The 57097-nt window shown below is 59.2% G+C and carries 54 protein-coding genes, 1 other RNA gene and 1 pseudogene (1 of these 56 running past the window's edge); 14 read left to right on the top strand and 42 right to left on the bottom strand.

Annotated elements, in window-relative coordinates:
• On the bottom strand, positions 1–402 hold the 5' portion of the coding sequence (locus tag B9Z33_RS15100) for a hypothetical protein (RefSeq protein ID WP_108287791.1). 183 nt of this gene lie to the left of the window's left edge; the window shows 402 of its 585 coding nt (coding positions 1–402); its start codon is at positions 400–402; the stop codon falls past the left edge of the window.
• A gap of 60 nt (positions 403–462) precedes the next feature.
• Between B9Z33_RS15100 and mpl the strand changes: the two genes are divergently transcribed.
• Together mpl and B9Z33_RS15110 are read left to right on the top strand one after the other, a co-directional pair.
• Positions 463–1845, top strand: coding sequence for a UDP-N-acetylmuramate:L-alanyl-gamma-D-glutamyl-meso-diaminopimelate ligase (gene mpl, locus B9Z33_RS15105; RefSeq protein WP_108287792.1), 1383 nt, complete (start codon positions 463–465; stop codon positions 1843–1845).
• Between the two features lie 74 nt (positions 1846–1919).
• A complete protein-coding gene (locus tag B9Z33_RS15110) occupies positions 1920–3074 on the top strand; it encodes an acyltransferase family protein (protein WP_108287793.1) in 1155 nt (384 codons plus the stop codon).
• 99 nt (positions 3075–3173) lie between these two features.
• On the opposite strand, the gene B9Z33_RS15115 is transcribed toward B9Z33_RS15110, so the two are convergent.
• Together B9Z33_RS15115 and tldD are read right to left on the bottom strand one after the other, a co-directional pair.
• Positions 3174–4295: a 3-deoxy-7-phosphoheptulonate synthase gene (locus B9Z33_RS15115; RefSeq protein ID WP_108287794.1), complete on the bottom strand. Its 1122-nt coding sequence runs from the start codon at positions 4293–4295 to the stop codon at positions 3174–3176.
• 234 nt (positions 4296–4529) lie between these two features.
• Positions 4530–5990 (bottom strand): metalloprotease TldD, encoded by a 1461-nt coding sequence (gene tldD / locus B9Z33_RS15120; RefSeq protein WP_108287939.1) that lies wholly within the window; start codon positions 5988–5990, stop codon positions 4530–4532.
• Between the two features lie 123 nt (positions 5991–6113).
• Between tldD and B9Z33_RS15125 the strand changes: the two genes are divergently transcribed.
• Positions 6114–6443 carry a c-type cytochrome gene (locus B9Z33_RS15125; RefSeq protein ID WP_108287795.1) on the top strand — a complete coding sequence of 110 codons (330 nt, stop codon included), beginning with the start codon at positions 6114–6116 and terminating at the stop codon, positions 6441–6443.
• A gap of 51 nt (positions 6444–6494) precedes the next feature.
• Here B9Z33_RS15125 and rodA read toward each other — a convergent pair whose 3' ends face one another.
• From rodA to dksA, 23 genes are all read right to left on the bottom strand, one after another.
• Positions 6495–7649: a rod shape-determining protein RodA gene (rodA, locus tag B9Z33_RS15130; RefSeq protein ID WP_108287796.1), complete on the bottom strand. Its 1155-nt coding sequence runs from the start codon at positions 7647–7649 to the stop codon at positions 6495–6497.
• Between the two features lie 50 nt (positions 7650–7699).
• The gene (gene ruvC, locus B9Z33_RS15135; protein ID WP_108287940.1) at positions 7700–8248 is read right to left on the bottom strand and encodes a crossover junction endodeoxyribonuclease RuvC; all 549 of its coding nucleotides are present in this window, start codon (positions 8246–8248) and stop codon (positions 7700–7702) included.
• A 29-nt stretch (positions 8249–8277) separates the two neighbouring features.
• The gene (gene mtgA, locus B9Z33_RS15140; protein WP_108287797.1) at positions 8278–9012 is read right to left on the bottom strand and encodes a monofunctional biosynthetic peptidoglycan transglycosylase; all 735 of its coding nucleotides are present in this window, start codon (positions 9010–9012) and stop codon (positions 8278–8280) included.
• A gap of 33 nt (positions 9013–9045) precedes the next feature.
• Positions 9046–9969, bottom strand: a complete 924-nt coding sequence (locus B9Z33_RS15145; RefSeq protein ID WP_108287798.1) for an energy transducer TonB — start codon at positions 9967–9969, stop codon at positions 9046–9048.
• Positions 9959–12013, bottom strand: a complete 2055-nt coding sequence (locus tag B9Z33_RS15150; RefSeq protein ID WP_108287799.1) for a ribonuclease catalytic domain-containing protein — start codon at positions 12011–12013, stop codon at positions 9959–9961. Before B9Z33_RS15150 ends, B9Z33_RS15145 begins: the two co-directional genes overlap by 11 nt.
• 44 nt (positions 12014–12057) lie before the next feature.
• On the bottom strand, positions 12058–12645 hold the full coding sequence (locus tag B9Z33_RS15155) for a YqiA/YcfP family alpha/beta fold hydrolase (RefSeq protein ID WP_108287800.1): 588 nt from the start codon (positions 12643–12645) through the stop codon (positions 12058–12060).
• Positions 12645–13568, bottom strand: coding sequence for a UDP-3-O-acyl-N-acetylglucosamine deacetylase (gene lpxC / locus B9Z33_RS15160; RefSeq protein ID WP_108287801.1), 924 nt, complete (start codon positions 13566–13568; stop codon positions 12645–12647). Before lpxC ends, B9Z33_RS15155 begins: the two co-directional genes overlap by 1 nt.
• Before the next feature lie 291 nt (positions 13569–13859).
• Complete coding sequence (gene ftsZ / locus B9Z33_RS15165) at positions 13860–15074, bottom strand: cell division protein FtsZ (protein ID WP_108287802.1); 1215 nt, start codon at positions 15072–15074, stop codon at positions 13860–13862.
• A gap of 134 nt (positions 15075–15208) precedes the next feature.
• Entirely contained in the window at positions 15209–16438 is a 1230-nt protein-coding gene (gene ftsA, locus B9Z33_RS15170; protein WP_090044934.1) for a cell division protein FtsA, read from the bottom strand.
• A gap of 40 nt (positions 16439–16478) precedes the next feature.
• The gene (locus B9Z33_RS15175; RefSeq protein WP_233252854.1) at positions 16479–17255 is read right to left on the bottom strand and encodes a cell division protein FtsQ/DivIB; all 777 of its coding nucleotides are present in this window, start codon (positions 17253–17255) and stop codon (positions 16479–16481) included.
• 8 nt (positions 17256–17263) lie between these two features.
• Positions 17264–18229 (bottom strand): D-alanine--D-alanine ligase, encoded by a 966-nt coding sequence (locus B9Z33_RS15180; RefSeq protein WP_108287804.1) that lies wholly within the window; start codon positions 18227–18229, stop codon positions 17264–17266.
• Positions 18226–19635: a UDP-N-acetylmuramate--L-alanine ligase gene (gene murC, locus B9Z33_RS15185; protein WP_108287805.1), complete on the bottom strand. Its 1410-nt coding sequence runs from the start codon at positions 19633–19635 to the stop codon at positions 18226–18228. The genes B9Z33_RS15180 and murC overlap by 4 nt, the downstream gene beginning before the upstream one ends.
• Positions 19632–20696, bottom strand: a complete 1065-nt coding sequence (gene murG, locus B9Z33_RS15190; RefSeq protein WP_108287806.1) for an undecaprenyldiphospho-muramoylpentapeptide beta-N-acetylglucosaminyltransferase — start codon at positions 20694–20696, stop codon at positions 19632–19634. The genes murC and murG overlap by 4 nt, the downstream gene beginning before the upstream one ends.
• The gene (ftsW, locus tag B9Z33_RS15195) at positions 20693–21994 is read right to left on the bottom strand and encodes a putative lipid II flippase FtsW (RefSeq protein WP_108287807.1); all 1302 of its coding nucleotides are present in this window, start codon (positions 21992–21994) and stop codon (positions 20693–20695) included. The genes murG and ftsW overlap by 4 nt, the downstream gene beginning before the upstream one ends.
• A complete protein-coding gene (gene murD, locus B9Z33_RS15200) occupies positions 21991–23826 on the bottom strand; it encodes a UDP-N-acetylmuramoyl-L-alanine--D-glutamate ligase (RefSeq protein ID WP_108287808.1) in 1836 nt (611 codons plus the stop codon). Before murD ends, ftsW begins: the two co-directional genes overlap by 4 nt.
• Before the next feature lie 3 nt (positions 23827–23829).
• Entirely contained in the window at positions 23830–25008 is a 1179-nt protein-coding gene (gene mraY / locus B9Z33_RS15205; protein ID WP_108287809.1) for a phospho-N-acetylmuramoyl-pentapeptide-transferase, read from the bottom strand.
• The gene (gene murF / locus B9Z33_RS15210) at positions 24998–26431 is read right to left on the bottom strand and encodes a UDP-N-acetylmuramoyl-tripeptide--D-alanyl-D-alanine ligase (protein WP_233252855.1); all 1434 of its coding nucleotides are present in this window, start codon (positions 26429–26431) and stop codon (positions 24998–25000) included. The genes mraY and murF overlap by 11 nt, the downstream gene beginning before the upstream one ends.
• Before the next feature lie 17 nt (positions 26432–26448).
• Positions 26449–27975 carry a UDP-N-acetylmuramoyl-L-alanyl-D-glutamate--2,6-diaminopimelate ligase gene (locus B9Z33_RS15215; protein ID WP_108287811.1) on the bottom strand — a complete coding sequence of 509 codons (1527 nt, stop codon included), beginning with the start codon at positions 27973–27975 and terminating at the stop codon, positions 26449–26451.
• Positions 27975–29708, bottom strand: a complete 1734-nt coding sequence (locus B9Z33_RS15220; RefSeq protein ID WP_108287812.1) for a penicillin-binding protein 2 — start codon at positions 29706–29708, stop codon at positions 27975–27977. Before B9Z33_RS15220 ends, B9Z33_RS15215 begins: the two co-directional genes overlap by 1 nt.
• Complete coding sequence (gene ftsL, locus B9Z33_RS15225) at positions 29705–30001, bottom strand: cell division protein FtsL (protein WP_108287813.1); 297 nt, start codon at positions 29999–30001, stop codon at positions 29705–29707. The genes B9Z33_RS15220 and ftsL overlap by 4 nt, the downstream gene beginning before the upstream one ends.
• On the bottom strand, positions 29998–30927 hold the full coding sequence (rsmH, locus tag B9Z33_RS15230) for a 16S rRNA (cytosine(1402)-N(4))-methyltransferase RsmH (RefSeq protein WP_108287814.1): 930 nt from the start codon (positions 30925–30927) through the stop codon (positions 29998–30000). The genes ftsL and rsmH overlap by 4 nt, the downstream gene beginning before the upstream one ends.
• A 5-nt stretch (positions 30928–30932) precedes the next feature.
• Positions 30933–31361: a division/cell wall cluster transcriptional repressor MraZ gene (mraZ, locus tag B9Z33_RS15235; protein ID WP_108287815.1), complete on the bottom strand. Its 429-nt coding sequence runs from the start codon at positions 31359–31361 to the stop codon at positions 30933–30935.
• A gap of 349 nt (positions 31362–31710) precedes the next feature.
• A complete protein-coding gene (gene dksA, locus B9Z33_RS15840) occupies positions 31711–32214 on the bottom strand; it encodes an RNA polymerase-binding protein DksA (protein WP_369916760.1) in 504 nt (167 codons plus the stop codon).
• Between dksA and B9Z33_RS15845 the strand changes: the two genes are divergently transcribed.
• Positions 32213–32749, top strand: coding sequence for a hypothetical protein (locus B9Z33_RS15845; RefSeq protein WP_369916761.1), 537 nt, complete (start codon positions 32213–32215; stop codon positions 32747–32749). The genes dksA and B9Z33_RS15845 overlap by 2 nt on opposite strands.
• A 267-nt stretch (positions 32750–33016) precedes the next feature.
• Here the strand turns inward: B9Z33_RS15845 and B9Z33_RS15250 are convergent, their stop codons facing one another.
• From B9Z33_RS15250 to dapF, 4 genes are all read right to left on the bottom strand, one after another.
• Positions 33017–34111, bottom strand: a complete 1095-nt coding sequence (locus tag B9Z33_RS15250) for a GTP-binding protein (protein WP_108287817.1) — start codon at positions 34109–34111, stop codon at positions 33017–33019.
• 120 nt (positions 34112–34231) lie between these two features.
• Positions 34232–35206 (bottom strand): tyrosine recombinase XerC, encoded by a 975-nt coding sequence (xerC, locus tag B9Z33_RS15255; protein ID WP_108287818.1) that lies wholly within the window; start codon positions 35204–35206, stop codon positions 34232–34234.
• A 3-nt stretch (positions 35207–35209) separates the two neighbouring features.
• Positions 35210–35899: a DUF484 family protein gene (locus tag B9Z33_RS15260; protein ID WP_108287819.1), complete on the bottom strand. Its 690-nt coding sequence runs from the start codon at positions 35897–35899 to the stop codon at positions 35210–35212.
• A 17-nt stretch (positions 35900–35916) separates the two neighbouring features.
• Complete coding sequence (dapF, locus tag B9Z33_RS15265; RefSeq protein WP_108287820.1) at positions 35917–36801, bottom strand: diaminopimelate epimerase; 885 nt, start codon at positions 36799–36801, stop codon at positions 35917–35919.
• 50 nt (positions 36802–36851) lie between these two features.
• Between dapF and B9Z33_RS15270 the strand changes: the two genes are divergently transcribed.
• The 3 genes from B9Z33_RS15270 (at position 36852) to B9Z33_RS15280 (ending at position 39910) form a co-directional block, all read left to right on the top strand.
• On the top strand, positions 36852–38498 hold the full coding sequence (locus B9Z33_RS15270) for an MBL fold metallo-hydrolase (protein ID WP_108287821.1): 1647 nt from the start codon (positions 36852–36854) through the stop codon (positions 38496–38498).
• 27 nt (positions 38499–38525) lie between these two features.
• Positions 38526–39221: a S4 domain-containing protein gene (locus tag B9Z33_RS15275; protein WP_108287822.1), complete on the top strand. Its 696-nt coding sequence runs from the start codon at positions 38526–38528 to the stop codon at positions 39219–39221.
• A 167-nt stretch (positions 39222–39388) separates the two neighbouring features.
• Positions 39389–39910: an Rrf2 family transcriptional regulator gene (locus B9Z33_RS15280; RefSeq protein WP_108287823.1), complete on the top strand. Its 522-nt coding sequence runs from the start codon at positions 39389–39391 to the stop codon at positions 39908–39910.
• Between the two features lie 252 nt (positions 39911–40162).
• Here the strand turns inward: B9Z33_RS15280 and rnpB are convergent.
• Positions 40163–40482, bottom strand: an RNA gene (rnpB, locus tag B9Z33_RS15285) — RNase P RNA component class A.
• A gap of 103 nt (positions 40483–40585) precedes the next feature.
• Between rnpB and cysK the strand changes: the two genes are divergently transcribed.
• Together cysK and B9Z33_RS15295 are read left to right on the top strand one after the other, a co-directional pair.
• Positions 40586–41503, top strand: a complete 918-nt coding sequence (cysK, locus tag B9Z33_RS15290; RefSeq protein WP_108287824.1) for a cysteine synthase A — start codon at positions 40586–40588, stop codon at positions 41501–41503.
• A gap of 215 nt (positions 41504–41718) precedes the next feature.
• Entirely contained in the window at positions 41719–43530 is a 1812-nt protein-coding gene (locus tag B9Z33_RS15295) for an NAD(P)/FAD-dependent oxidoreductase (protein ID WP_108287825.1), read from the top strand.
• Between the two features lie 25 nt (positions 43531–43555).
• On the opposite strand, the gene B9Z33_RS15300 is transcribed toward B9Z33_RS15295, so the two are convergent.
• Positions 43556–44053 carry a hypothetical protein gene (locus B9Z33_RS15300; RefSeq protein WP_146183874.1) on the bottom strand — a complete coding sequence of 166 codons (498 nt, stop codon included), beginning with the start codon at positions 44051–44053 and terminating at the stop codon, positions 43556–43558.
• Positions 44054–44368: 315 nt separating this feature from the next.
• Positions 44369–44566: a hypothetical protein gene (locus B9Z33_RS15305; protein WP_146183875.1), complete on the bottom strand. Its 198-nt coding sequence runs from the start codon at positions 44564–44566 to the stop codon at positions 44369–44371.
• A 45-nt stretch (positions 44567–44611) separates the two neighbouring features.
• Here B9Z33_RS15305 and B9Z33_RS15310 point away from each other — a divergent pair, with 45 nt between their 5' ends.
• Positions 44612–45121, top strand: a complete 510-nt coding sequence (locus tag B9Z33_RS15310) for a Crp/Fnr family transcriptional regulator (protein WP_108287828.1) — start codon at positions 44612–44614, stop codon at positions 45119–45121.
• Between the two features lie 279 nt (positions 45122–45400).
• Positions 45401–45946: a Crp/Fnr family transcriptional regulator gene (locus B9Z33_RS15315; RefSeq protein ID WP_233252856.1), complete on the top strand. Its 546-nt coding sequence runs from the start codon at positions 45401–45403 to the stop codon at positions 45944–45946.
• Between the two features lie 18 nt (positions 45947–45964).
• On the opposite strand, the gene B9Z33_RS15320 is transcribed toward B9Z33_RS15315, so the two are convergent.
• The 4 genes from B9Z33_RS15320 to B9Z33_RS15335 all read right to left on the bottom strand — a co-directional run bounded on the left by B9Z33_RS15320 (position 45965) and on the right by B9Z33_RS15335 (position 50483).
• Complete coding sequence (locus B9Z33_RS15320; RefSeq protein ID WP_199220366.1) at positions 45965–46609, bottom strand: response regulator transcription factor; 645 nt, start codon at positions 46607–46609, stop codon at positions 45965–45967.
• 186 nt (positions 46610–46795) lie between these two features.
• Positions 46796–47089 (bottom strand): hypothetical protein, encoded by a 294-nt coding sequence (locus tag B9Z33_RS15325; RefSeq protein ID WP_108287831.1) that lies wholly within the window; start codon positions 47087–47089, stop codon positions 46796–46798.
• A gap of 65 nt (positions 47090–47154) precedes the next feature.
• Complete coding sequence (locus tag B9Z33_RS15330; protein ID WP_108287942.1) at positions 47155–47790, bottom strand: response regulator transcription factor; 636 nt, start codon at positions 47788–47790, stop codon at positions 47155–47157.
• A gap of 224 nt (positions 47791–48014) precedes the next feature.
• Positions 48015–50483 carry a Lon protease family protein gene (locus tag B9Z33_RS15335; protein ID WP_233252857.1) on the bottom strand — a complete coding sequence of 823 codons (2469 nt, stop codon included), beginning with the start codon at positions 50481–50483 and terminating at the stop codon, positions 48015–48017.
• Between the two features lie 150 nt (positions 50484–50633).
• On the opposite strand from B9Z33_RS15335, the gene B9Z33_RS15340 reads away from it, so the two are divergent.
• From B9Z33_RS15340 to B9Z33_RS15350, 3 genes are all read left to right on the top strand, one after another.
• The gene (locus B9Z33_RS15340; RefSeq protein WP_108287943.1) at positions 50634–50897 is read left to right on the top strand and encodes a VF530 family DNA-binding protein; all 264 of its coding nucleotides are present in this window, start codon (positions 50634–50636) and stop codon (positions 50895–50897) included.
• Positions 50898–50989: 92 nt separating this feature from the next.
• A complete protein-coding gene (locus tag B9Z33_RS15345) occupies positions 50990–51316 on the top strand; it encodes a DUF883 family protein (protein WP_158270228.1) in 327 nt (108 codons plus the stop codon).
• Complete coding sequence (locus B9Z33_RS15350; RefSeq protein WP_108287834.1) at positions 51316–51699, top strand: hypothetical protein; 384 nt, start codon at positions 51316–51318, stop codon at positions 51697–51699. Before B9Z33_RS15345 ends, B9Z33_RS15350 begins: the two co-directional genes overlap by 1 nt.
• A 170-nt stretch (positions 51700–51869) precedes the next feature.
• On the opposite strand, the gene mgtA is transcribed toward B9Z33_RS15350, so the two are convergent.
• The 5 genes and pseudogenes from mgtA to B9Z33_RS15770 form a co-directional block, all read right to left on the bottom strand.
• Positions 51870–54383: a magnesium-translocating P-type ATPase gene (gene mgtA, locus B9Z33_RS15355; protein WP_108287835.1), complete on the bottom strand. Its 2514-nt coding sequence runs from the start codon at positions 54381–54383 to the stop codon at positions 51870–51872.
• Positions 54384–54577: 194 nt separating this feature from the next.
• Positions 54578–55030 (bottom strand): SET domain-containing protein, encoded by a 453-nt coding sequence (locus tag B9Z33_RS15360; RefSeq protein WP_108287836.1) that lies wholly within the window; start codon positions 55028–55030, stop codon positions 54578–54580.
• A complete protein-coding gene (locus B9Z33_RS15365) occupies positions 55030–56220 on the bottom strand; it encodes an ATP-binding protein (protein WP_108287837.1) in 1191 nt (396 codons plus the stop codon). The genes B9Z33_RS15360 and B9Z33_RS15365 overlap by 1 nt, the downstream gene beginning before the upstream one ends.
• A gap of 203 nt (positions 56221–56423) precedes the next feature.
• The gene (locus B9Z33_RS15565) at positions 56424–56597 is read right to left on the bottom strand and encodes a hypothetical protein (protein WP_158270229.1); all 174 of its coding nucleotides are present in this window, start codon (positions 56595–56597) and stop codon (positions 56424–56426) included.
• Between the two features lie 273 nt (positions 56598–56870).
• Positions 56871–57097, bottom strand: a pseudogene (locus B9Z33_RS15770) (hypothetical protein); the annotation flags it as partial.

Genomic DNA, 57097 nt, shown 5'->3' on the forward strand with positions numbered 1-57097 from the left:
GCCCCGAACAGTCTGGACTTCGTAACGCTGGTTCTGATTGATCAGCGCGATCTCAGCCGATTTGGGATCGTCACAAAACAAAGCCAGATCGACGTCGCACAAACGGGTGGCCCAGCCCTGCCAGACCGCGCCACCCAGGTGCGGACGAAATTCGGCCAAGCGCTGCATCCAGACCTTGGCCAATTCACGCAAAGCGAGCAGTTCACCCGGCTGGGTGTCGGCGCAAAACAGGGCGATGTAGTCACGCACCTCGGACTCCACCACGTCGTTGGGAGGCAAGGCCGTGCGGCCAGGCAAGCCCAACTCCTTGAGGGCCCGGTGTTTGGCTGGCCCAAAAGCCAAGCCTTCTTCCACCACCAACCGGGCGGCTGTCGCAGCAATTTCAAGGGCAACATCGTTCATGGGTGCCGATTGTGCCCGGGCAGATGCCTGAGCCACGTCTGCGCCACCTAAAATCCCCCCATGCATATTCATATTTTGGGCATTTGTGGCACCTTCATGGGTGGTTTGGCGGCATTGGCGCGAGAAGCCGGGCACCGGGTCACCGGTTGTGACGCCGGTGTTTACCCGCCGATGAGCGACCAGCTGCGCGCTCTGGGCATCGAGCTGATCGAAGGCTTTGGTGCCGATCAGATGGATTTGAAGCCTGACATGTACGTGGTCGGCAACGTGGTCAGCCGTGCGCGCTTGGCTGAAGGAAGCCCCAAATTCCCGCTGATGGAAGCCATTCTGGAAGCGGGTGCGCCCTACACCAGCGGCCCGCAGTGGCTGGCCGAACACGTGCTGCAAGGCAAGCATGTCCTGGCGGTGGCGGGCACCCACGGCAAAACCACCACCACCTCGATGCTCACCTGGGTGCTGGAGCAAGCGGGTTTGCAACCGGGCTTTCTGGTGGGCGGCGTGCCGCTCAACTTTGGCGTCTCGGCCCGGCTGGGCGGCGGCCAATATTTCGTGATCGAGGCCGACGAATACGACACGGCCTTCTTCGACAAGCGCAGCAAGTTCGTGCACTACCGCCCGCGCACCGCGATCCTGAACAATTTGGAGTTCGACCACGCCGACATCTTTGACGACCTGGCCGCCATCGAACGCCAGTTCCACCACTTGGTGCGCACCGTGCCCGGCTCAGGCCGCGTGGTGGTCAACGGCCTGGAAGAAAGCCTGACCCGCGTGCTGGGCCAAGGCTGCTGGAGCGAAGTGCGCACATTTGGCAGCGCCGTCAGCGACTTTGTCGCCGAAGGTGAGCCCTCGCACTTCAAGGTCTTGCAGGCCGGGAAACTGGCGGCAGAAGTCCAGTGGGCCATCGGCGGCGTGCACAACCAGCTCAACGCATTGGCGACCATCGCCGCTGCCGAACATGTGGGCGTAGCACCATCCGTAACGGCGCAGGCGCTGGCCACGTTTGAAAACGTCAAACGCCGCATGGAAGTGCGCGGCACCATTCCATTCGAAGGGGGCGGCATCACCGTCTACGACGACTTCGCCCACCACCCCACGGCGATCCGCACCACCGTCAACGGCCTGCGCCGTCAGGTGGGCCAGGCACGCATCCTCGCGATCTTTGAGCCGCGCAGCAACACCATGAAGCTCGGCACGATGAAGGCCCAGCTGCCCTGGAGTCTGGAAGAAGCCGATCTGGCGTTTTGCCATTCGGGTGGCCTGGACTGGGATGCCAAAGCAGCCCTTGCGTCCATGGGCGCACGTGCGCAAGTGGGTGCCAACATAGACGAGGTGATTGCGCAGGTGCTGGCCCAGGCCAGACCGGGCGATCACCTGCTGTGCATGAGCAATGGCGGGTTTGGGGGTATTCACGCCAAACTGCTGGAAAAACTGGGATTTCTTTGATCATCGTCTGACGGGTTCACAAGCCCATTGGACAAATCATTGCAGTACAAAAAGCTTCTTTGAAATTCAATCCAATGAGCAACAGCACAGCACAGACAACAGCCGGTCTTGCAACGGAAAGACTTTACTTTCTGGACTGGCTGCGCATCCTGGCCTTCGCTGTGCTGGTTCTTTATCACGTCGGCATGTACTACGTCAGCTGGGACTTTCATGTCAAAAGTCCTTTCGCCGGACCCGACCTGGTTCCATGGATGAAGCTCTCCGAGCCCTGGCGGATGAGTCTGCTGTTCATGATTTCTGGTGCGGTGACCGCCTGCCTGTTGAAAAATGGCACCCACCTGAAATTTGTGAAACAGAGAAGTGCCCGTCTGTTGCTGCCACTGTTGTGCGGTGTGCTTTTCATCATCCCGCCTCAGTCCTATTTCGAGGTCACCCAGAAATTCGAATACGCAGGCGACTACGCAGCGTTCCTGCGCCTTTACTACACGGGCTATCACGGTTTTTGCGACACCGGCCGATGCCTGGTTCTCCCCACATGGAACCACCTCTGGTTTTTGCCCTATCTGTGGGTTTACACCATGCTGGCATGCACTGTGACCACTTTGCGACCAACCATATGGACAGAAACATCACAGCTCGCTGAGAGGGTATTACGTGGATGGGGTCTTCTGCTCATCCCGATGGCCTGGATATTTTTCTTGCGATTGACACTGTTCGAGCGCTACCCGTCGACGCACGCGCTTTGGGGCGATGTATTCAACCACGGGATTTACCTGACGATGTTTTTCATCGGCGCAACCCTCACCTCGAACAACACGCTATGGGCCCGGCTAGCCCGAATGCGCTGGCCAGCCTTGTTTTTGGCCGTCTGCTTCTGGGCTGTACTGGTTTTTATTCGGCCGACAAAGCCCTATGCGCATGCGGTCATTGCCATTTACCAATGGAGCGCACTGGTCACTGCATTCGGCTTTGCCAAAATTCATTTAAACCGCGATTCATGGATTCGGTCTCATCTATCTGAAGCCGTTTTTCCTGTGTATTTGCTTCACCAGACCATCATCATTGTGGCAAGTCAGGTCTTACTTCCCTTGCGGCTGCGTCCCGCAATCGAAGGCCCCGTTCTGATCATTTGTACATTCGCGCTAAGTTATAGCGGCTACGAACTGATCAAACGCATCAGGCTTTTACGGCCATGGTTCGGACTCACAACCATAGGGCAAAGCCACTGAAAAGTTGCCTGAAAGACCCGACTCGAAGCTAGGTAAGTGAAGAGATGAAACGGGGGCATCGTTTCATCTCTCAAAAGTGAGCAAGATCCCCTTATCGACTCAGCGGGCGCGGCGCGCCTTCACTGCATCAGACAACACCTGCAACACGCCTTCGCTGTCGTCCCAGCCGATGCAGGCGTCGGTGATGCTTTGGCCGTAGGTCAGTTTCGTCACATCGTCCTTACCGGGCGTGAACTTCTGGGCGCCGTCCAGGATGTGGCTCTCGACCATCACGCCGAACACCTGACGCGAACCGCCGCTGATTTGCGTGGCGATGTCTTTGGCCACGTCGATCTGGCGCTCGTGCTTTTTGCTGCTGTTGGCGTGGCTGCAGTCCACCATCAGGGTGGCTGGCAGTTTGGCGGCTTCGAGTTCCTTGCAAGCTGCGGCCACGCTCTCAGCGTCGTAGTTGGGGGCTTTGCCGCCGCGCAGAATCACGTGGCAATCCTTGTTGCCTTGGGTCTGCACGATGGCGACCTGACCGTTTTTGTGCACCGACAAAAAGTGGTGGCCACGGGCCGCAGCCTGGATCGCGTCGGTCGCGATCTTGATGTTGCCGTCGGTGCCGTTCTTGAAGCCGATGGGGGCCGACAGGCCCGAGGCCAGCTCGCGGTGCACCTGGCTTTCGGTGGTGCGCGCGCCAATGGCACCCCAGCTGATCAGGTCGCCGATGTACTGGGGCGAAATCACGTCAAGGAACTCGCTGCCTGCGGGCAGGCCCTGGCGGTTGATCTCGATCAGCAGCTGGCGTGCGATGCGCAGACCTTCGTCGATGCGGTAGCTCTCGTCCAGGTAAGGGTCATTGATCAGGCCCTTCCAGCCCACGGTGGTGCGGGGTTTCTCGAAGTACACACGCATCACGATTTCCAGCGTGTCGGCGTATTGGTCGCGCAAGGGCTTCAGGCGGCGGGCGTAATCCAAAGCCGCGGCAGGGTCATGGATCGAGCAGGGGCCGATGATGACCAGCAGGCGGTCATCTTTTCCATGCACGATGTTCTGGATGGATTTGCGGGTTTGGGCGATCAGAGTTTCCGTCGCCGTGCCGGCGATCGGGAAGAAGCGGATCAAATGTTCTGGCGGTGGGAGCACGGTGATGTCCTTGATGCGTTCGTCGTCTGTCTGGCCAGTTCGGTCAACTGTATTCGGATACCAAGCTTCAGTTGCTGTGGTTTTGGCGTTCATCGTGGGCTCCTAAGATTGAAAAAAGACAGGTGAAAAAAAACCGCCGGGCTTTGGGGCTCCGGCGGTGTGTGTCGAGATGTTCGGGTGCTTATGCGCTCGCCTCTCGTCCGCCGGGGACTGAGAACCAAAAATAAAAAAAGTAAAAAGCGATGCGCAAAGACATGAGGTTCAATGTATCACAGGTTTCTGACGCTTCCTGACGGGCCTGACCAAGGACAAACCCGAACAGGCCCTTCAGGCCGTGCCCCCGACAGTCAAGCCGTCGATGCGCAAGGTCGGCTGACCCACGCCCACCGGCACACTCTGGCCCTCTTTGCCACAGGTGCCCACGCCCGAGTCAAGTTTCATGTCGTTGCCGATCATGCTGATCTTCTTGAGCGACTCGGGGCCGCTGCCGATCAAGGTCGCGCCTTTGACGGGGTATTGGATCTTGCCGTTTTCCACCCAGTAGGCCTGGCTGGCCGAGAACACGAACTTGCCGCTGGTGATGTCCACCTGGCCACCTGCAAAGTTGGTGGCGTACAGGCCTTTTTTGATGCTGGCCACGATTTCTTCGGGGTTCTTGTCACCGCCCAACATGTAGGTGTTGGTCATGCGCGGCATGGGCACATGGGCATAGCTTTCGCGGCGGCCATTGCCCGTGGGCTTGACGCCCATCAGGCGGGCGTTCATTGAATCCTGGATATAGCCACGCAGGATGCCGTCTTCGATCAGCACGTTCTTCTGGCTGGCGTGGCCTTCGTCGTCCACGTTGAGCGAGCCACGGCGGTCGGCCATGGTGCCGTCATCCAGCACCGTGACGCCCTTGGCGGCCACGCGCTGGCCAATGCGGCCACTGAAAGCGCTGGAGCCCTTGCGGTTGAAGTCACCCTCTAGCCCATGGCCCACGGCTTCGTGCAAGAGCACGCCAGGCCAGCCGTTGCCCAGCACCACAGTCATCTCGCCCGCAGGCGCAGGGCGGGCTGCGAGGTTGATGAGCGCGGCCGACACGGCTTCTTGCACATAGCTCTCGACCATGCCATCGTCAAAGTAGGCCAGGCCGAAGCGGCCACCGCCGCCAGAGCTACCCACTTCGCGGCGGCCGTTTTGCTCGGCGATCACCGTGACCGACAGGCGGATCAAAGGGCGCACATCGGCGGCCAGGGTGCCGTCGGCGCGGGCGACCATCACCACGTCGTATTCGGTGGCCAAGCCGGCCATGACCTGCACCACACGCGGGTCCTTGGCGCGGGCCATCTTCTCCACACGGCCGAGCAAATTCACTTTCGCGGTGCTGTCCAGCGTGGACATCGGGTCCAGCGAGGGGTAGAGCGAGCGGCTGGCTGAAATCTTGCGCGCGGGCACCTTGATGCGCTTGTTTTGCGCCGCCGAGGCAATGGAGCGCACCGTCAAGGCTGCGTCCATCAAAGAGGCTTCAGAAATGTCGTCTGAATAGGCAAACGCGGTTTTCTCGCCCGACACGGCCCGCACCCCCACACCCTGGTCGATGCTGAAACTGCCGGTCTTGACGATGCCTTCTTCCAGGCTCCAGCCTTCGGAACGGGTGTATTGGAAATAAAGATCGGCGTCATCGACCGCATGGGCCTTGATGGCGTTCAGTGCTTGCGTCAGGTGGGTTTCGTTCAGACCAAACGGGTCAAGCAACAGGGACCTGGCCGTGGCCAGGCGTTCGATGGTGGGTTCGCGTGAAATCATGGAAGACATTGTAGGGACTGATCAAGCCCCTTGCCGGTGTGTTCTTTAGCGAGGCAACACACAGACGTGACCTGGGGGCGCTTGCTAAGTTTGAGCTGGCTTTCATCACCCCAGGAGATTCTCATGACAAAGCGCCCATTTTTCAGTTTCATCATCGCACTGTGCGCCAGCCATGCGGCTTTCGCCAACCTCCAACTGGTGCAAGAAAAGCAATGCCTGCAATGCCACGCGGTGGACAAAAACGTCATCGGCCCCTCCTTCAAGCGCATTGCTTACCGATGGAATGGCAATCCGGTGGCCGAGCAAATGTTGATCGCCACCATCCGCAATGGCACCCGTGAAGGCGGTGGTCAGCATTGGAGCTCCACCACCAACATGCCCGATGCTTGGGAACGCCCGATGGTCAGTGAGCAAGAAGCCAAAAAGATCTTCGTGTGGATCATGGGCCAGTAAAAACAGGCTGCCAGATGGGCCGCCCCAACCCCGCCGCTCAAGCGGCAAAGGTCATGTTTGCACCAGCTGCTTGGCCTTGGCAATCGACATGAGGATGCCCAGCGCCAGACCCAAAGTGACCATGGCCGTGCCGCCGTAGCTGATGAAAGGCAAAGGCACCCCCACCACCGGCAAGATGCCGCTGACCATGCCCATGTTCACAAAAGCGTAGGTGAAAAAAATCATGGCCATGCTGCCCGCCAGCAGGCGACTGAAGAGGGTCGGCGCCTCGGCTGCGATGACCAAGGCACGGTAGACCAAAAAGAAGAGCCAGAAAATCAGGTACAGGCCACCGACAAAACCGAACTCTTCGCCATAGGCTGCAAAAATGAAGTCGGTGGTCCGCTCGGGAATGAACTCCAGGTGGGTTTGCGTGCCTTGCATGAAGCCTTTGCCCAAGAACCCACCCGAGCCGATGGCGATCATGCCCTGAATGATGTGAAAGCCTTTGCCCAAGGGGTCACGCGCAGGGTCGAGCAAGGTGCAAATGCGCTGCCGCTGGTATTCGTGCAACACACGCCAGTCCACATCGTCGGCACACAAAGTGGGCTCCATGATGACCAGCACCACCACCCCAACGAGGCCCAGCACCACAGGCGGCAAGATCCAGCGCCATTTGAGACCAGCAAAAAAGATCACCGCCAAGCCAGCGGCCAGCACGAGCAATGAAGTCCCCAAATCAGGCTGCTTCATGATCAAGCCGACCGGGACACCCAAAATGAGCAAGGCCACCGCAAAATCAAACGGCCGCAGTTGACCTTCACGTTTTTGAAACCATGCCGCCAACATCAGGGGCAAAGCAATCTTCAAAATTTCACTGGGCTGGATCACCACGCCCAAGTTGACCCAGCGTCGGGCCCCTTTTTTGGTGATGCCAAAAAGCGCCACCGCAATGAGCAGCACCACCCCCAATGTGTAAACCGGCACGGCCCAGGCCATGAGTTTTTGGGGTGGCACCTGGGCCACCACAAACATGATGGCACCGGCCAGCAGCATGTTGCGGCCGTGGTCCACAAAGCGTGTGCCATGGTCATGGCCAGCAGAAAACATGATCAACAAGCCCGCGCAGGCGAGCATGAACACGGCAAAGGCCAAGGGGCCATCAAAACCCTTGAGCAGATACCTCACGCGCTGAAACAGCGTTGGTTTTTGAATGACTGAACCCATGGCGCAGATTATCTCAGGCTGAATTTTGAAAATGTGGTCCAGCGAGGCCGTCAGTGGCTTCGCCCGCTGCGAAACATGCCGTGGGTTTTGCGGTTGAGCACGCCTTGGGCAGCCAGCTTGTTCATGGAAGGGCTGGCGTGGGCATGGGTGATGGCCATGCCCAAGGCATCGGCGGCATCCTGGCGCGGCACCACCGGCAGCTGCAGCAAGCGTTTGACCATTTCCTGAACCTGTGATTTGGCGGCGCGCCCAGAGCCCGTCACCGACTGTTTCATCTGCAAGGCGGTGTACTCGGCCACCGGCAGATCGCAAGACACCAACGCCGTCACACAACAGCCCCGCGCCTGCCCCAAGAGCAGCGTCGCTTGCGGGTTGATATTGACAAAAACGATTTCGACCGAGGCCACATCGGGCTGGTAACGGGCATTGATTTCGCGAATGCCGTCGTAAATCACCTTCAGTCGGGCGGGCAAATTGCCCATTTCTTCGCGGGTGGTCTCGATCACACCGCTCGCCACGTATTGCAATCGCGAACCGGTCATGTCCAGAACACCAAAACCTGTGGTCTGCAAGCCCGGGTCAATGCCCAAAATGCGCAGGGTTTTCGGCGCGGGGGTGGTCAGTGAACTCATGGCAACACCACGTCGCCCATGCGGGCCATGATGGTTTCGGCGCGGCTGGCCAGGTAAGCCGATTGCGCGCGTTGCTCAAAATAGCGGGGGCGGGGCAACATGACGGCCAGGCGCGCCGCCTCCCAATCGTTCAGACGGGCCGCGCTTTTTCGGAAGTAATGCTGCGCCGCCGCCTCGGCACCAAACACGCCCTCACCCCACTCCACGCTGTTGAGGTAAATCTCCAGAATGCGCTGTTTGGACAAGAAGGCTTCCAAGGTCACCGTGATCAGCATCTCCTGGCCCTTGCGCAGCAAAGTGCGCTCACCCGACAAAAAGAGGTTTTTGGCCAATTGCTGGGTGATGGTGGACCCGCCCACAATCTTGACGTCGGGCATCTTGGCATCGGGTCGCCGCTGGGCACGCTGCTCAGCCACCGCTTTGGCTTTGGCATTTTTCTGCCAGGCCTTCTCAAGCGACTCCCACCAAACACCGTTGTGCTGGGTGAATGCACCATCTTCAGAAGCGATGACCGCCCGCTGCAGGCTGGTGGCGATGTGTTGACGCGCCACCCACTCTTGCCGCCAAGGCAGCTGCCTTTGTCGGGTCACGATTTGCCAGATTTGCGAACGCTCAAAACTGGTGGATTGGGGTGCCACCACGGCCATGCTGGCGATGCGCAAAGCAAAAAACAGCTGCAAACCCAACAGGGCCAACACCACCAACAAACACCAACGACCGAAAGCACGCATCAATATCCTTTGTCTGAACGATTCAGAGGGCGGTCAGGGCCGTTTGGGCTCTGCGGCCAATATGCGCGTTTCCAGAGTGCCCTCTTTGGAAAACTGAAAGCGCGTGACCACCACAATCTGATCGGCTTGCCGCCGCATGTTAGCGCTGAACGCATCAAAAGGCGCTGCACTGCGCACAATCGCCACGGCCCGCTGGTCCAGCAAAGGCTGGCCCGAGGGCTTGGCCACCTCGGTCTGGACGAGGCGTCCTCGGGCATCGACCGTGATCACCATGGTCAGCTGCCCATAGAGCTTTTGCCCATTCGCCTGCGGGAAATTGAGTGTGCCTCGTGTTTCGATGGTTCGCCTCAATTTGTCGTAGTACAGGGCGTAGACGGCTTCACGCGTGGCGGGGCTGATGTACCGTTTTCGGGGGCCACTCTGGTTTTTTTGCACCCGCTCCTCGATCTGGGCCAATTGCCGCGTCAGCTGCTGCTGGCGCTCTTGCCGGGCCTGGCGATCGGGTGCATGGGCTTTTTCGCCCTCGTTCTCCTGGGCCAAGGCCGACAACTCCCGCTGGAGCTGGGTGAGCAAGCGCATTTGCTGCAGCTTGAGTGCCTCGATCTGCCGCTGCATGGCGCTGATGTCTGTGCCGGACTCGTTGCGCAGCGAAGGCGGCAAGGGCGAACTCGCGCGCAGCGCCTGGGTGACGTCACCGCCACCCGCCAGCCGCACCTGGGCCAGGGCTTCTGCGCGGTCCGACGCAGCGTCACTGCGGGCGCTCACCAAAATCACCTCCAGCGAGGTGTCCTCAAAAACACGGTTGAAGCTTTCGGGGTCGGCAAAACGCCAGCCGATCAAGGCCGCATGAACGGCCACAGAAAACGCCAAGGCCCAAACCAGGGTGCGACGCCTGAACGACTGGCTCAGGCGGGTAAAAAGCCCCGCAGAAGAAGGCTGCCCCCCTTCAAGCACCATCGCTTTGCGTGCTGTCGTTCAAGTCGACGGCAATCGTGAGCGGACCCGCCGCGAGCGCTTCGTCTTCTTCTGCCTCGTCGGCTTCCTGGTCGGCTGTGGCCACCGGAGCGTCCAGGTGCGCTGTCACGGTGCCATGCACATCCAGCGCCATCAAATCGACCTCGCCCAGCTTCACGCGCACACGCGCACCGCGCATCAAGCCCTGTGCGCCCATGACACTGAACATCAAAGGCAAGCTGTCGGCACGCACCAGCCAAACGCCGCCGCCCATTTCCTTGACCAGGCTGGCCTCCAACTCTTCGATGCCCTGCTGCTGCACATGGCGCAGCGTCCAATAGCGCTCCATGCTGGACTGCACGCTGTTATAGGCACTGTAGGCGGCGTCAAAGCCACTGATGATGGAAAACAGCTCAGCGTCTTTGGGCTTGAAGGGGGCGGCCAAAGCGGCTGTGGCGCCATGGCGTGCGCACGCGATGATTTGCCACTGGTTCACCAGGTCGGTGTAGCGGCGCAAGGGCGATGTGCTCCAGGCGTAGCTGGGCACGCCAATGCCCGCATGCGGCAGCGCCTTGGTGCCCATGCGCACCTTCACGCCCGGAGCCATGCTGGCTTGGCTGCGGTAAATGCCGGGTACGCCCACACTGGCCATCCACTGACCCCAGGTGCTGTTGGCCAAAATCATGGCTTCGGCCACCATCAAATCGAGCGGCGCACCGCGCTTGCGCGTGCCGATGACCACGGTTTCTTCGCCCGTGGGTGGCGTGTCGTTGCTGGGGCGATCGAGCTTGAAGCTGTAGTCCGGGCGGTTGAAGCTCTCGGGTTTGCCGCGCACCACCTCGCGCCGCGCCTTGAGGGTTTGCGCCAGACGCCAGAAAAAACCCAGCGTGGCACGGCTCACAGGCACATCGGCGTGGTCGCTTTGGTCTTCGCCTTCGAGCCATTCGCGGGTGATGCGGTCGTCCAGCTGGTCGTGGCGCAGGTTGACCAGGATCGGCACCCGCTCCAGCCGGGTTTCGGTGTTTTGCACTTCCAGCGTGTCTTCGCTGAAGGTCACATACAAAGACACTGCAGTGCAATCACGCCCCTCGATCAAGGTGTAGGCCTGCACCACGCTGTCTGGGAGCATGGTGATTTTGTAGCCCGGCATGTAAACGGTGGACAAGCGCTGACGACCCAATTGGTCGATCGCACTGCCAGGTGTCAGGGCCAGGCCCGGTGCGGCGATGTGGATGCCCACCGTGACGGTGCCGCTGCCCAGCCCCTGCAAAGACAGGGCATCGTCGATTTCGGTGGTGTGCGAATCGTCAATCGAAAAAGCCTGCACCGGGGCCAGGGGCAAGTCGTCGGTGATGGCCGGCGCTTGCAATGCCGGAAAACCCGTGCCCTTGGGGAACAGATCGAACAAAAAGCGCTGCCAATGGAAATCCCAGGCCGAAGCAATGGCCCCAGCCTTTTGCAACAGGTCCAAAGGCGCTGTCTGGCTGGCCTTGCTGGCCTCGACCACGGCTTTGTATTCGGGGGTGTTTTTGTCCGGGCGGAACAGGATTTTGTACAACTGTTCACGGATCGGCTCGGGGCAGGTGCCTGCGACCAGCTCGGCCGACCAGGCCTCGATTTGCGCCTGGACCTGCTTTTTCTTTTCGATGGCCAGCAGCGCCTGCTGCACGATTTCGGCCGGGGCTTTGCGGTAACGGCCTTTGCCACCACGCCGGAAATAATGCGGTGCTTCGTGCAAGCGCAGCAAAGCCGCCACCTGTTGTACGGTGCCCGCACCATCGCTGAAATAGTCTTTGGCCAGGTCGGCAAAACCGAATTCTTCGTCCGAGGCGAATTCGTAGGCCAGTTCCAGCTCAATGCTTTGGCTCAAGACCGCCGCTTCGCTCAGCAAGCTGGCGGGAGCTGGTTTTTCAAACTTGAGCAGCATGGCTGCCGCTTTGACTTTGACCCGTTTGCCCGAGTCGAGCTCCACTTGGGCGGAGGCCTCGGCCTCCGACAAGATGCGTCCGGCCATGAATTTGCCGGCTTCTTCAAATAATGCGTACATGGCCTGATTTTCCCATGCGGTCGGGCCTTGACGGGGGCCGGGGTTCAGGCCAGACGCAGAAATTCCAGGATTTCGGGCAAGTCATCATCGAAATCGCTCAGCGCGTGGTCGCTGCCCTCTAAAAGTCGCACTTGGCCTGCCTGATGCCGGGCCAGCATTTCGCGCCAGTCCAGCACCTCATCGCCCTTGGCGATCACCGCCAGCGTTCGGGGCGTTGCGCTGGGTGGCTGCGCTTGCATGTCGGCGAGTTCTTGCACATAAGCCGCTTCAAAAAAGATTTTTTGAGCGGGGTCGTGCCACGCCGGGTGCTCGCCGATGTAGCGCGCCAGATCACGGGTGGGATGCACGGCCGGGTTGAGCAAGACCGCCGGGCAACCCAGCTCTTGGGACAGCCAGGCGGCGTAAAAGCCCCCCAAAGAAGAGCCCACGATGGCCATCTGGTCTTTGGGCCATGCCGACACGCCTTGCAGCACCATGGCCATCGCCTGCTGGGGAGAAGCAGGCAATGCGGGGCACCACCATGTCACACCGGGGTGCTGGTTTTGCACGACAGAGGCCATTTTTCGGGCCTTGACCGAGCTGGGCGAAGACCGAAAACCGTGCAGGTACAGCAGATGGGTGGTGCGCGCCATCACCAGGCGGGCTGCAGGGCGGCAAAGCCGCGAGGGGCTTCGGCGGCCTTGTCAAATGTCACCACCTCATAGGCGTCGGGGCGTGACAGCAACTCGCGCAGCAAGCGGTTGTTCATGGCGTGGCCCGAACGGAAGGCGCTGTAGGCGGCCAACAAGGGTTTGCCCAAGATGTACAAATCGCCCATCGCGTCCAGAATCTTGTGTTTCACGAACTCGTCGTCGTAGCGCAGGCCGTCCGAGTTGAGCACGCGGTAGTCGTCCATCACGATGGCGTTGTCCAGGCCGCCCCCCAATGCCAGGCCATTGGCCCGCAGCATTTCCACGTCTTTGGTAAAGCCAAAGGTCCGGGCGCGGGCGATGTCACGGGCATAAACGCCTTCAGACATGTCAAACACCACCTGCTGGCCAGTGGAGTCCACCGCCGGATGATGGAAATCAATCTCGAAACTCAGTTTGTAGCCATGGTAGGGCGTCAGCCGGGCCCACTTGATGTTCTCGCCCTCGCCTTCAGACACCTCCACCGGCTTGAGCACGCGCACAAATTTTTTGGGCACCGGCTGCTCAACCACACCGGCACTTTGCAGCAAAAACACGAACGAAGAAGCCGAACCATCGAGGATGGGCACCTCTTCGGCGGTGATGTCGACGTACAGGTTGTCGATGCCCAAACCAGCACAGGCCGACATCAGGTGCTCCACCGTCAGGACTTTGGCCTGACCCACCGAAATCGTGGAAGCCAGGCGGGTATCGGTCACCGCTTCGGCGTTGACCGGAATGTCGACCGGCTCCGGCAAGTCAATTCGGCGAAACACAATGCCCGTATCCGGTGCGGCGGGGCGCAGGGTCAGCTCGACACGCTGACCGCTGTGCAAACCCACGCCGACGGCTTTGGTCAAGGTTTTGAGGGTGCGTTGAGCGAGCATGGCGGTATTTTAATTGGCGAGAGATGCGGGTGTGCGTGCAAGGAATAGTCGTGACCCCACAAAGTCATACACAGCAAATGCGCAGTCTCGGTGGCTTGCCCGGTGCTGGCGGGCGATATTGAGGCGCGAAGCGACGACGAGCCCGTCGGCACAGGGCAACACGCCGAGACGACCCAACGCCAATGCCCCTCTTCAGCGACCGCCCCGGTCATGGCCCTGCGCAAAAAGGGGTCAGACAGGCTGTCGCCCGTCTGACCCCAAAGCACCAGAAATAACCGTCAGATCAGCAGATCAGTCTGCTTGCTTGCGCAGGAAAGCGGGGATTTCGATGTCGTCCATGCCCGCATTGGCCATGCCGTCCACACGGGCAGCCGCGTGGGTGCGGTTGCTGCGCCAGATGGCTGGCGTGTTCATGCCGTTGGTGGCCGATGGTGCCGCACCGTGCATCGAAGTTGCCACCGCATCCTGCCCACCCATGGTGAAAGGCACGTTGTCGGTGCCGGTGCGCAGCACCTGCAGCGGAGGGGCCGTGCGGCGTGCACCGGCTTTGGACAAGCCTGTGGCCACCACCGTGACGCGGATCTCGTCGCCCAGGCTTTCGTCGTAGGCGGTACCGTAAATCACATGCGCGTTTTCCGAAGCGTAGGCACGGATGGTGTTCATCGCCTGCTTGGACTCGGACAACTTCAAAGAACCCTTGGCAGCGCTGATCAGCACCAGCACACCCTTGGCACCCGACAAGTCCACACCTTCGAGCAGCGGGCAAGCCACGGCTTGCTCAGCCGCGATGCGGGCGCGGTCCGGGCCGCTGGCAGCGGCTGTGCCCATCATGGCCTTGCCTGGCTCGCCCATCACGGTGCGCACGTCTTCAAAGTCGACGTTCACATGACCGGGCACATTGATGATCTCCGCGATGCCGCCCACGGCGTTTTTCAACACGTCGTTGGCATGGGCAAAAGCTTCGTCTTGCGTCATGTCTTCACCGCCGGGCAATTCCAGCAGCTTTTCGTTCAGCACCACGATCAGCGAGTCGACGTTGGCTTCGAGTTCCTGCATGCCCAGGTCGGCATTCGACATGCGGCGGCCACCTTCAAATTCGAACGGCTTGGTCACCACACCCACCGTCAGAATACCCATCTCTTTGGCGATGCGCGCAATCACGGGCGCTGCGCCTGTGCCCGTGCCACCACCCATGCCAGCGGTGATGAACAACATGTGCGCGCCTTCGATGGCGGCGCGGATGTCGGCTTCAGCGCTTTCGGCGGCTTCACGACCTTTTTCAGGCTTGCTGCCAGCGCCCAGACCGGTTTGACCCAACTGGATGAAGCGGTGTGCCGCGCTGCGGGCCAGGGCCTGCGCGTCGGTGTTGGCGCAGACGAATTCGACGCCCTGGACTTGGCGCTCGATCATGTGCTCGACAGCGTTGCCGCCGCCACCACCGACACCGATCACTTTGATCTGGGTGCCTTGGTTGAACTCTTCAGTTTGGATCATTTCAATGGTCATGGTGCTACTCCTAAATTTGTTTGCAGTTGCCGAAATTTTTCTAAATACTTTTTTGTTTGAGAGGGGGTGTCAACATCGACACGGTCGTGATGCTGGTGGACTGCCTCTGGCCAGAAATCTTTTTTTCCAGTTCATCAGAAGTTCCCCACAATGAAGTCTTTGAAGCGGCCAAAAGCGTTGTTCACAGAACTCTTCTTTTGGGTGACTTTGTAACCCCGCAGACGGGCGAGGCGGGCTTCTTCGAGCAAGCCCATCACGGTCGCTGCACGGGGCTGGCTCACCATGTCGGCCAAGCCACCCGCGTATTTGGGCAGACCACGGCGGACAGGTTTGAGGAAGATGTCTTCGCCCAACTCGACCATGCCCGGCATGACCGCGCTGCCGCCCGTGAGCACGATGCCCGAGGACAACACTTCTTCGTAGCCCGACTCGCGGATGACCTGGTGCACCAGCGAGAAAATTTCTTCGATGCGTGGCTCGATTACGCCCGCCAGGGCCTGGCGGCTCAGCATCCGCGGACCCCGGTCGCCCAGGCCAGGCACTTCGACTTGCGCATCCGGGTCGGCCAGCAACTGCTTGGCGTAACCGCTTTCCACTTTGATGTCTTCGGCATCTTTGGTGGGGGTGCGCAAAGCCATGGCAATGTCGCTGGTGATCAGGTCGCCTGCGATCGGGATCACGGCGGTGTGGCGGATCGAGCCATTGGCAAAGATCGCCACATCGGTGGTGCCAGCGCCAATGTCCACACAGACCACACCGAGTTCGCGTTCGTCTTCAGACAGCACAGCCAAGCTGGACGATTGCGGGTTGAGCAGCAACTGGTCCACTTCGAGGCCGCAGCGGCGCACACATTTGATGATGTTTTCAGCAGCGCTTTGCGCACCGGTCACGATGTGCACTTTGGCTTCGAGGCGCATGCCGCTCATGCCAATCGGCTCCTTGACTTCCTGGCCGTCGATCACGAACTCTTGCGGGGCCACCAGCAACAGACGCTGATCGGTCGAGATGTTGATCGCACGGGCGGTTTCCATCACGCGGGCCACATCGGCCTGCGTCACTTCCTTGTCCTTGATGGCCACCATGCCGCTGGAGTTGATGCCGCGGATGTGGCTGCCGGTGATGCCCACGTTCACGCGGGTGATCTTGCAGTCGGCCATCAACTCGGCTTCCTTGAGGGCCTGCTGAATGCTTTGCACCGTGGCATCAATATTGACCACCACACCGCGCTTGAGGCCATTGCCGGGGGCGATGCCCAGACCCGCGATCTTGAGCTCGCCATCGGGCATGACCTCGGCCACCACCGCCATGACTTTGGAGGTGCCAATGTCCAAGCCCACCACCAGATCTTTGTACTCTTTTGCCATATGACTCACCGTTTCCGTTTCATTCCTGTGCCTTGATCACTCAAGGTTTTTTCTGAGCTTGCGCTTCCAGCGTGGTCACACCACGCAAGCGCAAGGCATAACCATCTTTGTGCCGCAAATCAGCCCCTGCCAAAGCAGTGGGTGTTCGCCCATAACGCGCCGTCACCTGTGAAAGCGTTCTGAAAAACACCTTCAGCTGGGCACCCACTTCTGCTTCTGTGCCACGCCCCAGCTCCAGCCATGCGCCGCTTTGCGTCAGCACGCGCCAACTGCCGCGCGGCGTCAATTCAAGCTGGTCAATGTCCATGTCCACCGCCTCAAAAAGGGGCAACAAATGGCGGTACATCTGAACAACGATGGCCGACTGGTCATCCGGGCCCTTGAGCCGAGGCAAGCGCTCGACATCCACGTCTTCGACGTTCGCCTCAAACACGCGGCTTTGCTGATTGACCATCTTGCTGGAGCCATCGTCACCCCACAGCGCCATAGGTTCATGCTCGACCAAAACGGCTCTCAAACTGTTGGGGAAATCGCGGTGCACTACTGCAGCGCGAACCCAAGGCACCGCTTCAAAGGCTTCCCGTGTGCGGTTCAAATCGATGGTGAAAAAGTTGCCACTCAATTGCGGCATCACATTGGCCCGCAAAGTGACCGCGTTGTTGCGCGTCACATCGCCCTGCACGGTGATGGCCTGAATCGAAAACACCGGATGCCGCAACAGCCACCAAGCCCCACCTGCCAGCAACAGCAACACAAACACCACCGTCAGCGAAGCTGCCGTCATGTTCATGAGCCGAATATCCAGCGGCAAAGGCATGGCTTTTTTCACCCAAGAACCTCCTGCGCATGGTCCAACGTGGCCGAAGCCAGCAACTGGCAACACAAGGCTTCGTAGCTCAGCCCAGATGCACGGGCAGACATGGGCACCAAAGAATGCCCCGTCATGCCCGGCGACGTGTTGATTTCCAGCAGATACGGTTGGCGGGTGGCCGCATCGATCATCACGTCAATGCGCCCCCAACCGCGGCAACCCAACACCTGGTAAGCCTTGACCACCAAGGCCTCGATGGCGGCCTCTTCTGAGGCAGGCAAACCCGATGGCACCAGGTACTGGGTGTCATCGGTGAAGTATTTGTTCTGGTAATCGTAGTTTCCGGCGGGCGCCACAATCCGGATCACGGGCAAGGCACGGCTGCTCTCACCGGCACCCAGAACAGGACAGGTCACTTCGTCACCCACGATGCACTGTTCGCACAGGATGTCAGCATCACACACACCGGCGGCAGCCAAGGCGGCAGGCAATTCTTCGGCTGTCACGACCTTGGTCACGCCAATCGACGAGCCTTCACGCGCAGGCTTGACGATCATGGGCAAACCCAAAGTCTTGATCAAGTTTTCGACCGAGACCTGCGCCAGATGTTCGCGGTGCACCAACACATAAGCCGGTGTGGGCAAGCCTTCGGCCAGCCACACGCGTTTGGTCATGGTTTTGTCCATGGCGATGCTCGAAGCCATCACGCCAGAACCCGTATAAGGAATGCCCAACAGCTCCAGCGCACCTTGCACCGTGCCGTCTTCGCCGTATCGGCCATGCAAGGCGATGAAGCAACGGTCAAAACCATCGCGTTTCAATTCGCTCACATCCCGCTCGGCCGGATCAAACGCGTGGGCATCCACACCGCAAGCCTGCAGCGCATTCAGCACACCTTGCCCGGACATCAGGGAGACCTCGCGCTCAGCGGAACGACCACCCATGAGAACGGCCACTTTGCCCAAATTGGAAGCGCTCATGCAGCCCCTCCCATCTCGACCACCTTGGCTGGCACCGCACCGATGGAGCCAGCGCCCATGCAAATCACCACATCGCCGTCACGTGCATTGCTCAAAACAGCTTGCGGCATGTCCGCAATGGCATCGACAAACACCGGCTCCACCTTGCCAGCCACACGCAGTGCGCGCGCCAAGGAGCGGCCATCGGCGGCCACGATCGGGGCTTCACCAGCGGCATAGACCTCGGACAGCAAGACGCTGTCGCAACCCTGGCCAATGACCTTCACGAAATCCTCAAAGCAATCGCGCGTGCGGCTGTAGCGGTGTGGCTGGAAAGCCAACACCAGTCGGCGGCCAGGAAATGCGCCACGGGCTGCGGCCAGCGTGGCCGCCATCTCGACCGGGTGGTGACCGTAGTCATCGATCACAGTGAAATGACCTGCCCCACCGGGCACCGCGACATCGCCATAACGCTGGAAACGGCGTCCCACGCCCTTGAAGCCCGCCAGTGCACGCTGCACCGCTGCATCCTCCACGCCCAATTCCACGGCCACCGCCACGGCCGCCAGCGCATTGAGCACGTTGTGGTTGCCAGGCAAATTCAACACCAAAGGCAGGTCAGGCAAGGTCACGCCATTGCGCCTTTGCACCGTGAAGTGCATCTGGCCATGTTCGGCGCGCACATCCACGGCGCGCACTTGTGCGCCCTCGTTCAGGCCATAGGTCGTCACAGGCCGGGCAATGTCGTTCACGATGGACTGCACGCCGGGATCGTCAGCGCACACAATGGCGGTGCCATAAAAAGGCATGCGGTGCAAAAACTCCACGAAGGCCGACTTCAACCGTGCCAGATCATGGCCATAGGTTTCCATGTGGTCGGCATCGATGTTGGTGACCACCGCCATCACAGGCAAGAGGTTCAGGAACGAGGCGTCCGATTCATCGGCTTCCACCACGATGTAATCGCCCGTGCCCAGCTTGGCATTGGCACCCGCGCTGTTCAGACGGCCGCCGATCACAAAGGTCGGGTCCAGGTCTGCTTCGGCCAGCACACTGGCCACCAAGCTGGTGGTGGTGGTTTTGCCGTGCGTCCCAGCAATGGCCACACCTTGTTTCATTCGCATCAGCTCGGCCAGCATCACGGCGCGGGGCACGATGGGAATGTGGCGCTCACGGGCAGCCAGCACTTCAGGGTTGTCCGCTTTCACCGCAGTAGAGGTGACCACCGCATCCGCGTCCTTGACGTTTTGAGCGCTGTGCCCCACATGCGTTTCAATGCCCAATGCGGCCAGACGCCGCAAAGTGGCACTGTCTGACAGATCAGAGCCCGAAATGGCGTAACCCAAATTGAGCAAGACCTCGGCGATGCCGCTCATGCCCGATCCGCCAATGCCGATGAAATGGATTTTTCGAATGGCGTGTTTCATGCAGCCAGCTCCTCACAAGCCATCACGACCTCCCGTGTCGCATTTGTTTTTTTCTGTTCATAAGCTTTTTGCGCACAGTCCAGCAAGTGCTCACGGGTCAAACCTGTCAAGCGCTCGGCCAGGGTCTCAGCAGTCAATTCGGCTTGAGGCACCAGCCAGCCCGCACCGTGTTGCACCAAAAACTGGGCATTGGTGGTTTGGTGGTCGTCCACCGCAAATGGAAAGGGCACAAACACGGCCGCAGCCCCCACCGCAGCCAACTCGGTCACCGTGCTGGCGCCGGAGCGGCAAATCACCAAATCGGCCTGCGCAAAAGCGGTGGCGGTGTCGTCGATGAACGGCGTCAATTCGGCCTGCACACCGGCAGCCTCGTAGTTGGCGCGCAACGCGTCAATTTGTTTGGCACCGCTTTGGTGGGTCACCACCGGGCAGATCGCAGCAGGCATCAGGGCCAGGGCCTTGGGCACGATGTCGTTCAAGGCTTTGGCTCCCAAACTGCCGCCCACCACCAAAACGCGCAAGGGACCCGTGCGGCCCGCAAAGCGTTCGGCCGGTGCCGCTTGTTCGGTGAACGCACGGCGCAGCGGATTGCCCACCCATTGCCCTGTTTTGAACACACCCGGAAAGGCAGTGAAGACCCGATCGGCCACCTTGGCCAACAACTTGTTGGCCAGGCCTGCCACAGAGTTTTGCTCGTGCAACACGACTGGCTTGCCACAGAGGCTGGCCATCATGCCGCCCGGAAACGTGATGTAGCCGCCCAGACCCAGCACCACATCGGGCTGAACACGGCGCACCACTTGCAAGCTTTGCCAGAACGCCCGCAGCAATCGCAGCGGCAACAACGCCAGGGTGCGAATGCCTTTGCCACGCACACCCGAAAACTCGACCGACTCGAACGCGAATCCGCGCGGCGGCACCAAATCGTGCTCCATGCTGCCGGGCGCGCCCAGCCAGTGCACGCGCCAACCAGCATCGCGCAAGGCTTCTGCCACGGCCAAGCCCGGAAAAATATGGCCACCGGTGCCACCGGCCATGACGAGGGCGCATTTCGTGCTCATGATCGCCCTCCGCGCATCATTTGCTTGTTCTCAGCATCAATGCGCAACACCACGGCAATAGCGATCAAGTTCATCATGATGGCCGACCCGCCGTAACTCATCAAAGGCAGCGTCAAGCCCTTGGTGGGCAAAGCCCCCAGGTTCACCCCCATGTTGATGAACGATTGGAAACCGATCCAGATGCCGACACCTTGTGCCACCAAACCCGAAAAAACCTTGTCCAGTGCAATGGCCTGACGGCCGATCACCATGATGCGGCGGCTGAGCCACAAGAACATGAAAATCACCAGGGAAACACCGACCAAACCAAACTCCTCGCCTATCACCGCCAGCAAGAAGTCGGTGTGCGCCTCGGGCAACCAGTGCAGTTTTTCAACACTTCCTCCCAGACCGACACCCCAAACCTCACCACGGCCGATGGCAATCAGGGAGTGCGACAGTTGGTAGCCCTTGCCCAAAGCATGCTCGGCGCTGAACGGATCCAGGTAGGCAAAAATGCGGTCACGACGCCACGGCGATGCCGCGATCATCACCACAAATGCACCAACCAATCCGGCAAAAATCAGGAAAAACATGCGGGCATTCACGCCGCCCAAAAACAGGATGCCCATGGCGATGATGGCGATCACCATGAAAGCCCCCATGTCGGGCTCTGCCAGCAAAAACACCCCAGCCACCACGACGGCTGCGCCCATGGGCAGCACCGCACGGAAGAAGCGTTCTTTCACCTCCATCTTGCGCACCATGTAATCGGCTGCATAAATGATGGTGGCAAATTTGGCCAGCTCGGACGGCTGGAAATTCATGATGCCAAATGAAATCCAGCGGCGGGCACCGTTGACGCCTTTGCCGATGAAGGGAATCAACACCAAGGCCAACAGCACCAGTGACAGCACGAACATCGGACGGGCAACTTTTTCCCAGGTGGTGGTGGGAATCTGGAAAGCCAGCAAAGCCATGATGCAACCAAACACCATGGAAATCACGTGACGGGTCAGGAAATGGGTTTGTGCGTAGCGTGAAAAACGCGGGTTGTCCGGCATCGCAATCGATGCCGAATACACCATGACCATGCCCCACATGAGCAAAGCCACCACGACCCAGACCAAGGCCTGGTCCACGCTTTGCAAGCGGGTCGCGGACCCGGAGGACTGACGCGCAAAGTCATACCCCCCCAAATTGACGGGCAAACTCTGACCTTGACCGCTCTGTGCGTTCAGGCTGCCGCCGGCAAACAGGCCAGTCATGCGGGCCAAGCCGGCATGCAGGCGTTGCGACAAAGTCAGGGCTTCACTCATACGCCGCCCTCCATCGCCACACCTGCTGCTTCGGCCAACTCGGCCACGGCATCGCAAAAGACTTTGGCCCGGTGGCCATAGTTTTCAAACATGTCAAAGCTGGCGCACGCTGGCGACATCAGCACCGCATCGCCAATGTGGGCCATCCGGATGGCTTGTGCCACGGCAGCATGCATGTCAGCCGCATCTTGCAAAGGCACACCGCTGTCCTGCAGCACTTCGCGCATGCGAGGGCCGTCGCGTCCGATCAAGACCACGCCGCGTGCAAAACGGGAAACAGGATCACGCAAGGGTGAAAAATCCTGGCCTTTGCCATCGCCACCCAAAATGACCACCACGCGGCGGTCAGCGCCCAAGCCCTGCAGGGCGGCCACGGTGGCGCCCACATTGGTGCCTTTGCTGTCGTCAAAGTACTCCACTTCGTTGACGATAGCTACGGGCTCCACGCGGTGCGGCTCGCCCCGGTATTCGCGCAAGCCGTACAACATCGGCCCCAGCGCACAGCCTGCGCTACCGGCTAGGGCCAGAGCGGCCAGGGCATTGACCGCGTTGTGGCGGCCACGGATGCGCAAAGCGTCTGCGGGCATCAAGCGTTGAATGTGCAGTTCTTCAGCCTCGTCTTTGCGACGGCGGCGGGTTTCATCGGCTTCCAGGGCGCGCACCAGCCAGGTCATGCCGTTCATAACTTCAATGCCGTAATCGCCAGGGCGCGTGGGCATGTCACCGCCAAAGGTCACGCATGCACGCTCCACCGGTTTTTGCAATTTCACACGCACGGGTGCGGGCCGCATGGCCATGACCAACGGGTCTTCGCGGTTGAGCACCATCAGGGCCTGTGCCCCAAAAATCCGGGCCTTGGCCGCCGCATAGGCGTCCATTGAGCCATGCCAGTCCAAGTGGTCTTGCGAGATGTTCAGCACCGTGGCGGCCGTGGGCTCAAAGCCTTCGCTGCTGTCGAGCTGAAAACTCGACAACTCCAAAACCCAGACCTGCGGCAAGGCTTGTGCCATGGGGTCTAGAGAAACCACAGGCGCAGGCGCGATCAGCAAAGGCTCAGCATCATCGCCATCCAGGGCCACGGGGATTTCTTCCTCGGCAGCACTGCCGAGGTCATCGCTGTGTTCATCTGAGGCATCTTCTGCCGTCTTGCCTGTGTGCAGATCGGTTGTTGAGACCAAGGTTTCAGCCTCGACCGCTGCAGCCACATGTGGGGCTGTTGCTGCCACACGCTCTGCCGTCGTGGCATTTTTTTCAGGGTTGACGGCCAACTCAGCCGCCTCTTCGGCTTCACGCTGGGCCTCGTCCTGGTCCACCTGCGCTTTGGCCTGCACGATGGCGTCGGTCAGTGTGTCGAGCAGCGTGGGGCCAATGTTGCCTGCCACTTTGACGGTCTTGCCCGCGCGCGCCACCAGCTGCCCGGTGAGAGAAGTCACCGTGGTCTTGCCGTTGGTGCCGGTGATCGCCAGCACCTGTGGGGCGTAGCCGAAACGGTTTTTCAGGTCCTGCAAGCCAGCAGCAAACAAGCTGAGTTCACCACCTTGCCAAAGGCCCATGGCCTGGGCGGCATCCACCACCGGCGCCACCACATCGGGTGCCAGGCCGGGACTGCGAAACACAGCGCGCACCGAGCTGCCTTCGATCAGATTGGCCGCAAAGGGGCCCGAGATGAATCGAACGGCAGGCCACTCGGCCTGCAAAGCGGCCAATTGAGGCGGCGCTTCACGGGTATCGGCCACCGTCACGTTGGCTCCCGCATGGGCGCACCAACGGGCCATTGCCAGGCCCGAAGCACCCAAACCGAGAATCAGAACGTGTTGACCCTGGAGCTGCATGGTTTACCTCAGCTTCAAGGTCGACAAGCCGACCAGACAGAGCAGCATGGTGATGATCCAGAAACGCACAACCACTTGCGTTTCTTTCCAGCCGCTTTTTTCGAAATGGTGGTGCAAAGGGGCCATCTTCAGGATGCGCCGACCTTCGCCATATTTTTTCTTGGTGTACTTGAAGTAAGCCACCTGCGCCATCACCGACAAGGCCTCGACCACGAAAATGCCGCCCATGATGGCGAGCACAATTTCCTGCCGCACGATGACCGCGATGGTGCCCAGGGCTGCGCCCAGGGCCAATGCGCCCACGTCGCCCATGAACACTTGCGCGGGATGGGTGTTGAACCACAAGAACGCCAAGCCAGCACCGGCCATGGCGGCGCAAAAAATCATCAACTCGCCCGAACCCGGAATGTGCGGGAAAAACAGGTATTTGGAATACACCGAGCTGCCCGTCACATATGCGAACACGCCCAGCGCCGAGCCCACCATGACCACCGGCATGATGGCCAGGCCATCCAGACCATCGGTCAAGTTGACCGCGTTGCTGGCCCCCACAATGACCAGATATGTCATGAGCACAAAGCCCAACACCCCCAAGGGGTAGTTGATTTCCTTGAAGAACGGCACCTGCAAGCCAGCCTTCGGTGGCAGGTTCACGTCAAAGCCCGACATGACCCATTTGGCGAACAAATCGAAGACGCGCAAATTGGACACTTCGGAAATACTGAACACCAGATAAAGCGCTGCCAACAAGCCGATCACCGATTGCCAGAAATACTTTTCACGCGAACGCATGCCTTCGGGGTCTTTGTTGACCACTTTGCGCCAGTCATCGACCCAACCAATGGCGCCAAAACCCAGCGTCACGATCAACACGATCCAGACAAAGCGGTTGGACAGGTCAAACCAGAGCAAGGTGGAAATGGCAATCGACAACAAGATCAGCACACCGCCCATGGTGGGGGTGCCGCTTTTGGACAGGTGAGACTCCATGCCGTAGCCGCGAATCGGCTGGCCGATCTTGAGCGAGGTCAGACGACGGATCACAAAGGGGCCTGCCGCCAAGCCGATCAACAGCGCGGTCATCGCGGCCATCACCGCACGGAAGGTGATGTATTGGAAAACGCGCAAAAAGCCCCACTCCGGAGACAAACTTTGCAACCATTGGGCCAAACTAAGCAGCATGGGCCTCCCCTTTTTTGTTCTGATGGGTGTTGTTCATCGGGCCCTGTGACAGCAAGGTTTCGACCACACGCTCCATCTTCATGAAGCGAGAGCCTTTGACCACCACGCTCTGAAAATTGACCACGTTTTGCGTGACCGATGCCAGCAAACTGTCCATGCTGTCAAAATGACGCGCTTGACCAAACGCCTGGGCTGCATGCACACACAAATCGCCCAGGGTGTACATCGCGTCGATGCCACGCTCGGCGGCATAAGCACCCACTTCTGCATGAAACTCAGGCCCTTGGTTGCCGACTTCACCCATGTCGCCCAGCACCAGCAAACGTGGCGCAGGCAATTCGGCCAACACATCGATCGCGGCGCGCACCGAATCGGGGTTGGCGTTGTAGGTGTCATCCACCAATGTGATGTCGCCATTTGGCACATGCAAAACCAGGGCGCGTGACCGTCCTTTGACCGGCTCGAACGCTTGCAGTCCTTGGGCCACAGCAGCCAAAGACACCCCGGCTGCCAGTGCACACGCGCTGGCCGCCAAAGCATTTTTGACGTTGTGGCGACCGGCAATGTGCAAACGCACAGGTGCGGTGCCTTCGTTGGTCTTGAGGGTGAACTGCCAGGCACCCGATTGCCAGAGCACCACGGCAGCGCGAACATCCGCCTGCACCTCGTGTGCAGACGAGGCAAATGTGCGCTGCGTACGTTGACCGGACAAGGTTTGCCAGATGCGTGTGAATTCTTCGTCTGCCGGGAACACCGCCACACCGCTGGCAGGCAAGGCCTGCAACACAGCGCCGTTTTCATAAGCAACGGCTTCCACCGTACCCATGAATTCCTGGTGTTCGCGTTGTGCGTTGTTGACCAGCGCCACCGTGGGCTGCGCCAAACGGGCGAGGTAGGCGATTTCACCGGGATGGTTCATGCCCAACTCGACCACGGCCACGCGGTGGTGAGCGCGCAAGTTGAACAAAGTCAGGGGCACGCCGATGTCGTTGTTCAGATTGCCCTGGGTCGACAAGGCATCTTGTCCGGCATGGGCACGCAAGATCGAGGCGATCATCTGCGTCACGGTGGTTTTGCCATTGCTACCAGTGACTGCGATCAAGGGCAAGCTGAACTGCGCACGCCAGCCAGCAGCCAACTCACCCAAAGCGATGCGGGCATCGGGCACCAGCAGCGCAGGCAAGCCGTGTGCAAGCGCCAGGGCCTCACCCGAGGCCTCGCACACCACGGCCACGGCACCTTGCGCCTTGGCCTGGGCGATGAACTGGTTGCCATCAAAACGTTCACCGCGCAACGCCACAAACAAGTCACCGGCCTGCAAGCTGCGGCTGTCGGTGTGGACGCGGTCGACCACCACACCCTGCACGTTCAGGCCGCGCGCTTGGCTCAGCCAAGTCAGGGCCAGATCCAATCGCAAGTTCATGGTGGACTGCACGGTTTTCATGCGGCGGCCCCTTGGTGCTGAACAGTGCGCCGCTGCAAGGCCGCCTGCACATGCAACACATCCGAAAACGGATGACGCACACCCATGATGTCTTGTTCGGTCTCATGACCCTTGCCAGCCACCAGCACCACGTCTTGCGCGGCAGCTTGTGCCACCACCTCGGCAATCGCCAAGGCGCGGTCTGTTTGAATGCGTGCCTGCGCGGGGCGGACCAAACCGGCCACCATCGCAGCCAAAATGGCTTCAGGAGACTCGCTGCGGGGGTTGTCGCTGGTCAGCACCACCTGGTCGGCGGCAGTCTCGGCGGCAGCGGCCATCAAAGGGCGCTTGCCCGCATCGCGGTCACCACCGCAACCCAACACGCACCACAGGCGGCCACCACGGGCCGCCGCTTGCGAGCGCAAGGCGGTCAGTGCGTGCGACACGGCATCGGGCGTGTGTGCGTAATCGACCACCACCAAAGGCAAGCGCTGATCGCTGGCACCGGAATGCACGCGCTGCATGCGCCCGGGCACGGCCGTCAAATGCGCACAAGCCTGCACGGCGTCAGCCAGACTCACACCCAATGCGCGCAAGCTGCCGATCACGCCCAGCAGGTTGTCGATGTTGTAGTCGCCCATCAGGCCGGTGTGCAAGGACTGCACCTCCACACCTTCGATCACCTCGAACGCCAGACCATCGGCACTGAGCAGTGCACGGGCTTGCAAACGGGCGGGGCCCAGACGCGAGCAAGTCCACACATCGAGTGCTTCAGCTTCCAGATGCCGGGCCAACAACGCGCCTTGCGTGTCATCGGTGTTGATGACTGCAGCCTGCAAACCCTGCCAGCTGAACAAGGCTTCTTTGGCCGCCCAATAGCTGGCCATGTCGCCGTGGTAGTCGAGGTGGTCTTGTGTGAAATTGGTGAACACCGCAACGCGGATGTGCGTACCGTCCAGGCGGTGCTCGGCCAGACCGATCGATGAAGCTTCGATGGCGCAATGCGCAACCCCCTCATCGGCAAACACCCTGAACTGACGCTGCAGCAGCACCGGGTCGGGTGTGGTCATGCCAGTCGAGACCAAATCAGGCACCCGACCGACCCCCAAGGTACCGACCAAACCACACGCCCGATGCAGCACTGGAGATGACAAGGCCTGTGCCAGCCACCAAGCGGTGGAAGTTTTGCCGTTGGTGCCGGTCACAGCCAGCACACTCAGGGCCTGACTGGGGTGCTCGTAATAGGCATCGGCCACGAGACCGGTCTGCGCCTTGAGATTTTTCATCACGGCCAGCCGATCCACATGGGCCGAGGTGGCTTGCAGGGGCTTGAGCCAAGCGGCATGCCCTTCTTCTTCGAGCAAACAAGCTGTCGCGCCTTGCATCAAGGCTTGTGCCAAATATTGGCGTCCATCCGTTGCTGCGCCGGGCCAGGCGATGAACGCATCACCCGGTTGCACCAGACGGCTGTCGGTGCGCAACTCACCCGTCACGTGCGCACGCAACCAGCGTGCGGCTTCTGGAGCGCTGTGCAGGCCTTGCATCAGAACGACTCCTCGACCGACTTGGCCACGATTTGCGGTTTGACAGCCATGTCGGGTTGCACGCCCATCAGACGCAAGGTCTGCTGCACGGTCTGACTGAACACAGGCGCCGCCACATCGCCACCGAAGTAGCGACCGTTGCTGGGCTCGTCGATCATCACCGCCACCACGATGCGCGGGGCCTCGATGGGGGCCATGCCGACAAAGAAACCACGGTATTTTTTTCCCGCGTAGCCTTTGCCTTCTTGCTTGTGGGCCGTGCCGGTTTTGCCGCCCACGGAATAACCCATGGTTTGGGCCTTTTGTGCCGTGCCGCCAGGGCCTGCAGCCATTTGCAACATTTTGCGCATGGCCTTGGCATTTTCTGCACTGATGACGCGCACGCCAGCCACCTGGTTTTCGGCTTTCATCAAAGTGGCGGGCACCACTTCTCCGTCACGGGCGAACATGGTGTAAGCACGGGCCACTTGAAACAAGCTGCCCGAAATGCCGTAGCCATAGCTCATGGTGGCTTGCTCAATCGGCCGCCATGTTTTGTAGGGACGCAAGCGGCCGCTGACCACACCAGGGAAAGGTAACTGGGGCTTTTGACCAAAACCCACCTGGGCATACATTTCCCACATCTCGCGTGGCTGCATCTGCATGGCCATCTTGACGGTGCCCACGTTGCTCGATTTCTGGATCACCTCATTCACCGTGAGCACGCCATGCGGGTGTGCATCAGTAATGGTAGAGCCGGTGATCGTGATGCGACCGGGCGCAGTCTGTATCTGCGTTTCGGGTTTGACCAGGCCTTTTTCCAGCGCCAGCGCCACCGCAAACGGCTTCATGGTCGAGCCTGGCTCGAAGGTATCTGTCAAAGCACGGTTGCGCAGCTGCTCACCGCTCAAGTTAACGCGTTTGTCAGGTGAGTAACTGGGGTAGTTGGCCAAGGCCAAAATTTCACCCGACTGGGCATCGAGTACCACCACACTGCCTGCTTTGGCTTTGTTTTCCAACACGGCTTCGCGCAACTTTTGGTAAGCAAAGAACTGCACTTTGCTGTCAATGCTCAACTGCAAGTCCTCGCCATCCACTGGTGGGACGGCCTCACCCACGTCTTCGACCACACGCCCCAGGCGGTCCTTGATGACCCGGCGTGAGCCCGACTTGCCTGAAAGCTGTTTCTGGAACACCAGCTCAACGCCCTCTTGGCCCTGATCTTCCACATTGGTAAAGCCAACGATGTGCGCTGCCGCTTCACCCTCAGGATACAAACGCTTGTATTCCTTGATGTCGTACACGCCCTTGATGCCCAGTGCCAGAATTTGCTTGACCACCGGCTCATCAAGCTGCCTGCGCAACCAAACAAAAGTCTTTTCATCGTCCTTGAGTTTTTTGTCCAACTCGGCCGGGGTCATTTCCAGCAAACGGGCCAGCTCACGCAACTTGGCAGGGTCGCGCTCCATGTCTTCGGGGTTGGCCCAAATGCTGGGCGCAGGCACGCTGGAGGCCAGCAACATGCCATTGCGGTCGAGCACACGGCCCCGATTGGCGGGTAGCGTCAGTGTTCGGGCAAATCGGACTTCACCTTGGCGGATGAAAAAATCGTTCGCAAAGACCTGCACATAAGCCGCACGCGCCACAAGCCCCGTGAAGCCCAAGGCAATCGCCGCCACGATGAACTTGCTGCGCCAAACCGGTGTTTTGCTGGCCAGCAGCGGGCTCGATGAAAGCTGAACACTGCGACTCATGGGCGCGCCTCCTTCACTGCAGGGGCGGCATCCTTGACGGACACATACTGGGTAATGGCTGGCGAGGCTGCACGCATTTGCAGCTGTTGGCGTGCAATCTGCTCCACTCGCAGGGGCGTGGCCTGCGCACGGCGCTCGACCTGAAGTCGGTCTTGGTCCACCTCCAGGCGCTTGGCTTCCTTGCGCGAAGACTCCAGCGCCATGAACAAGCGGCGCGTCTCGTATTGGCTGTGCACCAAAACCAGTGCGCTGGCGATCACCGCCAACAACAGAAAAATGCTCAGGCGGGTCATGCAGGCACCTCGGTGCGCTCAGCCATGCGCATGATGGCGCTGCGCGAACGGGGGTTGCCTCGCACCTCCGCTTCACTCGGGCGGATGCGACCCTGGGCTTTCAGGCGCATCTTCACCGGCTCGGCAAAGGGCACGCGCCGGTCGACCACTTCTTTGGAATGCTTGGCGATGAATTGCTTGACGATGCGGTCTTCCAAAGAATGGAAGCTGATGACCACCAAACGGCCTCCGGGCGCCAACACATGCAGGCTGGCCTCTAGCGCTTGTTCAAGCTCCGCAAGCTCTGCGTTGATGAAAATCCGAAAAGCCTGAAATGTCCGCGTTGCAGGATTCTGGCCCGGCTCGCGAGTCTTGACCGTGTCAGCCACGAGCTGGGCCAAATCGGTGGTGGTTGAAATTGGGCCCCGCTCTTGTCGGCGAGCCACAAGCGCCTTTGCAATCTGAAAAGCAAACCGTTCTTCGCCATAGTCACGTATCACCTCCGTGATTTGATCCACCGTGGCTGTTGCCAGCCAATCGGCCACACTCTCGCCGCGCGTGGTGTCCATGCGCATGTCGAGTGGGCCCTCAAAACGAAAAGAAAAACCCCTCTCGGGGCTGTCGATCTGGGGAGAGCTGATGCCCAAGTCCATCAACACGCCATCCACACTGGCTGGTGGCAAGTCACCCAGGTTCGAAAAGCCTTCGTGCCTGATCGAAAAACGGGCGTCTTCGATGCGCCCGGCTTCGGCAATGGCTTCCAGATCCTTGTCAAAAGCCTGCAATCGGCCTTGTGCAGACAAGCGCGAAAGAATCAAGCGCGAGTGACCGCCACGCCCAAAGGTGGCGTCCACATAAGCACCATCCGCACCGGCAGATGCCTGGAGCAATTCATCCACCGCTTCGTTCAAAAGCACGGTGGTGTGGGTCAGTACGGTCTGGGTCATGGCGTTCAGAACGAGAAATCCTTGAACACATCGGGCATCTCGCCCTGCATGGCCTGCGCTTCTTGCGCGTCGTAGGTGGCTTTGTCCCACAACTCAAAGTGGTTGCCCATGCCCAGCAGCATGGTGTCTTTGGCAATGCCGGCGGCTTGACGCAATTCAGGCGAGATCAACACGCGCCCTGTGCCATCCATCTCGACATCCATGGCGTTGCCCAAAAAGATCCGCTTCCACCACTGGGCAGACATGGGCAATTGGGCAATGCGTTCGCGGAATTTCTCCCACTCGGGACGGGGAAACACCATCAGGCAGCCGTGTGGGTGCTTGGTGATCGTCAGCTGACCCTGCGCCGTGGCGCTCAGGACGTCACGGTGCCGGGTCGGTACAGACAACCGCCCTTTGGCATCCAGACTCAGCGATGAAGCCCCTTGGAACACTGCAACGACCTTTTTTCAGTTGAGACACACAAGCGAGGACACTTTTCCCCACTTAATTGCACTTTTTTGCACTGTATCAGGAATTCAGTGCAACTCAACAGGTGTAGATCGATTTTTTTCAATGAAATCAAGGGCTTAGCGCTGAATTTGAACCAAGCAACACGAGAAATTTCCATGTAAATTAGGCACTTACAAGCGGCAATGAAAGTAACCTGTGAAGGATATTAAAAATACAAAAATGGCAAATACATTAAATGCAAAAAATCAATTTAGGGTCCAACAAGACTTAAACCGGACGTAAAAAAACCCCTGGGCAGGGGTTTTTTGACGTTGAAGAAATGCTTAGGGGTCAGTCGCCGAACATTTTTTGCTTCAACTCACGGCGCTGTTGCGCTTCCAAAGACAAGGTCGCAGTGGGACGGGCCAGCAGACGACCGACACCAATGGGCTCGCCGGTTTCATCGCAGTAACCGTATTCACCGGCATCAATCAGGCCGATCGATTGTTCGATTTTCTTGAGCAACTTGCGCTCACGGTCACGCGTGCGTAACTCCAAAGCGTGTTCTTCTTCGATCGTGGCGCGGTCTGCAGGATCGGGCACCACCACCGTGTCTTCACGCAGATGCTCGGTGGTCGCGCCCGCGCTGTTCAGGATTTCCTGCTTCAAGATGGCCAACTTCCGGCGGAAATAGGTCATTTGCACGTTGTTCATGTATTCCGTGTCAGGCATGGCCAGAATTTCGGCGTCGGTCAACTCTTCGACCGTTTTGGTCTTCCAGTTGTTGGCCAATTTGGGGTCTTTTTTGATCGGCGCAAAAGGCGCGGAAACCACCGCCACTGGCGAACTCGGCATGAAACTGGCCTTGGCTGCCGTCGAAGCCACCGCTGGCGGCAAAGAAGGCACCGTGATCTGGGCCAAACGGGCCGAGGGGCGTGTTGCACGAATCAATTGGTCAGGCGCAGAAGGCGCCGCCACTGCCGTCACGGCAGGTTGGGCGACCGGAGGGGTCGGTGTCGCCACTTTTTTAACAGTCATAGATTTCGCTTCAGGTACAGAGGCCGTCTTTTTAGGAGACGGCGCGGGTGCGGCCTTCGCCTTGGGAGCGGGGGTCGGCTTAGGAGCTGCTGCAACAGCCTTTTTAGGCGTCGGTGCAGCCAGCTTGCTTTTCACAGGTGCTGCTTTTTTGGCGACAGCAACGGGTTTAAGTGTCTTGGTCGATTTGGGGGCTGGTGCAACTTTTTTGGTTTTCGATGCTGCAGTCGTCGTGGGCTTGGCTTGTGGCTTCGCTGTCACTTTTACAGAAGCCGCAGGCTTGGTGGCCACTTTTTTTGCCGCCACCGGCTTGGCTTTCGCCTTGGTGGCGGTCACTTTGCTCGTTGCTTTTTGAGTCGAGGTCTTCACGTCTTGTCTCCTAGCCGTGTGAAAGGGCAGGCCCAAACCTCTTGCCACACTGCAGCAACCGATTGAAAAACCTGTTCATTTGCGTTTCAAACCCTTGTTATAGACCTTATGGGGTTCACCAGCCTTCCCAAAAAAAGGGGGGGCATCAGGCGGGCGATTGTAACGATAAGAACGATCAAAAAACGCCCGCTTGCCGATTAAAGACAAGTTCCCGTGAATTGCTGCCCATCGTTCCCGGACCAACCAACACACCTCACACCAGGCATTGCTCCAGGCCTTGCAACAAAATGTCTTTGGGCAAATCGATGCCAATGAACACCATCTTGCTCATTTTGGCTTCGCCATCGGCCCACATCGGCCCCAAATCGCTGCCCATCAATTGGTGCACGCCCTGAAAAATCACCTTGCGCTCGGTCCCGCGCATGTTCAACACGCCTTTGTAACGCAGCATGCGGGGGCCATAAATGTTCACGATCGCGCCCAAAAAGTCTTCCAGTTTGGCCGGATCAAACGCGCGCTCAGAACGGAAGACAAAACTTTTCACGTCATCGTCATGGTGGTGGTGACCGTGTCCATGACCTTGCTCGTGGTCATGCGACGGGTGATCGCAGTGCTCACCGTGTTCGTGCTCATGCTGGTGAGACGGGTGGTCGCAGTGCTCACCATGCACATGGTCGTGGTCATGCGCGCCATCGTTCAAAAAGTCGGGGGCGATGTCCAGCTTGGCATTCAGGTTGAAGCCCTTCAGGTCAAACACTTCTGACAAAGCCACCTCACCGAAATGCACCACTTTTTGAGGGGCACGCGGGTTCATGTGCTTGAGACGGTGCTGCAAGGCGTCGAGGTCTTCGGCTGACACCAGATCGGCTTTGCTGATGAAAATCTGGTCGGCAAAACCCACCTGGCGGCGCGCCTCCTGGCGGTCATTGAGTTGCTGAGCCGCGTGTTTGGCATCCACCAAGGTCAGGATCGAATCCAGCAAAAAGGTCTCCGCGATCTCGTCGTCCATGAAAAAGGTCTGCGCCACCGGACCAGGATCGGCCAAGCCGGTGGTCTCGATCACGATGCGGTCAAACGTCAGCAGGCCCTTGCGGCGCTTGGCGGCCAGCAGCTGCAGCGTGGCACGCAAATCTTCGCGAATCGTGCAGCAGATGCAGCCATTGCTCATCTGAATGATTTGTTCGTTCGTTTCCGAGACCAGGATGTCGTTGTCGATGTTCTCTTCACCAAACTCGTTCTCGATCACGGCGATCTTCTGGCCATGGGCCTCGGTCAACACGCGCTTGAGCAAGGTGGTTTTGCCCGAACCCAGAAAACCGGTCAGGATGGTGGCGGGGATGAGGGACATGAAAGGCTCCGCTGAAAGGGTCAAAAGACAAGAGTTGGGGAGTGTAGCGACGAATTCAAACCGCCAGCCTGCGCGCGCTGGCATGCCCCCATGGACCGACGGCACAGTCCGAGCAGGGGCTCATTTGCGTTTGGCGCGCGGGTGGGCCGCATCGTAGGCCTTGGCCAAGTGCTGAAAATCGAGCCGCGTGTAGACCTGCGTGGTGGTGATGTTGGCGTGACCCAGCAACTCTTGCACGGCGCGCAGATCACCGCTGGACTGCAGCACATGGCTGGCAAACGAATGACGCAGCATGTGCGGGTGCACCGGCGTGGCCAAGCCCGCCAGCAGGCTGCGGCGCTTGAGGCGCTGCGCCACGCCCCTCGCGGTCAACCGGGTGCCATGGCGTCCGGGAAACAGCGCCAGCGCCAAACTCGATGCGCCGGGGGCAGGCTGATTCAACATGCCCGGCAACTGGGTGCGAACCGCCAGCCAATGCGCCAAGGCCTCCAGGGCAGAACGCCCCAAGGGCACACTGCGGCGCTTGCTGCCCTTGCCCTGCACCTGCACCTCGGCGTTTTGCAGATCAATCCAGCCGCGACCCGAACGGCTGGCATCGGCGCTCGCCACCACATCCAGACCGGTCAACTCGGCAATGCGCAGGCCGCAGCCGTAAAGCAGCTCCACCATGGCAGCGTCGCGGGCTTCCAGCCAGGGGTCGTCGTTGTCTTCTTCGTGCTCGGCCAACTGCACGGCTTCGTCCACACCCAAGGCCTTGGGCAGGGGTTTGGCCACACGCGGCGCACGCACATCCACCACCGGGTTGTGGGCGACCAGGCCTTCACGCCCCAGCCAGGTGTAAAACCCGCGCCAGCCCGACAAGATGAGGGCGATGCCTCGACCGCTGCGCCCCGCGCTGTGCATCTGCGCCACCCAGCGGCGCACATGGCCGCTCTGCACTTGCAACAAAGGCACTTGCGATTCGGCGGCCATGTCGCCCAACCGAATCAGGTCGAGTTGGTACAAGGCGCAAGTGCGTTCAGCCAGGCGCTTTTCAAAACGGACATGGTCCAGATAACGGATGACCAGCGGGTCAGGGGTCACCGCATCCGACATGGATCAGGCCTGGGGGGTGCGCAGCACCGACAAGGCGGCACCCGCCAACTCGGCCAGGCGCTCCAGCAAGTCGGTGCCCATCTGGCTGTTGAAGCGTTGTGCATCGGGCGAGGCCAACACCAACAAACCAAAAGCGGGCTGACCTGGGGCCGAACGCAAAGCCAGCAAAGCCAAAGAGGCCGCTTGCGTCGGCTCTGCCAGCCACTGCACCGCCTCATAACCCGCGTTGGGCCCGACATAAGGCCTGTCCAAAGACGTGGCCAGCATTTGCACCGTCTCGGTCACGCCTTGGGCATAAACCGCTTCGGCGTGTTCGCCCTGAAGCGACCACAAGCGCAAAGCGACCTGAGGCACTTGAAACAAATCACGGATGTTCTCGACCGCCGACTCCGCCAGTTGCGCTGGCGGCGTGACCAGCAACTCGCACGACCACCGGTGCAGCTTGTCGGTCAGGATCATGTTTTCGTTGCCGTGCCGGATCATGTCCATGATGCGGTGTTCCAGCCCCTTGATCTTGTCGCGCAGCATTTGCGCCTGTCGCTCTTGCAAGCCCACCGTGCGGTGGCTTTGCGGATGCGTGAGCTGCACCGTGGCAAGCAAGGAGGCGTGACGCTCGAAAAAGTCCGGTGTGTTCACCAGATAGTCGGCAATGTCGTCTTCGGTGATCGGGGTCATGGGTTCAGGCGTGGTCATGTGGGGGTTCCAGAAATTCAGGAAAGGGTGTCGGGCACGTCGATGCTGCCCTCAAACACAGAAGTTGCAGGGCCGGTCATCAGCACCGGGCTTTCGGCCTGTCCGGCCCATTCGATGGTCAGCACGCCGCCAAGGGCCTGCACATCCACACGGCTGTCCAGCCAGCCTTGGCGAATGCCTGCCACCACGGCCGCGCATGCGCCCGTGCCGCAAGCCAGCGTCTCGCCCGACCCGCGCTCGAACACGCGCAACTTGATCTGATTGCGCGACACAATTTGCATGAAACCGGCGTTCACCCGCTTGGGGAAAGCCGGGTGGTTTTCGATCAACGGCCCTTGCGCCAGCACCGGGAAGGAATCGACATCGTCCACCCGTTGCACGGCGTGCGGGTTGCCCATGGACACCACGCCAACACGCGCGATGGAAGGGGCAACGCCCGGATCGCCCAGCGCCAGGTCAAACACCGGCCAACCGTTGACCTGGTCGCTGATCAGGCCGATCGGATTGAACGGCACGCGTTCCCAGTCAAACACCGGGGCCCCCATATTGACCGTGACACGGCCATCCAGGTTCATGCGCAGCTCAATCTCGCCTTGCTGCACCTTCACGCGCACCGTGGTTTTGTCGGTCAAGCCCTTGTCGCGCACATAGCGCACAAAGCAACGCGCCCCGTTGCCGCAATGCTCAACCTCACCGCCGTCGGCGTTGTGAATCACGTATTCAAAATCCAGCCCCGGCGCGGGCGACGGGCGCACGCTCAGAACCTGGTCGGCCCCCACACCAAAGTGGCGGTCGGCCAAAAAGCGGTACTGGGCCGCGTTCAGGCCCAGGCGAGCCCGGGTCTCGTCGAGCACGACAAAATCGTTGCCGGCCCCTTGCATCTTGGTAAAGCGAATGTGCATGGCCGCGATTATCGCCCTTGGATGAAGCCCAAGCCGCCTGATAATGGGGCATGGCACGCACATCCCAACTCCTGCACCCCCAACGTGAACCTGCGCCTTTGCGCCCGGCAGCCACCGTGCTGCTTTTGCGCGATGGCCCTGAAGGCATTGAGGTCTTGATGACCCGCCGCTCCATGACGGCCAGCTTTGCACCCGGCGCCTATGTGTTCCCGGGCGGTGGCGTCGATCCTGCAGACGCACAAGCACACCCCCTGTCCACACGCCGCCCCAAGCAAAGCGACTTGCACCTGACGCAGGCCATTGCCACCATCCGCGAGAGCTTTGAGGAACTGGGCATCTTGTTCGCCCGCCATGCCGATGGACGCTGGGCCGACAACAGCGACATTGCCCAGATCGACCGCAAAGCCGCTTTTGCCGTCCAATGCCAGGCCCGGGGGCTGACGCTGGCTGCCGACCAGGTGTTTGTGCTGGCCCACTGGATCACCGACCGCGACCTGCCCCGCCGCTTTGATGTGCCATTTTTGGTGGCGCGCATGCCCGAAGGCCAGACCCCGGTGGCCGACGAGTCCGAGCAGTTCGAGCCGGTCTGGGTGCGCCCGGTGGATGCGCTGACCCGCCACGAAGCGGGCGATTTCTACATCATCTTCCCGACCATCCGCACCCTGGAGCGCCTCAAAGCCTTTGCCAAAGTAGACGACGTGCTGCAAGCCTGCGCCGTGAACGACGAGCCGCTGTGGACCAGCTGCCCCCGCGCCGGCTGGCTGGCGGGGAACGAAGCGCGCTACATGGAGCACGAAGCCCCGTTTGGCGAACTGGCCCTGGTCACGCCCGACGGGCAAATTCACCACCACCTGGACTGGCAGACAGACCAAGCGGTGGCTCTGCTCAAAAACGTGCAGCGACTCACCGCCCCCAACCCCGGCGTGATGACCGGCCCCGGCACCAACAGCTATTTGGTGGGCGACCCGAACACCGGCTACATCGCCATCGATCCCGGCCCGGCCGACGACGACCACCTGCAGCGCCTGTGGCGTGCAGCGGGCGGACAGATCAAAGCCATTGTGTGCACCCACTCACACGCAGACCACTCCCCCGGCGCGGCCCCACTGCAAGCGCTGTGCAACCACAAGCCGCCCATTCTGGGCCTGGCCTCCCGGCCGACCGCCCGCGCCAACAGCCGCTTCACGCCCGAGCGCGAGCTGGCCGACGGCGAAAAACTGGTGTTGCACGGCACTGGCGCGGACGGTGAGATCACCCACACCCTGCGCGTGGTGCACACGCCCGGCCATGCGGCCAACCACCTGTGCCTGGTCCTCGAAGAGGACGGCCTGCTGTTCTCTGGCGACCATGTGCTCAACGGCAGCACCACCGTGATCGACCCGCCCGACGGCCACATGGGCGACTACCTGGATTCACTGGACAACCTGGCCGCCGCCTGCGAGGCCGGGGGCATTGAATTCATCCTGCCTGCGCACGGCCATGTGCTGGGTTTTGCCCACCAAGCCATCACGCAGCTCAAGGCCCACCGCCTCAAGCGCGAGGCCAAAATAGCCGCCGCCATGCAGGCCCTGCCCCAAGGCAGCCTGCAGGAGTGGGTGGAAAAAGCCTACGACGACGTGCCGCCCCGCCTGTGGCCGGTGGCCGCCCGGTCCCTGCAGGCGCATGTGGACCACATCCGCGAACAAGCCTTGTCCTGAAACATCCCGAGAATTTTGAAAGATTTGATGACCCCCTCTGAAGAAGGCATTCGCCTGGCCAAACGTGTGGCAGCTGACCAGAATTGCTCTCGCCGCGAGGCCGAAGCCCTGATCGTGGCGGGCGGCGTCCAGGTTGCAGGCAAAATGGTCACCGATCCAGCCCGGCGCGTGCGGGACGAGCAGCCTGTGAACGTCAACCGTCTGGTGTCCATGGCCGCCCTAGCACCACTGACTTTGGTGCTATTCAAACCCGCTGACCGGGTGGCCAATCTGGCATGGCTGCAAGACACCGCAGGCCTGAAAGCCGCCCAACCCGGCATTTGGGGGCCCGAGCGGCTGGCCAAAATGCAAATGCCCTTGCCTTTGCCCAAAGCCGCCAGCGGGCTGTGCATTTTTTCAGACGACTTGAGTGTGCTGCGCCACCTGGAAGACCGCCGCAGCCCCATGGAGATGGAATGGATGGCCACCATCCAGGGCCCCGTGAGCGAAACGACCCTCAAAGCCCTGAACGGCCCCGGAATTCGCGCCAGCATCAACCGACAAACCGACACACTGACGGTGCTGCGCATCGCAGGCAAAGACATCGAAGGTCAGGATCTGGGGCGCTGGCTGGACCAGCAATGCCCGCTGCAAGACCTGCGTCGCCAACGGGTGGGCCGTCTGAGCCTGGCGCCGCTGGAACCCGGTCAATGGCGGCAGCTCGAAGGCTATGAACGCTTCTGATTGATTTCCGACAAAAATACACAGGATTTACCCTTGAAATGAAACGGGCAATGCCCAACTGTGTGAGGAGTCTGAGAAAATAACCATTCAGTCACACTTGCGTACCACGCAGTCACTGACCCAGGCCATGCCCATGAGGGTTTGACCAACGCAGAAAGGAGCACACCATGCGTTTGAGCACCAAGAGCCGATTTGCCGTCACCGCCATGATCGACGTTGCGCTGCGCGAAGACCGCGGCCCCGTGTCATTGGCCGCCATCAGCGTGCGCCACCAGATTTCGCTGTCCTATCTGGAACAGCTGTTCAGCAAACTGCGCCAGCAAGGCCTGGTCGAGAGCACCCGCGGCCCCGGCGGCGGTTATTCGCTGTCGCGCAATGCCGAAAAAATCACCATGGCCGACATCGTTGGTGCCGTGGATGCCCCATCCGACGAAGAAGCTGCAGCCGAAGGCGGCTGGATGAACAGCGACCTGTGGGCCAGCCTGAACGAAAAAATGCTGACGCACCTGCAATCCATCAGCTTGCGCCAGCTGGTGGCCGAGCAGCGCACCAAAGGTGTGACCGTGGAGCCTGCGCCTCAACCTGCCGTCAAGCGCGGTGTGTTCGCCAAGCCCAAAAGCACCTTGAAGATCACCGCACCCAATTCGGTGTTTGCACTGGCAGCCACCCTGATGCCTTCACGCGGCTGACCCTGAGCCTGGAACAACAAAAAACCCGCTTCGGCGGGTTTTTTGTTGCACGGGCAGGGCGATGGGTCAGAGGAGAATGTGTGGGAGGCTGCCCCTGCAGCCGAATGCCAGCATCACCGCAACGCAACCATTCGCGAGCGGGGGCTCGCTCCCACAAAAACAGCGCTGCCTCAACGACAAACTCTATTTGTCCTGTGGGAGGCTGCCCCTGCAGCCGAATGGGCCAGTGCCAAAGCCGTAATTTTTGAAAAAGTGTGAAGCTCGCCGATAAGCCGGATTCTGTGCACAGCGGTTGCCCGCTGCGTGACCGCCATTACTCTGGGCCGGGGGTTGCCCACCCGGCTCGATGCTACCTACCCGCCAACTCTGCGGAACCACATCAACGCTGGCCTACTTGGTATTGCTGCGCGCAGAGATTGCCCGTTTCACCCGAACTGAATCGGCTCGTCTCTGTTGCTCTGATCCTCACCTCACGGTGGAGAGGTATTACCTCCTGCGCTGTCCTGTGCAGTCCGGACGTTCCTCCAGTGCCTCCTTTCGGAGATTGCACCAGCGGCGGTCTGGCGAGCTTCACGAGGGGGATTATCGCCTGCGGGCATAAGCTCATGCCGCAAAAGGTCTGAACTTTCACGCACAATGTTTTTTTACCTTGAATTTTCAGCCAGGAGATCCGCCATGAAAGCCCACACCATCCTCGACACCATCGGCAACACCCCCCATGTGCGCATCAACCGCCTGTTTGGCGCGGGGGCCAATGTGTGGATCAAATCCGAACGCAGCAACCCCGGCGGCTCAGTCAAAGACCGCATCGCGCTGGCGATGATCGAAGACGCCGAGAAATCAGGCGCCCTGAAGCCCGGCGGCACCATCATCGAGCCGACCTCGGGCAACACCGGCATTGGCCTGGCCATGGTGGCGGCGGTCAAAGGCTACAAGCTGGTGCTGGTCATGCCCGACAGCATGAGCATCGAGCGCCGCCGCCTGATGCTGGCCTATGGTGCCAGCTTTGACCTGACGCCCCGCGAAAAAGGCATGAAGGGGGCCATCGCCCGCGCCGAAGAGCTGGTGGCCAACACCTCCTGCGCGTGGATGCCCCAGCAATTCGAGAACCCCGCCAACATCGACGTGCATGTGCGCACCACCGCCCAAGAGATCCTGGCCGACTTCCCCGATGGCATCGACGCGCTGATCACTGGCGTGGGCACGGGTGGTCACCTGACGGGCACCGCCCGCGTGCTGAAATCCAAATTCCCGAATCTCAAAGTGTTCGCGGTCGAACCCGCTGCATCCCCCGTGATTTCAGGCGGTGCGCCCGCGCCCCACCCCATCCAGGGCATTGGCGCAGGCTTCATCCCCAAAAACCTCGACACCAGCGTGCTCGACGGCGTGATCCAGGTCGATGCCGAAGCCGCACGTGAATACGCACGCCGTTCAGCCCGCGAAGAAGGCATGCTGGTGGGCATTTCGTCCGGTGCCACGCTGGCAGCCATCGCGCAAAAATTGGCCGAATTGCCCGCCGGGGCCAAGGTGTTGGGCTTCAACTACGACACAGGGGAGCGCTATTTGTCAATTGAGGGGTTCTTGCCTGCTTGATCGAACACCATTCGGCCGCAGGGGCGACCTCCCACAGGGAGGTTGCACCATGCGTCCGAGGGGCGGCCTCTGCAGCGAGCTTGTAATTTTGGCCACAGTGGTGGACGAGGCCAGCGTACAAGTGGGAGCGAGCCCCTGCTCGCGAATGGCCGAGGCCGTCCGCACGGCGATAATCACCCCTTCTTGCTTGATAACCACAAGCCACAGAGGTTGCCATGATCCGAATTTCAGAACTCAAACTCCCCCTCTCGGCCTTGCCGGTTGAAGTGCGCCGCTCGGCCGATGCGCCCTCTGAGACCGACGAAGACCGCCTGCCCACACCCCACCCCGAAGCCGCTTTGCGCCAGTTGGCTGCGCAGGCCTTGGGCATCGATGGGGCAGACATCACCACACTGACCGTTTTCAAACGCAGTTTTGATGCCCGAAAAGCCGATTTGCTGGCGGTGTACATCGTGGACGTTGCGCTGGCCGATGCCACCGCCGAATGCGCCCTGCTGCAAAAGCACACCCCCAACCCACACATCCTGCCCACACCCGACATGGCATGGCATGCCCCCTGCCGCGTCCCCGAAGGCTTTGGGGCCGCAGAAGGCGAGCGGCCCGTGGTCGTCGGCTTCGGGCCTTGTGGCATGTTCGCGGCGCTGGCTTTGGCACAAATGGGCTTCAAACCCATCGTGCTGGAACGTGGCAAGCCGGTGCGTGAGCGCACCAAAGACACCTGGGGTCTGTGGCGCAAAAAAGTGCTCAACCCCGAGAGCAACGTGCAATTTGGCGAAGGCGGTGCAGGCACCTTCAGTGACGGCAAGCTGTACAGCCAGATCAAGGACCCGCGCCACTTGGGCCGCAAGGTCATGGACGAATTCGTCAAGGCCGGTGCGCCGGCCGACATCCTGTTTGCCGCGCACCCGCACATTGGGACCTTCAAGCTGGTCAAAGTGGTTGAGAACATCCGCGAGCAAATCATCGCCCTCGGTGGCGAAATTCGTTTTGAGCACCGGGTGAGCGACCTGCAGCTGTCTCCCACCACCGACGGCCACCAACTGACGGGCCTGCAAGTGCAAGACCTGCGCACAGGCCAAAGCCAAACCCTGCAGACACGTCACGCGGTGCTGGCCTTGGGTCACAGTTCGCGCGACACGTTTGTCATGCTGCACCGCCGCGGTGTGGCCATGCAGGCCAAAGCCTTTTCAATTGGCGTGCGCATCGAGCACCCGCAAAGCGTGATCGACCAGGCGCGCTGGGGCCGACACGCGGGCCACCCGCTGCTGGGCGCGGCCGATTACAAGCTGGTGCACCACGCCCAAAACGGCCGTGCGGTTTACAGTTTTTGCATGTGCCCTGGCGGCACCGTGGTGGCGGCCACCAGCGAAGCAGGCCGTGTGGTCACCAACGGCATGAGCCAATACTCGCGCAACGAACGCAATGCCAACGCGGGGATGGTGGTGGCGATTGACCCACCCGATTACCCACTGGAAGTCGCCGCCTGGCAAGCCGCTTTTGGAGACAAAGACGGCGCTGCGCTCGCACAAGAAGCCCAGGCCTTGTCGCAACAACAACCGCCAGCAGCCCATCCTTTGGCAGGCATCGTGTTGCAGCGTCAACTGGAAACGCGGGCTTTTGAAGTGGGTGGCAGCAACTACGAAGCGCCCGGTCAATTGGTCGGCGACTTTCTGGCCAAACGCCCGTCCACCACTTGGGGCAGCGTGCAGCCTTCGTACAAGCCGGGCGTCAAGCTGGTCGACCTCGCCGATGTTTTGCCCGACTATGCCGTCGCGGCCATGCGCGAAGCCTTGCCGGTATTTGGCCGAAAGATCAAAGGCTACGACATGGCCGATGCCGTGCTGACCGGCGTGGAAACCCGAACTTCATCGCCCTTGCGCATCCCGCGTGGCGAAGACCACCAAAGCACCAACACATTGGGTTTGTACCCGGCAGGTGAAGGGGCCAGTTATGCCGGTGGCATTTTGTCGGCGGGTGTTGACGGCATCAAAGTGGCCGAATCTTTGGCGCGAAACATCACATCCTGACGCCGCCCCAAACCACGGGTTGAAATCAAGCGTTGTGGGTAGCTGTCATTTTTTGGTGGCACGAACAAGCCTGCTCAGCCAGGCGCTGGGGCGACGTGACATGCAGGTGGCCTTCGTGCACACCAAAACCAGGCCCATTTTGGGCATCAGACGGCGCAAGCAACTGCCGAATGGACAGCGGCAGCGCGTGAAGATGGAAGTTCAGAGGGTCACGCGGATACTGCGCCACGCAGTGCAAGAGCCAACTGGCCAAATGTTGCTGGCCCGTGTGGTGCTGCACGCAAAAAGACCATTGCGCCATTTGCCCGATCAGTCTTTGCGCTGCCGCTGTGGTCTGCCACAACCAAGGTGCATAACGGACGGGGTCGTCGGCAACAGGAGCCCAATCCATCCGGTAAGCGCGACCAGGCACTATCACATGCGACTGAATGGCACTGCCGCCCGCTTGCCCTGGCGCGACACACCCGTGCCGCCCCACCACGGCCAGAACAGCGTCCGCTGAATGCGATGCGCCCAAAGTCATCAACGCATCCACCGGAAAGTAAACAAACTGGCCTGGCCCATGACAATCGGGCGTCAAAGGGCCTGTCGGCAGATCAACACACACAAGCTTCAAATTCGCCTGAGGTGCAACTTCTGCGAGCATCAAATCCAGCAAGGCGTTTTCAATTTTTTCAGTTGACAAATGTGTGCACTCCAGACACCTGAACTTGCCCCCAAAACAACCACCAAGGCTGCCGGTTTTGGCATATTTTCATTTTATGTTCTTTATCGAACATTTGAATCCATGTGTACTGTGGTTTACTTGCCAATCTTGGGGCCTATACTCTTCGAGCTTTCATGCAAGCCCCGAATCCACTGGCCTTTCAGCCACTTCGCAACTGATTTCTATAACGCTGGCACGGGGTAAATTTTCGTGACGCTCTTCACCAACGGACTCATCTTTCAACTGGCCAGGGAAGATCAAAACCGACTGCAGCACATCTGCAAACCGGTTCAGTTGCTTGCCGGACAAATCCTGTGTGACACCGCTCAACACGCAACCCCTAAAGTCTATTTTTTAACGGGCGCCTGCGTCGCCGTGTTGATTGAAAGCTCTTCGCGCAACACCTTGGCCGTGGGTTTGGTCGGATCAGAAGGGGCCATCGGTTTGGGGTCGGTTCTGGACATCGGCCCCGAAAACCTTCAGTTTCGTGTGCAAACCGCCGGCCACGCCTGGGTGGCCGAAAGTGCCGACCTGGCACTGCTGCTGCACCAACGCCCAGGCATGTTGTGGGCCATCTCTCAATACCTGTGGTGGTTGGCCGCGCATGTGGCCACCATGGCCGCATCCATTCAGTTCGATGGCATCACCACCCGACTCGCACGTTGGCTGGTCTTGTCGGCCGACAGGGCGCAAACGCAGCATCTGCAACTGACACACGAGCACCTGGCTCACATGTTGGGCGTCCGGCGCGTCAGCATCACCTTGGCAGCCGGTGAACTGAAAGAGCGCGGGCTCATTGACTACCAAAGAGGCGTTATCGACATACTGGACATGACCGCTTTGCGTCAAATGAGCGACCGGACTCAAAACATCACACAGGTTTGATAAAAATCATCAAATCTAAACATTTCCAAAAAACTGAAACATATGTTCGGAATCGAACAAATTTAAGGCATCGATACTGATAGATTGAAGTGGGGCTCCCCACAGCAATTGGTATTTATGAATATTTCGTCAAAGACAAACAAAATTATCAATTTTTTACCGAATCCAGTACTTGAAGAGTGGTCGCCCTATTTCGAGCCTGTTGAATTGGCTCTGGGCCAAGTACTGTATGAGCCAGGCCGAATCATCGGGCACCTGTACTTCCCCCTCACCGCGATCGTGTCCTGGGTTCACATCCTAGAAAACGGGGCCTCGACCGAAATCGCGATCACCGGCCGCGAAGGCATGGTCGGCATCTATTTGCTCATGGGTGCCGCGCAAACCAACAACCGAGCCATCGTGCAAAAAGCCGGATCGGCCATGCGGATTCGATTGAGTGTGGTGCTCAACAGCTTTAACCAAGGCAACGCGGTTCAAAAGGTATCTTTGCATTACGCGCAAACCTTGATGAATCAGATTTCCCAAGTCTCCGTTTGCAACCGACATCACACCCTGGAACAGCAACTGTGTCGCATGCTCTTGCTCACGCTCGACCGGCAAGACAGCCAAACCATTGTCTTAACCCAAGAACTGATGGCCAGTTTGTTGGGGGTGCGCCGAGAAGGCGTGACCCATGCCGCGCACCGTCTGATGAATCAAAACATCCTCCACTACAGCCGAGGGAACATCACCGTGCTGGACCGCAAAGCCCTGGAAAAGAGGGCTTGCGAGTGCTACAGCGTGATCAGCCGTGAATACGACCGCTTCTCGAACATGCCCCTCTGAAGCCAGAGGGGCAGCGCATCAAACCGTCACCATCTGGTTGCGAATCGCGTAGCGCGTCAGGTCGGCCACTTTGTGCAAGCCGATCTTGCGCATGATGTTGCGGCGATGCACCTCCACGGTGCTGGGAGCAATCTGCAGATTGCGCGCAATTTCTTTGGACGAATAACCGTCGGCGATCAGGCGCAACACCTGCTCTTCGCGCCCGCCGAGTTGCCCTTTCAAGCTGATGTCCCCGGACCTGGCCTTGCGAACGCTCTCCATCATTTCAGATGCTGCCGCTTGACACAAATACACACGCCCTGCCGCTGCGGCGCGAATCGCCGACATCAACTCATCGATGCTGCTCATCGTTGACACATAGCATTTGGCACCTGCATCCAGTATCTCAATAATAGAATTTCGATCCGAATCAGCAGAAAAAGCCACCATGTTTTTGGCAGGTTGATGGTGCGCAATCTGATGCATCAACGCCATGTCTTTGGAATCGTTGGCCTGCATGCCAATCAACACCACATCGGGATCAACCTGATCACACAGGGCATTGGTCATGGCACCGTTGTCAGAGATGCCCACCAGGTCCATGTCGTGGTGCGTTCGCAAGACTGCGGCAATACCCTCAGAAACCACTTTGTGCTTGGAAGAAAGCAAAACTCGAATTGACATCTTCACGCCTCCAAATTTGGGTCGAAAGACCCGCTCATTACAAAGTCAGACCACTCATTCTTGTTTCACACTCCCTTTCAATCAGCACCACATTCGGCGCTTGTTGAGAAAGTTTAGGCACCAGCAAGCCCGCTGTATGTGCGGCCCCATACATATGAAACAAAAAATGGTTTTCTCTATTGACCCTCACTGAACCAAGGGGCCGACCGATGAACCACTCTGCCCAGGCAAGGGCAACGCCAAGTCGTCCATTTTTTCACTGATGCTGAGCACCTCTTTCAGGTGATCGTGTGCGTTGAAGGAATGGTGCTTGGACAATTTGGCATGGTGCAAAGCCGCCTTGAATGCACCCGCCTCGTGGTGCCTGGCGGCCTCCTTGTTGCGTTGGTACGCATGCAGCAACTCCTCAGAAGCACGCCGGTAGTGATCGCCAATGTGGTCGGCGTAGGCTTTCTCAAGCATTCGGTGTTCTTGGGTCATGTCAGTTCCTGGTCCGGTGACGGTTCAATGGTGGATCTCGATTCGACAAAGCTCTGTGAGTTGCATCACATCAGCCCATGCTCTTGCATGTAACGCTGCAAAGACATGCGCCCTGGGCAGTTGAGTTTTTGGTAAATGTGGTGCAAATGGAGCTTGGCCGTGCCCTCGCTGATGAACAGCTTGGTCGCGATTTTTTTATTGGGCCAGCCCTCCGTCACCATGCGCGCAACGCTCATTTCGCGTGGGGTCAACAGATGCGATGCGTGGGCGTTTTTCTTTTGTTGCTCCAACAAAAGCGACATCGTTTTGACCGTCAGGTCACGGTCAAGCCACTTGCCGCCTTCGTGCACAGACTTGATGCACCGTGTCAAAACCTGCTTGGATTTCTCTTTCGAAACCAAGCCTGCCACATCCAAGTCCAGCGCACGCATGACTTCGCCAATCGGCGCACCGGTAAAAACAACAGGCCGCGTCTGAAGATTTTTTGTTTTGATGTCCTCCAGCAAGGCCAGTCCACTTCGCTGGGTCAATGACAAGTCCATCACCAAGATGTGCGGCCGATGCTGCTCCAAGGCCTGCAAAGCAGCATCGCCCGTTCTCACGCACGACTTGACTGAAAACTCGGGTGAATCTTCAAAGACATGGGTCAAGCCTTCCAGCATCACGGGGTAGGGGTCGGCAAGCACAATATCAATGCACATGGGCATGTCCTTATCAAAATTTATCGCAGGCCAGAGGCACCTTTCAGCAAGGCAAAACTTGGCCTGATCGTTGCACTCAGAATAGAACGCGCTTGCGTGCTTTGTGATCCCCTGAATTGGTGAGGCAAGCTACGTTCAAACCAGTAAGCTCACAAAAACAGGTAGTTCGAATTGCATTTTTTTGCACAGCAAGGAAACGCGCACGCGCGGCTTGGACGACGTGCTCAACGAAACACGGTGTGCTTCAGATGCCGCATGTGGTTGGGCGTGGTGGGCGGTTTGTTGCCCAGGTGCTCACACGCATGACGAAAACGCAGCAAGGTTTTCTGCGCACGGCCCAAAACACTGTCGGGCTCATAGCCCGCAACCCCCAAGGTGCCAAAACACACGCCCGTCAAAAGCACCAACCCCTCACCCGCGGTATCGGCCATGTGGATGTGAAAACGGCCTTCGGCAACGGCCTTCACCACACGCTCATCCAGCATCAAATGCCGCCGGTTGCGGCTGGGCATCAACACCCCTTGCTGGCCATCCAGCCCCAAGCTTTCACAACTTCTGAAGTAGCCCTCGATCTTTTCATTGATACCCCCGACAGGCAACAACTCGCCATGCTGGTTGACCGCCCCTGTCACGGCAATGCCCTGGCGCAGCGGCAAGCCGGACAAACTTGACAACAAGGCATAAAACTCGGCACACGAAGCCGAATCGCCCTCGACCCCGCTGTACTCCTGTTCAAAGACCACGGCCGCATTCATGGCCAAAGGCGCTATGTGGGCAAACAAGGACGACAAATAACTGTGCAAGATCAGCACACCCTTGTCGTGTATCGGCCCCGACATCTCGACCTCTCGCTCAATGTTGAGCAAGCCCTCTTCACCGGCATACGTGCAAGCGGTGACCTTGACCGGAAAACCAAACCGGTAATCGCCCAAATCCACCACCGTTAAACCATTGATCTGTGCCACCCGCTCACCAGAGACACCCAGCAAACGCTCACCCTCCATGAGGGTCTCTTGCAAACGCTGCTCAGGGTAGTTGTGGCGATGCACTCGGGCCTGTCTTGCGGCATGGACGTCACTTGTATCAACCCGTTGACGACCACCCTGCCTGGCCAGCGCAGCGCTTTCAATCACCAAGGCTTCGACCAACGCAAAGATCGCACTTTGGCGGTTCTGGTCATCTGCCTCACGGTGGGTTTCTTCAATCAAGGCCGCCACCGCCGCCGCTGAAAAATGCGGCAAGTTCATCTTGCTGCAGGTATGCCCCACAAAAATGGCCGTGGCGTGGGCTGATTCAGGGGTAGCCACAAAGCTCTCGGCAAAATCGACCTTGCACCGAAAGCGCCTGACGAATTCAGGATCGGTTTCTTGCACGGCGTAATACTCATCGCCCGACGCGATCAAAACAACCTTGACATGGACATTCACCGCCTCGGGCTCCAATGACATCGCGGCCATCGGGGCATACATCATCCCAGGCTCCTCGATCTGCAAGCGGCCATTGCGCATGAAGCGGCGCAATTTTTCCCAGACATGCGGATCGGCCAATAAATCGCGCAAATGCAACATGAGAAAACCCCCATGCGCCTTCAGCAAGCTGCCGGCTCGGATGCGCGAAAAATCTGTCACCAACTCGCCATTGTCCGACCCGTATTCAATGCTGCCGAACAGCATTCTGAACAAAGGGTTGTCCTCCCGAATGACAGGTGCACCTTGCAACGTGTGGTTGTCCACCACCAAGTTGACACGAAACAAGGACAGCACAGCTTCCAAGGCTTCGAGGCGGACCATTTCCTCTTCCCCAGGCTCGAGAAGCGCCACGTTTTCGAGCACGCTGGTCTGTATCTGCTCCAGAAACGCGTTCAGCTTGACCATGTCCTGCACAGGCTGGTTCAGTGCCGACCTGATCAACTGCAACTCATGGTCGAGCATGGGCTTGAGTGTTTGCCTGCGCAAGGCCGACAAGCCTTCATTCTTCACGCGCTCCATGGCCCGCATCTTTTCCAGGTAGCGGCTGATCTCCTCTCTGAGGGAGGCCTCGGCGAGATCGATTTCGGCACGCTGCTCACGACTCATCGCCAAAGCCTTGCCTGCCGTGACCGGCTCACCTTGGTCGTCTTTCAGGGTGAACACCATGTGGCCCTGATCGCGCATCAGAGAAAAACGATGGGCCTCGGCATAGGCGCTGAGTGCCAGATAGCCACGGTCTTCTTCGGTTTTGTAAGAGGCTTCAATCCGCTTGCTTTCAGCCTTGAAGTCATCTTGTCCCAAACGCTTGGGCACCTCGGCCTGCAAACGTTTGGCCAACTGCTGCATCGCCTGGCGCAGCACTCTGCCCTGCCCCGCCTTGAGGTGCAAGGCACGCGGGCGCTCTGGCTCTTCAAAGTTGTGCAAATAACAAAGGTCCGGTGGGACCGGGCACTTTTGCGCATGCGCGTGCATCATCTGACTGAGCAAGGTCGTGCGCCCGCTGCCGACATCGCCCAACACAAACAAGTTGTAATCCGGCTCGGTCATGCCCATGCCAAATTCGGCCGCCTGTTTGGCGCGCTCCTGGCCGATCCAGGGCAGAGGTTCATGCAGCAATTCGGAAGTGTCCGAAAACCCCAAGGTCTGCGGCTCTACCGTTCGGCGCAGCGCGGCAGCATCCAGCTCGACCAGGCGGCTCGTCGTCAGGGCCATGCGTGTGCCCATGTCCATGGGCCTCCATCTGTTGAAAAACCACAAGGCGCATGCGACCACCGCGGCACCTTGCTTTTCAATTTACGCCCGAGCTTTGAATTTTTCCGTGTGCTGCACCACCATCTCCAAATCCGTCAGATCAAATCAAGGGACAATCGCAAGATGCAACCATCAACCCCTGACAACAAGCAAGCGCGCAATCCACTGCATGGCCTGACCCTCGAAGCCATCGTCACCCAATTGGCCGACCATTACGGCTGGGACGACTTGGGCACACGCATCCCGATCCGCTGTTTCACCCATGATCCCAGCGTGGGTTCAAGCCTGAAATTTCTGCGCAAAACCCCCTGGGCCCGCGACAAAGTGGAAAGCCTTTACCTGTTCATGCTGCGCGACCAAAAGCGCCAACAACGGCCTGACAACTGAGCGCTGGTGCGCCAGCCAACAGACGCACATGTCTGTCGCTTTTATGGTGGATGCCTGTCTTTCATCCTCAACCACCATCCAAGCGAGTTCACATGACCCAAGCACCATCCACCCAGGAAAAACTGGCCACTGTTGCCGCAAGCATCACAGGCACATTGCACGACGCAGCACAAGACGCCAAGCCGGTTTTCGAACGCACCGTCGATCGTCTGTCTGACAGCATCAGCGACATGGCCCATCACAGCAGGGATGCAGCCGTGGGTGCCAAAAAACAATTGGCGCAAAAAACACAAGAAGTCACCTCAACGGCAGAGCACTACATCCATTGCGCACCGTTCAAGTCGGTGCTGATCGCCGCAGGTGTGGGCGCAGTGGCAGCCACACTCGTCGGCTGGTTGACACGTTCACGCCCCCACTGATGTCCAAGCTCCTGCTCAAGCTGTTGCTGCTGCCCCCAGACCTGCTCAAAATGCATGCGCATGGCTATGCCGATCTGGCCTCAGAGGAATGGGAGCGGCAGCGCTGCATCTGGAAGACCCGGCTGCTGATGGCAGCCATGGGCACGGTGAGTGGGGTCCTCGGGCTCTTTCTGGCCGGGGTTTCCTTGCTGCTGTGGAGTGCGTTGCCCGTGGTCGACGGGCGCAGTGCATGGGTCATGTGGTTTGTGCCCGTGGCTTTGGGTCTGTTCTCATTGGCGTGTTGGGCATGGGCCAGGCACATCAAGATGCCGCCCCCCTTTGACAAACTCAAAGCACAAATCGCGCTGGACATTCTGGCCTTGCGTCAAAGCCCAAAAGCATGAACGCCCCACTGTCTCCCGAGCAAGGCCTTGAGGTATCGCGTGCGCTGTGCCTTCAGGCCTTGCAGCAACCCGCGTGGCTGTTGCTGGTGCAGCGCATGTGCGCCCAACCCGCTCATGCGGCCACAGGCACACCCAGTGACCCACCCGGGCCGAGCATGGCCGAAACGCTTTTAAACCGCTGCGTAAAAACGTTTCTTGACCAGCTCGACGGCCCCCACATACGCCAAGGTCAAGACGATCATGCCCAACATCAAGGGCCACGGTAAAGGCACAAACCCGAAAACCGCACTGAAGGGCAAATAGGGCAATGCCAGTGCCACGACAAGGACCACCAGCGTACTGACCCACAAGAGCCTGCCGGGTCGGCTTTGGTAAAACGGGCGGCGAGTACGCACCACCAGTGCAATGACCAACTCGGTCATGAGCGACTCAATGAACCAGCCTGTTTGAAACTCCGGGGCAGCGGCTTTGAAAATCCACAACAAAGCCCCAAAGGTCAAGAAATCGAACACCGAACTGAGCAAACCAAAAACCACCATGTAATTGCGAATGAACCGGGTATTCCAGTGGCGGGGCCTGACCACCCATTCGGGGTCCACACGATCCCCCGCAATGGCCGCGGCAGGAATGTCCGATAAAAAGTTGTTGAGCAAAATCTGGGAAGCCAGCAGGGGCAAGAAGGGCAGAAAAACAGACGCCACCGCCATGCTGACCATGTTGCCAAAATTGGCACTGATGGTGGTCAAGATGTATTTCAGGGTGTTGGCAAATGTCACCCGCCCCTCGTCAATGCCCTGGCTCAAGATGCCCAAGTCCTTGCGCAGCAACACAAAGTCTGCGGCATCCTTGGCCACATCCACGGCCGTATCGACCGAGATGCCCACATCGGCCGCATGCAGTGCCAATGCATCGTTGATGCCATCGCCCATGTAACCCACCACATGACCTGTTTTTTGCAAGGCCAGAATGATGCGTTCTTTCTGGTTCGGGTCGACTTCGGCAAATACGACCGTGTGTTTCGCGGCATGCATGAGCGCGTCATCGGCCATGTCATTGAGTTCTCGACCCGTCAAGACATGGCCTTCAGAGAGACCCACCACCTGAGCCAAGTGTTTGGCCACCTGCCGGTTGTCACCGGTGATGACCTTGAGCTGAACACCCCGCTGCGCCATGTCCTGCAAGGTCTGGCGCACATCGGTTTTAGGTGGGTCCATGAACAACAAGAACCCATCAAAATTGAGCCCCTTTTCATCCTCGCGCACATAGGGTGTGGTGCGTTCGCCGATCGGTCGAGAAGCCACACCCAAAACGCGATACCCCTGTGCACTCCACGCGTCGAACAAGGCTGCCAAACGGGCACGCTGGTCACCGTCTAACGGGGTGCGCCCTTCCCCTTGCGTGACGCACAAAGACAGCACTTTCTCCAAGGCCCCTTTGGTGATCAAGGTGCAGTTGCCGGGTCCGTCAAGCACCACCACCGACAAACACTTGCGTACAAAGTCATAGGGGATTTCATCCACCTTGGTGACCGCTGTCATGGCCATCTGGGCATTGCGCACCGCCACGCCGATGGCATCGTCCAAGGCATTGGACAAACCCGACTGGCATTGTGCGTTGATTCCCGCAAGACGCAGCACCTTGACGGAGGCCTGGCCCTGAGTGTCCAACGCGCCATCAAGTGCCACCACGCCAGCGGTCAAGGTGCCTGTTTTATCGGTGCACAACACATCCATGGCCCCCAGATTTTCAATCGCATTCAGACGGCGCACGATCACCCCCAACTTGGCCATGCGGCTGGCACCGTGCGACAAAGTGATGCTGACAATCGCAGGCAACAATTCGGGGGTCAACCCCACCGCCAAGGCCAGTGCAAACAACAAAGAATCAATGGGGGGTTTGTTCAAAAACACATTGATCGCCAAAACAAGCACGACCATCACCAGCATGACCCGGGTCAACAAATACCCAAAGCGGTGAACGCCCCGCTCAAAATCGGTCATGGGCGGACGCAAAACCAACTTGAGTGAGATGGCACCGAACACACTGGCCTTGCCTGTTTGCACCACCAAGGCATGCGCCGTTCCGCTGCTGACACTGGTGCCCATGAACACGCAGTTGCTGCGTTCACTCAAACTGGCGGATTCAGCCACCACGCCCGGCTTCTTTTCGACCGGAAAGGTCTCCCCCGTGAGCACCGCCTGGTTGATGAAAAAATCTTTCGATTCCAAAACCACGCCATCGGCCGGTATCAAGCTGCCGGCAGACAACACCACGACATCGCCAGGCACCACGCTTTCAGAGGGGATCGTTTGGAGCCGCCCGTCCCGCAGCACCTGAGAGTGGATCTTGACTTTGGCACGCAAACGCTTGATCGCATTGCTGGCCACGTATTCCTGCGTGAACCCGAGCAAGGTACTGCCGAGCACGATGGCCAACACAACACCCGCATCCACCCATTCGGCGGCAACCATCGAAATGCCCGAAGCCACCATCAAAATCAGCACCAGCGGATTCTTGAACTGGCTGATCAGCAAGCCCCAAAACGTGGCCCCCTGGGTGGCGTCGAGCACGTTGCCGCCCCAACGCAGGAGTCTGACTCGGGCTGTTTTTTGCGTGAGACCCTCCGCCCTGGAGGCCATCTCCTGCGTCAAATCCTGGGCAGTCCGACTCCAGTAGGCCCCCATATCAGGCTGAGACGCCGCGTCGGATGGGGTGACATTTCTGAAATGGACCTTGAAGGGGGACACGACTGCTCCTTGACGCCTTTCATTCGTGAGCGGATCTGCTGAATGAGGCGTATCCGATCATGCGCATCTCTGGCGGCGGGTCACATGACTTGGGTCAAGTTTCGAGCAAGGGCTTTTCGGGCTGACACGATTCAGTCGGTGCGGAGCATCGTTCCCCGACATTTTTTGGCGCCGCAACGGCAGGCATAACGGGCCTTGAGCGCTTCGGTCAGCGGTTCGTCACTGAACAGACTGTAGTCAAACGTCAACTCTTCGCCCCGGAAAACCGGTCTGCGTGTTTGGATGAAAATGCGGCCCTTCACCACATCGGGCACGCAATTGGGACGGCACGAATGGTTGATCCATTTGGAGTCGTTACCGCCATACAGCGCATCGATCACACGACCATCGTCCAGATGAAAATAAAACGTATGGTCGGGGTTGTTGGCGTCGTGCGGATGGCGACGAATCGCCTCGGCCATGGTGATGACCTCGCCCACGTATTCAATGACCCTCTCGCCTGCGGCCATGTGCCGCGTGGCGAACACGCCTTTGCCGTGAACGCCCGAAGACTCCACCGCCCAACAAGCGTCGGGGCGTGACATCACAAAGCCCCCTGCACCAGCGAACCGGCCTGCCCGTAGGGCAAGACATCCACATCGGTTCTTGCTTGCCGAAGATCACCGCCATAAACCAGGTGCTGACTTTTCACACGCTCGCCGAGCAGGGCACTGACGGTGCGCAGATTTTTAAACAGCGGTGCCGCCACGGTTTGTGACGCCTTGATTTCGATCAGCTGAACGCCATCGGCATGCTCCAGCAACAGATCGACCTCGAGACCATTGCTGTCTCTGAAGAAATACAAAGGATCACGCAAGCCTTGGTTGCGCAAAGACTTCATCACCTCCAGCACCACCAGGTTCTCAAACAAAGCGCCGCGCAAAGGATGGTGCTGCAACTGCTCGACGGTCTTGATGCCCAGAAGCCAACAGGCCAGCCCCACATCGTAAAAATAAACCTTGGGGCTTTTGACCAATCGCTTGCCAATGTTCACGCTCCAGGGTGCCAGGCTGAACACCAAAAATGACGCCTCCAGCAGGCTCAACCACTGCGTGATGGTGTTGCTGCTGACCCCCACTTCGTTACCCAAGCTGGTCTGGTTCAACAGTTGCCCCGTGCGCCCGGCCAACAAACGCACGCACTGGCCAAACTCGCGCAGATGCCTGAGGTTGATGAGTTGGCGCACGTCACGCTCCACATAGGTGGCAAAGTAATCCGACAGCATGACCTCGGGCGGCAAGTCTTGTGCATGAATGCGCGGATAGCCACCTTGCAGCATCATTCGATTCACATCATCGGGGCCAACGGTTACGCCATCGCCGACTGCTGCCAACTCTGACAAGCTCAGAGGCAGCAATTCCAGCACGGCGGTTCGCCCCGCCAAGGATTGCGTGACTTGTGCACTGACTTGCAATTGGTGACTGCCCGTCAACACAAAACGACCTTTTCGTGGATCGGCATCGGTCAGCACCTGAAGCCACGACAACAGCGTAGGTACGTTGTGGATTTCGTCCAGCACCGCGCCATCAGGGTATTGCGCCAAAAAGGCTTTGGGGTCCTGCTGCGCAAAATCCCGCACATCGGGCTGTTCCAGATTGACATATGGCTTGTCTGGAAACGCCATGCGGCAGAGCGTCGTTTTGCCCGATTGGCGCGGCCCGAGCACGGTCACCACGGGGTAAAGCGTGGCCCGCTGAAGCAACACGGTATGCGCTTGCCGATCAATTGTTTTCATGCAGAATTTAACTTTAAGTTATTTTTTGCATGAATTTAAGCTATTCAGACGGTGATGTCAATCACTCCACAGTAACCAACTGGTTCCGTTCGGGGGTATTCTTTGGGAGGCGTTTCCTCCCCCTTCTCTCGACGCCTGAAAGCTGTACTTTTGTTTGCTTTTTTCCACGCTTCAAAGTGTATCCTTTTCGCTTATTTGCGGGGTCATTCCAATTCACCCTCGGATTTTGTAGCCACCTTCTCTTCCAATTTCTGCTCAAGAATCTTTAGCCTTCGTTCAAGGTCATCAATTTCACTGCTGTGCCAGCTGATATTCTGAAAGTTTGATCGCAAGACCAAACCGATAAAAACGATTGCAACAAAGAAGATTATTTCCATTGCGTTTTCCTTGGTCTGTTAATTATTTCTCGTGAACCTTGTTCGGACTTGTGGAGCAATGACCCGTTGAAGTGGAACCACACCAAACGCATTTGTTACCACCGTGACCGTGGCGGTGCTTACCGAAGGGGCTGGTTGAGCAATGACCATAACTGCTAGAACCGCAGAACTCGCACTTCTTTTCGTCTTCGATGTGTTCGTGCTTCTTGCTCGGACTGGTTGAGCAGTGGCCGAAGGAAGTGGAGTTGCAGTAGCGACATTTGCTCATAGCTGTTAGTCCAAGAAAAAGTCTTCATCGATCTTGTTTACTTTGAACGTATGGGCAGTTCGTGTGCCGACTTGGTGCTCAATCATCAGCTCAACCAATCTACGACTGTTGACGCCGACCGAAAACTGACCATCTAAACCTAGTAGTGCCGACTCAAAATTGACCAGGGTGTTCAACTGGCCTGCTGAAATATTCAGCAGGAGAGCAAGAAGGTGATCACCATGGAAATGAT

Origin of the sequence: Limnohabitans sp. T6-20 (assembly GCF_003063505.1) — a bacterium.
GTDB lineage: Bacteria > Pseudomonadota > Gammaproteobacteria > Burkholderiales > Burkholderiaceae_C > Limnohabitans_A.

What these genes read in the sequence shown, in the direction of transcription:
- mpl (WP_108287792.1), top strand. Translation starts at nt 463, where the DNA reads ATGCATATTCATATTTTGGGCATTTGTGGCACCTTCATGGGTGGTTTG.
- B9Z33_RS15110 (WP_108287793.1), top strand. Translation starts at nt 1,920, where the DNA reads ATGAGCAACAGCACAGCACAGACAACAGCCGGTCTTGCAACGGAAAGA.
- B9Z33_RS15115 (WP_108287794.1), bottom strand. Translation starts at nt 4,295, where the DNA reads ATGAACGCCAAAACCACAGCAACTGAAGCTTGGTATCCGAATACAGTT.
- tldD (WP_108287939.1), bottom strand. Translation starts at nt 5,990, where the DNA reads ATGATTTCACGCGAACCCACCATCGAACGCCTGGCCACGGCCAGGTCC.
- B9Z33_RS15125 (WP_108287795.1), top strand. Translation starts at nt 6,114, where the DNA reads ATGACAAAGCGCCCATTTTTCAGTTTCATCATCGCACTGTGCGCCAGC.
- rodA (WP_108287796.1), bottom strand. Translation starts at nt 7,649, where the DNA reads ATGGGTTCAGTCATTCAAAAACCAACGCTGTTTCAGCGCGTGAGGTAT.
- mtgA (WP_108287797.1), bottom strand. Translation starts at nt 9,012, where the DNA reads ATGCGTGCTTTCGGTCGTTGGTGTTTGTTGGTGGTGTTGGCCCTGTTG.
- B9Z33_RS15145 (WP_108287798.1), bottom strand. Translation starts at nt 9,969, where the DNA reads ATGGTGCTTGAAGGGGGGCAGCCTTCTTCTGCGGGGCTTTTTACCCGC.
- B9Z33_RS15150 (WP_108287799.1), bottom strand. Translation starts at nt 12,013, where the DNA reads ATGTACGCATTATTTGAAGAAGCCGGCAAATTCATGGCCGGACGCATC.
- B9Z33_RS15155 (WP_108287800.1), bottom strand. Translation starts at nt 12,645, where the DNA reads ATGGCGCGCACCACCCATCTGCTGTACCTGCACGGTTTTCGGTCTTCG.
- lpxC (WP_108287801.1), bottom strand. Translation starts at nt 13,568, where the DNA reads ATGCTCGCTCAACGCACCCTCAAAACCTTGACCAAAGCCGTCGGCGTG.
- ftsZ (WP_108287802.1), bottom strand. Translation starts at nt 15,074, where the DNA reads ATGACCATTGAAATGATCCAAACTGAAGAGTTCAACCAAGGCACCCAG.
- ftsA (WP_090044934.1), bottom strand. Translation starts at nt 16,438, where the DNA reads ATGGCAAAAGAGTACAAAGATCTGGTGGTGGGCTTGGACATTGGCACC.
- B9Z33_RS15175 (WP_233252854.1), bottom strand. Translation starts at nt 17,255, where the DNA reads ATGCCTTTGCCGCTGGATATTCGGCTCATGAACATGACGGCAGCTTCG.
- B9Z33_RS15180 (WP_108287804.1), bottom strand. Translation starts at nt 18,229, where the DNA reads ATGAGCGCTTCCAATTTGGGCAAAGTGGCCGTTCTCATGGGTGGTCGT.
- murC (WP_108287805.1), bottom strand. Translation starts at nt 19,635, where the DNA reads ATGAAACACGCCATTCGAAAAATCCATTTCATCGGCATTGGCGGATCG.
- murG (WP_108287806.1), bottom strand. Translation starts at nt 20,696, where the DNA reads ATGAGCACGAAATGCGCCCTCGTCATGGCCGGTGGCACCGGTGGCCAT.
- ftsW (WP_108287807.1), bottom strand. Translation starts at nt 21,994, where the DNA reads ATGAGTGAAGCCCTGACTTTGTCGCAACGCCTGCATGCCGGCTTGGCC.
- murD (WP_108287808.1), bottom strand. Translation starts at nt 23,826, where the DNA reads ATGCAGCTCCAGGGTCAACACGTTCTGATTCTCGGTTTGGGTGCTTCG.
- mraY (WP_108287809.1), bottom strand. Translation starts at nt 25,008, where the DNA reads ATGCTGCTTAGTTTGGCCCAATGGTTGCAAAGTTTGTCTCCGGAGTGG.
- murF (WP_233252855.1), bottom strand. Translation starts at nt 26,431, where the DNA reads ATGAACTTGCGATTGGATCTGGCCCTGACTTGGCTGAGCCAAGCGCGC.
- B9Z33_RS15215 (WP_108287811.1), bottom strand. Translation starts at nt 27,975, where the DNA reads ATGCAAGGCCTGCACAGCGCTCCAGAAGCCGCACGCTGGTTGCGTGCG.
- B9Z33_RS15220 (WP_108287812.1), bottom strand. Translation starts at nt 29,708, where the DNA reads ATGAGTCGCAGTGTTCAGCTTTCATCGAGCCCGCTGCTGGCCAGCAAA.
- ftsL (WP_108287813.1), bottom strand. Translation starts at nt 30,001, where the DNA reads ATGACCCGCCTGAGCATTTTTCTGTTGTTGGCGGTGATCGCCAGCGCA.
- rsmH (WP_108287814.1), bottom strand. Translation starts at nt 30,927, where the DNA reads ATGACCCAGACCGTACTGACCCACACCACCGTGCTTTTGAACGAAGCG.
- B9Z33_RS15845 (WP_369916761.1), top strand. Translation starts at nt 32,213, where the DNA reads ATGAAACTGGCCTTGGCTGCCGTCGAAGCCACCGCTGGCGGCAAAGAA.
- dksA (WP_369916760.1), bottom strand. Translation starts at nt 32,214, where the DNA reads ATGCCGAGTTCGCCAGTGGCGGTGGTTTCCGCGCCTTTTGCGCCGATC.
- B9Z33_RS15250 (WP_108287817.1), bottom strand. Translation starts at nt 34,111, where the DNA reads ATGTCCCTCATCCCCGCCACCATCCTGACCGGTTTTCTGGGTTCGGGC.
- xerC (WP_108287818.1), bottom strand. Translation starts at nt 35,206, where the DNA reads ATGTCGGATGCGGTGACCCCTGACCCGCTGGTCATCCGTTATCTGGAC.
- B9Z33_RS15260 (WP_108287819.1), bottom strand. Translation starts at nt 35,899, where the DNA reads ATGACCACGCCTGAACCCATGACCCCGATCACCGAAGACGACATTGCC.
- dapF (WP_108287820.1), bottom strand. Translation starts at nt 36,801, where the DNA reads ATGCACATTCGCTTTACCAAGATGCAAGGGGCCGGCAACGATTTTGTC.
- B9Z33_RS15270 (WP_108287821.1), top strand. Translation starts at nt 36,852, where the DNA reads ATGGCACGCACATCCCAACTCCTGCACCCCCAACGTGAACCTGCGCCT.
- B9Z33_RS15275 (WP_108287822.1), top strand. Translation starts at nt 38,526, where the DNA reads ATGACCCCCTCTGAAGAAGGCATTCGCCTGGCCAAACGTGTGGCAGCT.
- B9Z33_RS15280 (WP_108287823.1), top strand. Translation starts at nt 39,389, where the DNA reads ATGCGTTTGAGCACCAAGAGCCGATTTGCCGTCACCGCCATGATCGAC.
- cysK (WP_108287824.1), top strand. Translation starts at nt 40,586, where the DNA reads ATGAAAGCCCACACCATCCTCGACACCATCGGCAACACCCCCCATGTG.
- B9Z33_RS15295 (WP_108287825.1), top strand. Translation starts at nt 41,719, where the DNA reads ATGATCCGAATTTCAGAACTCAAACTCCCCCTCTCGGCCTTGCCGGTT.
- B9Z33_RS15300 (WP_146183874.1), bottom strand. Translation starts at nt 44,053, where the DNA reads ATGACTTTGGGCGCATCGCATTCAGCGGACGCTGTTCTGGCCGTGGTG.
- B9Z33_RS15320 (WP_199220366.1), bottom strand. Translation starts at nt 46,609, where the DNA reads ATGTCAATTCGAGTTTTGCTTTCTTCCAAGCACAAAGTGGTTTCTGAG.
- B9Z33_RS15325 (WP_108287831.1), bottom strand. Translation starts at nt 47,089, where the DNA reads ATGACCCAAGAACACCGAATGCTTGAGAAAGCCTACGCCGACCACATT.
- B9Z33_RS15330 (WP_108287942.1), bottom strand. Translation starts at nt 47,790, where the DNA reads ATGTGCATTGATATTGTGCTTGCCGACCCCTACCCCGTGATGCTGGAA.
- B9Z33_RS15335 (WP_233252857.1), bottom strand. Translation starts at nt 50,483, where the DNA reads ATGGGCACACGCATGGCCCTGACGACGAGCCGCCTGGTCGAGCTGGAT.
- B9Z33_RS15340 (WP_108287943.1), top strand. Translation starts at nt 50,634, where the DNA reads ATGCAACCATCAACCCCTGACAACAAGCAAGCGCGCAATCCACTGCAT.
- B9Z33_RS15345 (WP_158270228.1), top strand. Translation starts at nt 50,990, where the DNA reads ATGACCCAAGCACCATCCACCCAGGAAAAACTGGCCACTGTTGCCGCA.
- B9Z33_RS15350 (WP_108287834.1), top strand. Translation starts at nt 51,316, where the DNA reads ATGTCCAAGCTCCTGCTCAAGCTGTTGCTGCTGCCCCCAGACCTGCTC.
- mgtA (WP_108287835.1), bottom strand. Translation starts at nt 54,383, where the DNA reads ATGGGGGCCTACTGGAGTCGGACTGCCCAGGATTTGACGCAGGAGATG.
- B9Z33_RS15360 (WP_108287836.1), bottom strand. Translation starts at nt 55,030, where the DNA reads ATGTCACGCCCCGACGCTTGTTGGGCGGTGGAGTCTTCGGGCGTTCAC.
- B9Z33_RS15365 (WP_108287837.1), bottom strand. Translation starts at nt 56,220, where the DNA reads ATGAAAACAATTGATCGGCAAGCGCATACCGTGTTGCTTCAGCGGGCC.
- B9Z33_RS15565 (WP_158270229.1), bottom strand. Translation starts at nt 56,597, where the DNA reads ATGGAAATAATCTTCTTTGTTGCAATCGTTTTTATCGGTTTGGTCTTG.